General features: G+C 72.3%; 62 protein-coding genes (2 of these 62 running past the window's edge). 41 read left to right on the forward strand and 21 right to left on the reverse strand.

The genetic code is table 11. The features are described 5' to 3' along the window. Positions 1–627, forward strand: partial view of a LacI family DNA-binding transcriptional regulator gene (locus PD653B2_RS05475; protein WP_089503891.1) — the 3' portion only. It extends 393 nt beyond the left edge of the window; the window shows 627 of its 1020 coding nt (coding positions 394–1020); the start codon falls outside the window, past its left edge; its stop codon occupies positions 625–627. A 100-nt stretch (positions 628–727) separates the two neighbouring features. Here the strand turns inward: PD653B2_RS05475 and PD653B2_RS05480 are convergent, their stop codons facing one another. The 3 genes from PD653B2_RS05480 to PD653B2_RS05490 all read right to left on the reverse strand — a co-directional run bounded on the left by PD653B2_RS05480 (position 728) and on the right by PD653B2_RS05490 (position 2938). Next, positions 728–1315, reverse strand: coding sequence for a class I SAM-dependent methyltransferase (locus PD653B2_RS05480; protein WP_242665147.1), 588 nt, complete (start codon positions 1313–1315; stop codon positions 728–730). A gap of 115 nt (positions 1316–1430) precedes the next feature. Next, the gene (locus PD653B2_RS05485) at positions 1431–2069 is read right to left on the reverse strand and encodes a VOC family protein (protein WP_085871324.1); all 639 of its coding nucleotides are present in this window, start codon (positions 2067–2069) and stop codon (positions 1431–1433) included. Positions 2070–2173: 104 nt separating this feature from the next. After that, positions 2174–2938: a hypothetical protein gene (locus PD653B2_RS05490; RefSeq protein WP_085871325.1), complete on the reverse strand. Its 765-nt coding sequence runs from the start codon at positions 2936–2938 to the stop codon at positions 2174–2176. 57 nt (positions 2939–2995) lie between these two features. Here PD653B2_RS05490 and PD653B2_RS05495 point away from each other — a divergent pair, with 57 nt between their 5' ends. The 8 genes from PD653B2_RS05495 (at position 2996) to PD653B2_RS05530 (ending at position 9383) form a co-directional block, all read left to right on the forward strand. Continuing rightward, positions 2996–3931, forward strand: coding sequence for a Ppx/GppA phosphatase family protein (locus PD653B2_RS05495; RefSeq protein WP_085871326.1), 936 nt, complete (start codon positions 2996–2998; stop codon positions 3929–3931). Between the two features lie 7 nt (positions 3932–3938). Further along, positions 3939–4727, forward strand: a complete 789-nt coding sequence (locus tag PD653B2_RS05500) for a sugar phosphate isomerase/epimerase family protein (protein WP_085871327.1) — start codon at positions 3939–3941, stop codon at positions 4725–4727. Beyond that, entirely contained in the window at positions 4724–5320 is a 597-nt protein-coding gene (locus PD653B2_RS05505) for a TetR family transcriptional regulator (RefSeq protein ID WP_085871328.1), read from the forward strand. Before PD653B2_RS05500 ends, PD653B2_RS05505 begins: the two co-directional genes overlap by 4 nt. 306 nt (positions 5321–5626) lie before the next feature. Further along, on the forward strand, positions 5627–6337 hold the full coding sequence (locus tag PD653B2_RS05510) for an ABC transporter ATP-binding protein (RefSeq protein WP_085871329.1): 711 nt from the start codon (positions 5627–5629) through the stop codon (positions 6335–6337). Continuing rightward, a complete protein-coding gene (locus PD653B2_RS05515; protein WP_085871330.1) occupies positions 6334–7071 on the forward strand; it encodes an ABC transporter permease in 738 nt (245 codons plus the stop codon). The genes PD653B2_RS05510 and PD653B2_RS05515 overlap by 4 nt, the downstream gene beginning before the upstream one ends. A 39-nt stretch (positions 7072–7110) precedes the next feature. Then, a complete protein-coding gene (locus tag PD653B2_RS05520) occupies positions 7111–8046 on the forward strand; it encodes a proline dehydrogenase family protein (RefSeq protein ID WP_085871331.1) in 936 nt (311 codons plus the stop codon). Positions 8047–8051: 5 nt separating this feature from the next. Beyond that, complete coding sequence (proC, locus tag PD653B2_RS05525; RefSeq protein ID WP_085871332.1) at positions 8052–8855, forward strand: pyrroline-5-carboxylate reductase; 804 nt, start codon at positions 8052–8054, stop codon at positions 8853–8855. A 12-nt stretch (positions 8856–8867) separates the two neighbouring features. Further along, a complete protein-coding gene (locus PD653B2_RS05530; protein WP_085871333.1) occupies positions 8868–9383 on the forward strand; it encodes a hypothetical protein in 516 nt (171 codons plus the stop codon). On the opposite strand, the gene PD653B2_RS05535 is transcribed toward PD653B2_RS05530, so the two are convergent. From PD653B2_RS05535 to PD653B2_RS05550, 4 genes are read right to left on the reverse strand one after another with little or no spacing between them, the layout of a single operon-like run. After that, complete coding sequence (locus PD653B2_RS05535; RefSeq protein WP_085871334.1) at positions 9352–9681, reverse strand: hypothetical protein; 330 nt, start codon at positions 9679–9681, stop codon at positions 9352–9354. The two genes, PD653B2_RS05530 and PD653B2_RS05535, sit on opposite strands and share 32 nt — an antisense overlap. Continuing rightward, on the reverse strand, positions 9678–10364 hold the full coding sequence (locus PD653B2_RS05540) for a TetR family transcriptional regulator (protein WP_242665148.1): 687 nt from the start codon (positions 10362–10364) through the stop codon (positions 9678–9680). The genes PD653B2_RS05535 and PD653B2_RS05540 overlap by 4 nt, the downstream gene beginning before the upstream one ends. Next, positions 10330–10755, reverse strand: a complete 426-nt coding sequence (locus PD653B2_RS05545; protein WP_085871336.1) for a DCC1-like thiol-disulfide oxidoreductase family protein — start codon at positions 10753–10755, stop codon at positions 10330–10332. Before PD653B2_RS05545 ends, PD653B2_RS05540 begins: the two co-directional genes overlap by 35 nt. Then, complete coding sequence (locus PD653B2_RS05550; RefSeq protein WP_085871337.1) at positions 10752–11165, reverse strand: hypothetical protein; 414 nt, start codon at positions 11163–11165, stop codon at positions 10752–10754. The genes PD653B2_RS05545 and PD653B2_RS05550 overlap by 4 nt, the downstream gene beginning before the upstream one ends. Positions 11166–11280: 115 nt before the next feature. Between PD653B2_RS05550 and PD653B2_RS05555 the strand changes: the two genes are divergently transcribed. Next, positions 11281–12192, forward strand: coding sequence for a haloalkane dehalogenase (locus PD653B2_RS05555; RefSeq protein WP_085871338.1), 912 nt, complete (start codon positions 11281–11283; stop codon positions 12190–12192). Here PD653B2_RS05555 and trpS read toward each other — a convergent pair. Beyond that, entirely contained in the window at positions 12189–13148 is a 960-nt protein-coding gene (gene trpS, locus PD653B2_RS05560) for a tryptophan--tRNA ligase (protein ID WP_085871339.1), read from the reverse strand. The genes PD653B2_RS05555 and trpS overlap by 4 nt on opposite strands. A 176-nt stretch (positions 13149–13324) precedes the next feature. Here trpS and PD653B2_RS05565 point away from each other — a divergent pair, with 176 nt between their 5' ends. From PD653B2_RS05565 to PD653B2_RS05585, 5 genes are all read left to right on the forward strand, one after another. Beyond that, entirely contained in the window at positions 13325–14518 is a 1194-nt protein-coding gene (locus tag PD653B2_RS05565; protein WP_085871340.1) for an acetoin utilization protein AcuC, read from the forward strand. A gap of 210 nt (positions 14519–14728) precedes the next feature. Next, entirely contained in the window at positions 14729–14932 is a 204-nt protein-coding gene (locus PD653B2_RS05570) for a helix-turn-helix domain-containing protein (RefSeq protein WP_085871341.1), read from the forward strand. Between the two features lie 138 nt (positions 14933–15070). Next, complete coding sequence (locus PD653B2_RS05575; protein ID WP_008356322.1) at positions 15071–15172, forward strand: 30S ribosomal protein bS22; 102 nt, start codon at positions 15071–15073, stop codon at positions 15170–15172. Between the two features lie 16 nt (positions 15173–15188). Continuing rightward, on the forward strand, positions 15189–16259 hold the full coding sequence (locus tag PD653B2_RS05580; RefSeq protein ID WP_085871342.1) for an NAD-dependent epimerase/dehydratase family protein: 1071 nt from the start codon (positions 15189–15191) through the stop codon (positions 16257–16259). Next, positions 16252–17409, forward strand: a complete 1158-nt coding sequence (locus tag PD653B2_RS05585; RefSeq protein WP_085871343.1) for a lysophospholipid acyltransferase family protein — start codon at positions 16252–16254, stop codon at positions 17407–17409. The genes PD653B2_RS05580 and PD653B2_RS05585 overlap by 8 nt, the downstream gene beginning before the upstream one ends. Before the next feature lie 4 nt (positions 17410–17413). On the opposite strand, the gene PD653B2_RS05590 is transcribed toward PD653B2_RS05585, so the two are convergent. The 3 genes from PD653B2_RS05590 to PD653B2_RS05600 form a co-directional block, all read right to left on the reverse strand. Further along, on the reverse strand, positions 17414–18598 hold the full coding sequence (locus tag PD653B2_RS05590) for a DUF5667 domain-containing protein (RefSeq protein ID WP_085871344.1): 1185 nt from the start codon (positions 18596–18598) through the stop codon (positions 17414–17416). Between the two features lie 79 nt (positions 18599–18677). Beyond that, positions 18678–19457 carry a sigma-70 family RNA polymerase sigma factor gene (locus PD653B2_RS05595; protein WP_085871345.1) on the reverse strand — a complete coding sequence of 260 codons (780 nt, stop codon included), beginning with the start codon at positions 19455–19457 and terminating at the stop codon, positions 18678–18680. A gap of 112 nt (positions 19458–19569) precedes the next feature. Further along, entirely contained in the window at positions 19570–20457 is an 888-nt protein-coding gene (locus PD653B2_RS05600) for an HAD family hydrolase (protein WP_085871346.1), read from the reverse strand. A gap of 54 nt (positions 20458–20511) precedes the next feature. Between PD653B2_RS05600 and PD653B2_RS05605 the strand changes: the two genes are divergently transcribed. From PD653B2_RS05605 to hemB, 7 genes are all read left to right on the forward strand, one after another. Beyond that, a complete protein-coding gene (locus PD653B2_RS05605) occupies positions 20512–22059 on the forward strand; it encodes a class I adenylate-forming enzyme family protein (RefSeq protein WP_242665149.1) in 1548 nt (515 codons plus the stop codon). Positions 22060–22063: 4 nt separating this feature from the next. Then, complete coding sequence (locus tag PD653B2_RS05610; protein WP_085871348.1) at positions 22064–22315, forward strand: glutaredoxin family protein; 252 nt, start codon at positions 22064–22066, stop codon at positions 22313–22315. Between the two features lie 160 nt (positions 22316–22475). Next, complete coding sequence (locus PD653B2_RS05615) at positions 22476–23153, forward strand: redox-sensing transcriptional repressor Rex (protein ID WP_085871349.1); 678 nt, start codon at positions 22476–22478, stop codon at positions 23151–23153. Between the two features lie 28 nt (positions 23154–23181). Beyond that, positions 23182–24474 (forward strand): glutamyl-tRNA reductase, encoded by a 1293-nt coding sequence (locus tag PD653B2_RS05620; protein WP_085871350.1) that lies wholly within the window; start codon positions 23182–23184, stop codon positions 24472–24474. After that, positions 24471–25415: a hydroxymethylbilane synthase gene (gene hemC, locus PD653B2_RS05625; RefSeq protein WP_085871351.1), complete on the forward strand. Its 945-nt coding sequence runs from the start codon at positions 24471–24473 to the stop codon at positions 25413–25415. The genes PD653B2_RS05620 and hemC overlap by 4 nt, the downstream gene beginning before the upstream one ends. After that, positions 25412–27085, forward strand: a complete 1674-nt coding sequence (locus PD653B2_RS05630; protein WP_085871352.1) for a uroporphyrinogen-III synthase — start codon at positions 25412–25414, stop codon at positions 27083–27085. The genes hemC and PD653B2_RS05630 overlap by 4 nt, the downstream gene beginning before the upstream one ends. Then, positions 27082–28080, forward strand: a complete 999-nt coding sequence (gene hemB / locus PD653B2_RS05635; protein WP_278247443.1) for a porphobilinogen synthase — start codon at positions 27082–27084, stop codon at positions 28078–28080. The genes PD653B2_RS05630 and hemB overlap by 4 nt, the downstream gene beginning before the upstream one ends. Before the next feature lie 196 nt (positions 28081–28276). Here hemB and PD653B2_RS05640 read toward each other — a convergent pair whose 3' ends face one another. Beyond that, a complete protein-coding gene (locus PD653B2_RS05640) occupies positions 28277–29464 on the reverse strand; it encodes a lytic transglycosylase domain-containing protein (protein WP_085871353.1) in 1188 nt (395 codons plus the stop codon). Between the two features lie 252 nt (positions 29465–29716). Between PD653B2_RS05640 and hemL the strand changes: the two genes are divergently transcribed. The 7 genes from hemL to PD653B2_RS05675 all read left to right on the forward strand — a co-directional run bounded on the left by hemL (position 29717) and on the right by PD653B2_RS05675 (position 36282). Continuing rightward, positions 29717–31045, forward strand: coding sequence for a glutamate-1-semialdehyde 2,1-aminomutase (gene hemL / locus PD653B2_RS05645; RefSeq protein WP_085871354.1), 1329 nt, complete (start codon positions 29717–29719; stop codon positions 31043–31045). Continuing rightward, positions 31042–31725, forward strand: coding sequence for a histidine phosphatase family protein (locus tag PD653B2_RS05650; RefSeq protein ID WP_085871355.1), 684 nt, complete (start codon positions 31042–31044; stop codon positions 31723–31725). The genes hemL and PD653B2_RS05650 overlap by 4 nt, the downstream gene beginning before the upstream one ends. Position 31726: 1 nt before the next feature. Beyond that, positions 31727–32314 carry a TlpA disulfide reductase family protein gene (locus tag PD653B2_RS05655; protein ID WP_085871356.1) on the forward strand — a complete coding sequence of 196 codons (588 nt, stop codon included), beginning with the start codon at positions 31727–31729 and terminating at the stop codon, positions 32312–32314. Beyond that, positions 32307–33068: a cytochrome c biogenesis CcdA family protein gene (locus PD653B2_RS05660; protein WP_085871357.1), complete on the forward strand. Its 762-nt coding sequence runs from the start codon at positions 32307–32309 to the stop codon at positions 33066–33068. Before PD653B2_RS05655 ends, PD653B2_RS05660 begins: the two co-directional genes overlap by 8 nt. Beyond that, positions 33065–34651: a cytochrome c biogenesis protein ResB gene (resB, locus tag PD653B2_RS05665; RefSeq protein ID WP_085871358.1), complete on the forward strand. Its 1587-nt coding sequence runs from the start codon at positions 33065–33067 to the stop codon at positions 34649–34651. Before PD653B2_RS05660 ends, resB begins: the two co-directional genes overlap by 4 nt. Beyond that, on the forward strand, positions 34648–35922 hold the full coding sequence (gene ccsB / locus PD653B2_RS05670) for a c-type cytochrome biogenesis protein CcsB (protein WP_345775743.1): 1275 nt from the start codon (positions 34648–34650) through the stop codon (positions 35920–35922). Before resB ends, ccsB begins: the two co-directional genes overlap by 4 nt. Positions 35923–36015: 93 nt before the next feature. Continuing rightward, positions 36016–36282 carry a DUF4229 domain-containing protein gene (locus PD653B2_RS05675; RefSeq protein WP_085871359.1) on the forward strand — a complete coding sequence of 89 codons (267 nt, stop codon included), beginning with the start codon at positions 36016–36018 and terminating at the stop codon, positions 36280–36282. A 22-nt stretch (positions 36283–36304) separates the two neighbouring features. Here PD653B2_RS05675 and PD653B2_RS05680 read toward each other — a convergent pair whose 3' ends face one another. The 3 genes from PD653B2_RS05680 to PD653B2_RS05685 are packed head-to-tail and all read right to left on the reverse strand — an operon-like array spanning position 36305 to position 37654. After that, positions 36305–36556 carry a hypothetical protein gene (locus tag PD653B2_RS05680; RefSeq protein WP_085871360.1) on the reverse strand — a complete coding sequence of 84 codons (252 nt, stop codon included), beginning with the start codon at positions 36554–36556 and terminating at the stop codon, positions 36305–36307. A 58-nt stretch (positions 36557–36614) separates the two neighbouring features. Next, positions 36615–36746 (reverse strand): hypothetical protein, encoded by a 132-nt coding sequence (locus tag PD653B2_RS25840; protein ID WP_278247445.1) that lies wholly within the window; start codon positions 36744–36746, stop codon positions 36615–36617. Between the two features lie 32 nt (positions 36747–36778). Further along, positions 36779–37654, reverse strand: a complete 876-nt coding sequence (locus tag PD653B2_RS05685) for a 1,4-dihydroxy-2-naphthoate polyprenyltransferase (protein ID WP_085871449.1) — start codon at positions 37652–37654, stop codon at positions 36779–36781. Between the two features lie 101 nt (positions 37655–37755). Between PD653B2_RS05685 and PD653B2_RS05690 the strand changes: the two genes are divergently transcribed. Genes PD653B2_RS05690 through menD form a run of 3 tightly spaced genes read left to right on the forward strand, consistent with a single transcriptional unit; the run spans position 37756 to position 41275 of the window. Continuing rightward, positions 37756–38760, forward strand: coding sequence for an AMP-binding protein (locus PD653B2_RS05690; protein ID WP_242665150.1), 1005 nt, complete (start codon positions 37756–37758; stop codon positions 38758–38760). After that, positions 38757–39698, forward strand: coding sequence for an o-succinylbenzoate synthase (locus PD653B2_RS05695; RefSeq protein ID WP_085871361.1), 942 nt, complete (start codon positions 38757–38759; stop codon positions 39696–39698). The genes PD653B2_RS05690 and PD653B2_RS05695 overlap by 4 nt, the downstream gene beginning before the upstream one ends. Further along, a complete protein-coding gene (gene menD / locus PD653B2_RS05700) occupies positions 39695–41275 on the forward strand; it encodes a 2-succinyl-5-enolpyruvyl-6-hydroxy-3-cyclohexene-1-carboxylic-acid synthase (RefSeq protein WP_085871362.1) in 1581 nt (526 codons plus the stop codon). The genes PD653B2_RS05695 and menD overlap by 4 nt, the downstream gene beginning before the upstream one ends. Here menD and PD653B2_RS05705 read toward each other — a convergent pair. Beyond that, entirely contained in the window at positions 41256–41930 is a 675-nt protein-coding gene (locus PD653B2_RS05705; RefSeq protein WP_207568277.1) for a hypothetical protein, read from the reverse strand. The two genes, menD and PD653B2_RS05705, sit on opposite strands and share 20 nt — an antisense overlap. Positions 41931–41981: 51 nt before the next feature. Between PD653B2_RS05705 and PD653B2_RS05710 the strand changes: the two genes are divergently transcribed. After that, positions 41982–42182: a hypothetical protein gene (locus PD653B2_RS05710; protein ID WP_085871363.1), complete on the forward strand. Its 201-nt coding sequence runs from the start codon at positions 41982–41984 to the stop codon at positions 42180–42182. 25 nt (positions 42183–42207) lie between these two features. Then, positions 42208–44064: a Na+/H+ antiporter gene (locus PD653B2_RS05715; RefSeq protein ID WP_085871364.1), complete on the forward strand. Its 1857-nt coding sequence runs from the start codon at positions 42208–42210 to the stop codon at positions 44062–44064. 216 nt (positions 44065–44280) lie between these two features. Here the strand turns inward: PD653B2_RS05715 and PD653B2_RS05720 are convergent, their stop codons facing one another. The 3 genes from PD653B2_RS05720 to PD653B2_RS05730 are packed head-to-tail and all read right to left on the reverse strand — an operon-like array spanning position 44281 to position 46792. Beyond that, entirely contained in the window at positions 44281–45111 is an 831-nt protein-coding gene (locus tag PD653B2_RS05720) for an NAD(P)H-binding protein (RefSeq protein ID WP_085871365.1), read from the reverse strand. After that, a complete protein-coding gene (locus PD653B2_RS05725) occupies positions 45108–46292 on the reverse strand; it encodes a cytochrome P450 (protein ID WP_085871366.1) in 1185 nt (394 codons plus the stop codon). Before PD653B2_RS05725 ends, PD653B2_RS05720 begins: the two co-directional genes overlap by 4 nt. After that, positions 46289–46792: a GNAT family N-acetyltransferase gene (locus PD653B2_RS05730; protein ID WP_165763340.1), complete on the reverse strand. Its 504-nt coding sequence runs from the start codon at positions 46790–46792 to the stop codon at positions 46289–46291. Before PD653B2_RS05730 ends, PD653B2_RS05725 begins: the two co-directional genes overlap by 4 nt. A 91-nt stretch (positions 46793–46883) precedes the next feature. Here PD653B2_RS05730 and PD653B2_RS05735 point away from each other — a divergent pair, with 91 nt between their 5' ends. Further along, on the forward strand, positions 46884–47519 hold the full coding sequence (locus tag PD653B2_RS05735) for an MBL fold metallo-hydrolase (protein WP_085871367.1): 636 nt from the start codon (positions 46884–46886) through the stop codon (positions 47517–47519). Positions 47520–47563: 44 nt separating this feature from the next. Here the strand turns inward: PD653B2_RS05735 and PD653B2_RS05740 are convergent, their stop codons facing one another. After that, entirely contained in the window at positions 47564–48844 is a 1281-nt protein-coding gene (locus tag PD653B2_RS05740) for an isochorismate synthase (RefSeq protein WP_242665151.1), read from the reverse strand. Positions 48845–48909: 65 nt separating this feature from the next. Between PD653B2_RS05740 and PD653B2_RS05745 the strand changes: the two genes are divergently transcribed. Then, positions 48910–49554, forward strand: a complete 645-nt coding sequence (locus tag PD653B2_RS05745; protein ID WP_133058949.1) for a hypothetical protein — start codon at positions 48910–48912, stop codon at positions 49552–49554. A gap of 6 nt (positions 49555–49560) precedes the next feature. Here the strand turns inward: PD653B2_RS05745 and PD653B2_RS05750 are convergent, their stop codons facing one another. Then, positions 49561–50448 carry a L,D-transpeptidase family protein gene (locus PD653B2_RS05750; protein WP_085871453.1) on the reverse strand — a complete coding sequence of 296 codons (888 nt, stop codon included), beginning with the start codon at positions 50446–50448 and terminating at the stop codon, positions 49561–49563. A gap of 143 nt (positions 50449–50591) precedes the next feature. On the opposite strand from PD653B2_RS05750, the gene PD653B2_RS05755 reads away from it, so the two are divergent. From PD653B2_RS05755 to PD653B2_RS05775, 5 genes are all read left to right on the forward strand, one after another. Continuing rightward, on the forward strand, positions 50592–51287 hold the full coding sequence (locus tag PD653B2_RS05755) for a demethylmenaquinone methyltransferase (protein ID WP_278247448.1): 696 nt from the start codon (positions 50592–50594) through the stop codon (positions 51285–51287). Positions 51288–51501: 214 nt separating this feature from the next. After that, positions 51502–51861, forward strand: a complete 360-nt coding sequence (locus PD653B2_RS05760) for an NADH-quinone oxidoreductase subunit A (RefSeq protein ID WP_085871370.1) — start codon at positions 51502–51504, stop codon at positions 51859–51861. Positions 51862–51872: 11 nt separating this feature from the next. Next, entirely contained in the window at positions 51873–52427 is a 555-nt protein-coding gene (locus PD653B2_RS05765) for a NuoB/complex I 20 kDa subunit family protein (protein ID WP_085871371.1), read from the forward strand. Beyond that, positions 52424–53164: an NADH-quinone oxidoreductase subunit C gene (locus PD653B2_RS05770; RefSeq protein ID WP_085871372.1), complete on the forward strand. Its 741-nt coding sequence runs from the start codon at positions 52424–52426 to the stop codon at positions 53162–53164. The genes PD653B2_RS05765 and PD653B2_RS05770 overlap by 4 nt, the downstream gene beginning before the upstream one ends. A 66-nt stretch (positions 53165–53230) precedes the next feature. Next, positions 53231–54179: the 5' portion of an NADH-quinone oxidoreductase subunit D gene (locus tag PD653B2_RS05775; RefSeq protein ID WP_085871373.1), read on the forward strand. The gene runs 392 nt beyond the window's last position; 949 of the gene's 1341 nt are visible here — the first part of the coding sequence; its start codon is at positions 53231–53233; its stop codon lies beyond the right edge, outside the window.

Consider the following 54179-nt stretch of genomic DNA (forward strand, 5'->3'; position numbering starts at 1 on the left):
ACCGACACCTACCTCGGCAACCCCCAGGCCGTCTGGCTCGAGCAGCGGCGCGCTCCCTTCGTCGCCTTCGGCCGGCCCTGGGACCACCCCGACGCCCGGCACCCGTGGGTCGACGTCGACGGCGCGGCCGGCACCGACCTCGCCACCACCCACCTGCTCGACCGCGGTCACCAGCGGATCGCCTGGATCGGCTGGCGCAAGGACTCCCGCATCGGCGAGGACCGGCGGGCCGGCTGGAGCCGGGCCCTCCACGCCCGCGGCCTGCCGACCACCGGCCTGGCGTCACGGGTCGAGGACACCGTCGCCAGCGGGCGCGAGGCGAGCGCCGTGCTCCTCGACGAGGCGCAGCCGACCGCCTTCGTCTGTGCCTCCGACACCTTGGCGATGGGGGTGCTGCACACGTTCCGGGACCGCGGCATCACCGCCGGCCGGGAGATGTCGGTCGTCGGCTTCGACGACTCCCAGGTCGCCCAGGTCGTCCCGTTCGGCCTGACCTCCGTGCGGCAGCCGCTCGAGGACGTCGCGGTCGAGATCGTCAAGGCGCTCGAGGGCCTGCTCGCCCACCCGCCCACCATCGCCACCAGCACGCTGCTCGTGCCGACCCTGGCGCTGCGCGGGTCCAGCTAGCGGAGACGCGGAGCGGATCCGCTGATGGTGGTCGAGCGAGCCGCGCGACTGAGGAACGAAGTCGCGACCGGCGTGTCGAGACCTGGTGACGTACGCGGAGTCAGAACAGCTTCCACCAGAGGTTGACGGCGTAGTCGACCTCGGTGCCCTCGTGCTCCGCCAGCACCGCGTCGGCGACGGCCGCGGTGAACTCGATGCGGACGACGCTCTCCAGGTCGGCGCGCGAGGAGAACGACCAGCGCATGTCCACGGGTGTCCGGGTCCAGCCGCGCGTCGACCAGAAGCGCTCCACCGCGACCGGGTCGACCTCGGGGTAGCCGCGGCGGAACCAGCCACCGAAGGTCGAGCGCGTCGGGTCGTTGTCGATCACGAACGCGGCGCCCCCACGCCGTACGACGCGGTCGAGCTCGGCGAGGCCCGGCTCGCAGCCCGGCCCGAAGAAGTAGGCCCACCGGGCGTGCACGACGTCGACCGACGCGTCGGCGACCGGGAGCGACTGCGCGGCGCCCTGGTGGACGGTGACGTTCGCGAACCGGCGGGTACGACGACGAGCCAGCGCGACCAGGTCGGCGTGCGGCTCGACGCCGACCACCGTCGCGGCCTCGGCGGCGAAGGGCGGGAGGTGGAAGCCGGTGCCGCAGCCGACGTCCAGCACCTCGCGCCCGGCCCACGTCGCGACCGACCGCATCGCGGCCTCGATCGCGCCGTCGGGGTCGACCGCGCGGTTCTCGGTCTCGTACGTCGCGGGGTGGTTCCAGATGTTGGGGCTCGGCCGGGCCCCGGGGGAGACGCTCAGTGGACCATCAGAGCCGGACGAGCCCGTTCGGCGTCTGGATCTGGGCCGCGATGATGCCCGGGGTGCCGTTGGGGGCGGCCCACTCGACCTTCACGTCCTCCAGGGGCGCCTCGACCGTCTCGCCGAGCCACTCGCTGACCCGCTGCGGGTCGCCCGCGATCTCCAGGCAGGCCAGGGAGTACGCCGGGTCGGCGCCGGTGCTGGGGTGCAGGTCGGCCGGGACGTCCCACTCGATGAAGAACGGCAGCTGGGGGTCGGCGATCAGGCCGTTGATGCCGATCTGCTTCCAGCGCAGGGCGGTGCCGTCCGGACGGTGCCGGCTGCCGATGGCGGCCTCACGCCCGAGCCGCGACTCCACGGCGGAGATGTCGTCGACCGCGACGACCCAGCCGAGCCAGCCGCCGCCGAGCGCCGAGCGGGCGCGCACGGCCTGGCCGAACGGCGCCTTGTCGGACGCCGGGTGGTCGAGGACCTCGACGATCTCGAGGTAGGTGCCGCCGGCGAGCGGCAGGATCATGTTGCGGGTCCCGAATCGAGGGTGCACACCACCGTCGACGAAGTCCTTGCCGAGCAGTCCCCCGATGCGCTGGGCAGTGCTGGCGAGGCCATCCGGTCCTGCTGCGAAAGAAAGATGGTCCAGGCGCATGTAGAGATTCTCGGCGCACGATCGGCAGCGCCGGACAGCGGGGTCCGGGTCTCTTGACGTCGAGACTTCCGCTGTCGAGCCCGGCCGGAAGGGACGTAGGGGCCCTAGTGGGGATCGGCCGGGTGCAGCGCGAGCGCCGAGCGGGAGCGCACGTGCGCCTCGCAGTGCCGCACCAGCTCGTCGTACGCCGCCTTGCCCATCAGCTCGGTCAGCTCGGGCTCGTTGGACACGTAGACGGGCTCGACCCCGACGTGCGCCTCGGTGTTGCCGGAGCAGTACCAGTCGAGGTCGTGCCCACCGGGACCCCAGCCGCGGCGGTCGTACTCGGTGATCGAGACCTCCGTGTACGTCGTGCCGTCCTGGCGCTCGACGTTGCGGAACGTACGACGGATCGGCAGCTGCCAGCACACGTCGGGCTTGGTCTCGAGGGGGTTCTTGCCGATCACGTACGCCAGCGCGTGCAGGGCGCAGCCCGCGCCCGCGTGGAAGTCGGGCCGGTTCTGGAAGACGCAGGCCTGCTGGCCGTCGACCACGGTCGTGCGGGTCTTGCGCTCGCCGTCCTCGTCGAGCTCGATCCAGTCCTTCTTGCGGACCTGGCGACCCTTCGGCTTCTGCTGCCAGAGCTTGTCGTCGAGCATCTCGACGTAGCCGGCGACCCGCTTCTCGTCGGTCTTGTCGGCGAAGTGCGCGCCGAGGGTGCAGCACCCGACGTCGGGGGCGTCGGCGTAGATGCCGGGGCAGCCCTGGCCGAAGATGCAGGTGTAGCTCGACGTGAGCCAGGTCAGGTCGCAGCGCATCACCTCCGACTCGTCTGCCGGGTTGACGAACTCGACGAACGCGCGCGGGAACACCAGATCGACTTCGGGCACCCGCCCAGCCTACGTGCGGGGTCCGGCCGGGGCGGGGCGCCCTAGTACGTTGGACTCATGCGCCTGGGCGTCCTCGACATCGGGTCCAACACGGGCCACCTGCTGGTGGTCGACGCCCACCGCGGCGCGGCCCCGCTGCCGGCCTACTCCTACAAGGAGCCGCTCCGCCTCGCCGAGCACGTCGACGAGACGGGAGCCGTGACCCAGCAGGGGATCGACGCCCTCGCGAGCTTCACGTCCCAGGCGCTGCGCGTCGCCGAGGACAAGGGCAGCGAGGACATGCTCGCGTTCGCGACCTCGGCCGTCCGCGACGCCGAGAACTCCGAGGCCGTGCTCAACGAGGTCCACGAGCGCACCGGCCAGCGGATCGCCGTCCTCTCCGGTGAGGACGAGGCCCGGCTGACCTTCCTCGCCGTACGACGCTGGTGCGGCTGGTCGGCCGGCCGACTCTCCGTCTTCGACATCGGCGGCGGCTCGCTGGAGATCGCGGGCGGTGCCGACGAGGCACCGGACGTGGCCTGGTCGCTGCCCCTCGGGGCGGCCCGGCTCGCGCGCCAGCACTTCGGCGCCACGGCGCCCGACGAGGAGACTCTCCGCCTGCTGCGCAAGCAGATCCGCGCCGACATCGCCCGCGACGCCGGGTTGATGCTGCGCGCCGGCGCTCCCGACCACGCGGCCGCGACCTCCAAGACCTTCCGCTCGCTCGCCCGGATCTGTGGCGCCGCACCCTCGGGCGAGGGACCGCTCGTCCCGCGCACGCTGCCGCTCGTCGCGCTGACCGCGTGGATCCCCAAGCTCGCGGCGATGACGCCCGCCGAGCTCGCGAACCTGCCGGGCGTCTCGGCGAGCCGCAGCCACCAGATCGTCGCCGGCGCACTGGTGGCCGAGGCGGTCATGGACATCTTCGGGCTCGCCGAGCTGGAGGTCTGCCCCTGGGCGCTGCGGGAGGGCGTCATCCTCGAGCGCCTCGACCAGATCACGGCGCTGGGCTGAGGACGCCATGGCTCCACGCGTCGGACTCTCCACGGTCTCGGTCTACCCCGAGTCGTCGGCGCACGCGTTCTCGTACGCCGCCTCGCTCGGCTACGACGCCATCGAGGTGATGGTCGGCATCGACTCGCTGAGCCAGCAGACGTCGGCGATCAAGCAGCTCTCCGACCACCACGCGATGCCCGTCTGCGCGGTGCACGCGCCGTGCCTGCTCTTCACCCAGCGGGTCTGGGGCACGGAGCCGTGGGGCAAGCTCGAGCGCTCCGCCGAGATGGCGCAGGCCGTCGGCGCCGAGGTGGTCGTCGTCCACCCGCCCTTCCGCTGGCAGAAGGCCTACGCCCGCGACTTCGTCGACGGGATCGCCGCCCTGGAGGCGTCGACCGGGCTCGCCTTCGCCGTCGAGAACATGTACCCCTGGCGCGCCTCCAGTCGCGGCATGGAGATGTACCTCCCCGGCTGGGACCCCTCGTCGGAGGACTACGCCAACACCACGATCGACCTCTCCCACGCCGCGATCGCCCAGTCCGACGTGATCTTGATGGCCAAGCGGCTCGGTGACCGGCTGCGCCACATCCACCTCACCGACGGCACCGGGTCGGCCAAGGACGAGCACCTGGTGCCCGGCCGCGGGGCGATGGGCGCGGCGGCGTTCCTGCGACACCTCACCAAGGTGGGCTTCGACGGCGAGATCGTGCTCGAGATCAACACCCGCAAGTGCAAGGACGCCGCCGAGCGCGAGGCCGACCTGCGCGAGTCGCTCGAGTTCGCGCGCCAGCACCTGTCGGTGGGCACGCCGTGACCTCGACCGCGCCCCGGCGCGGTCGCCGTCCGGGGGCGCCCGACACCCGCGCGGCGATCCTGGTCGCCGCGCGCGAGCTCTTCGCCGCCTCGGGCTTCGCCGCGACGACGATCCGCGCGGTCGCCGCCGCCGCCGGCGTGGACGCGGCCCTGGTGCACCACTACTTCGGGACGAAGGACGATCTCTTCCTCGCTGCTCTCGAGGTCCGCGTCGACCCGCGGGTCGTGCTGGCTCCGGTCGCCGAGGGCGGCGTCGACGGGGCGGGGGAGCGACTGCTCCGGGTCTTCCTCTCGGTCTGGGACGACGAGGACACCCGGCTGCCCCTGCTCGGGATCTTCCGCGGCATCGTCGAGCCGAGCGGTGCCCAGTTGGCCCGCGACGGCTTCCTGCGGATGGTGCTCGGCCCGGTGGCCACCGCCCTCGGGATCGACGAGCCCGAGCACCGGATGGCCCTGGTCGCCTCGCAGCTGGTCGGCATCGTGGTGCTGCGCTACATCGCCGGGGTCGAGCCGCTCGCCTCCATGCCGGGCGACCGGCTGGTCGCGACGTACGCGCCCACCCTGCAGCGGTACCTGGATGGACCCCTTCAGTAGGGCTCTCACCCCCACCCTCAGTGCCTGAGGTCCGTGGGCCGCCGGCGGGCCCCACGTGGCTCGCCGAGTCGGCGCCAGTTTCCTCCTGCGTGGTGGGGCTGTAAGCAGACCCGCGCGGGTGGTGGTCCGTGGGCCGCCGGCGGGCCCCATGTGGCTCGCCGAGTCGGCGCCAGTTTCCTCCTGCGTGGTGGAGCTGTAAGCAGACCCGCGCTGGTTGTGGTCCGTGGGCCGCCGGCGGGCCCCACGTGGCTCGGCTCTGTCGCGGGGTTGCTGGGGTCTCTTCACCGGTGCATAATTCATCGCGTGATGAATAATTCAGTCACCATCCAGGACCTCTGGGTCAGGCGCGGTGAGCGCAGCGTCCTGGAGCACCTCGACCTGACCATCGGCGGCGGCGTGACCGGGCTGCTCGGGCCGTCGGGGTGCGGCAAGTCGACGCTGATGCGGTGCCTGGTCGGCGTGCAGCGGATCGCCGGCGGCACGGTGAGGGTCTTCGGCGAGGAGGCCGGCAGCAGGGGACTGCGCGACCGGGTGGGCTACGTGACCCAGGCGGTGAGCGTCTACCAGGACCTGACCGTCGCCGAGAACCTCCGCTTCTTCGCAAGGGTGCTGGGCGCGAGCCGCGACCAGGTGGACCGCGCGATCGGTTCGGTCGACCTGACGAGCTACCGCGACGACGTCGTCGGCCGGCTCAGCGGTGGTCAGCAGTCCCGCGTGAGCCTCGCCGTCGCCCTCCTCGGCGAGCCCGACCTGCTGGTCCTCGACGAGCCGACGGTCGGCCTCGACCCCGTCCTCCGCGAGGACCTCTGGGCGCTGTTCCACCGTCTCGCCCGGTCGGGGGTGGCGGTGTTCGTCTCGAGCCACGTGATGGACGAGGCCGAGCGCTGCGACCGCCTGCTCCTCATGCGCGAGGGCCGGATCATCGCCGACGGGACGCCCTCCGAGATCAAGGAGCGGGCGGACGTCGACGACGTCGAGTCGGCGTTCCTGGCGATCGTCAGGGAGCACGCGGCATGAGCCTCCGAGTCACCCTCGCCGTCGCCCGCCGGGTGCTGACCCAGCTGCGCCGCGACCGGCGCACGCTGGCCATGCTGCTGGTGCTGCCCTGCCTGCTGATCTCGCTGCTGTGGTGGATCTACGACGACGCCGACCCGAGGCTCTTCGACCGCATCGGCCCGGCCCTCCTCGCGATCTTCCCGGTCATCGTGATGTTCCTGGTGACCAGCGTGACCACGCTGCGCGAGCGCTCCAGCGGCACCCTCGAGCGGCTGCTCGCGATGCCCCTGGGCAAGCTCGACTTCCTCGTCGGCTACGCGATCGCCTTCGGCCTGGTCGCCGCGGTCCAGTCGATCCTCGCGGTGGGCGTCAGCGTCGGGCTGCTCGGCCTCGACGTGGCGGGCCCGCTGTGGCTGCTCACGGTCGTCGCCGTCGTCGACGCGATCCTCGGCAGCGCCCTCGGGCTGTTCGTCTCCGCCTTCGCGCAGACCGAGTTCCAGGCCGTGCAGTTCATGCCGGCGATCGTGATCCCCCAGCTGCTGTTGTGCGGGCTCCTGGTCCCGCGCGACCTGCTCCCCGACGCCCTGCACGCGGTCAGCGACGTGCTGCCGCTGTCGTACGCCGTGGACGCGATGCAGCGCCTGACGACGTCGTCGAGCACCGGGCCGGTGTGGCGCGACGTCGCCGTGGTGGCGGCCCTCGCCCTGGGCGGCCTGGCGCTCGGTGCGGCCACGCTGCGCCGACGTACGTCCTGAAGTCGGAGATGTCGGCACCCCCGACGTAGCCTGAACGCCATGATGTTCCTCCGTCAGCCGCTCCTGCTGCTCGCGCGCAGCTCGGGGGTCAAGAAGCTGGTCAGCACCATGCCGGTCTCGGCCGGCATCGTCCGCAGCTACGTGCCCGGCGAGACCACCGAGTCCGCCGTGGAGGCGACCTCCGGCCTCGTCGACGACGGCCTCCGCGTGACCCTCGACTTCCTGGGCGAGGACACCCTCGACGCCGAGCAGGCCGAGGCCACGGTCGCGGCCTACCTCGATCTCCTCCAGCAGCTCGGCACCCGCAGCCTGACCCGCCAGGCCGAGGTGTCGGTCAAGCTCAGCGCGATCGGCCAGTTCCTGCCCGACAACGGCCACAAGGTCGCGCTCGAGAACGCGCGCACCATCTGCCGGGCCGCGCGCAACGCCGGGACGACGGTCACCCTCGACATGGAGGACCACACCACCACCGACTCGACGCTGGCGATCCTGCGCGAGCTGCGCAAGGACTTCCCCGAGACCGGCGCCGTGCTCCAGGCCGCGCTGCACCGCACCGAGTCCGACTGCCGCGCGCTCGCCTACGAGGGCTCCCGGGTCCGCCTCTGCAAGGGCGCCTACCTCGAGCCCGAGGCCGTCGCCTTCCAGGACCGCCTCGACATCGACAAGTCCTACGTGCGCTGCCTCAAGGTGCTCCTCGCCGGCGAGGGCTACCCGATGGTCGCCACCCACGACCCGCGGATGGTCGAGATCGCGTCGTCCCTCGCCAGCCGCTACGGCCGGTCGCAGGGCTCGTACGAGTACCAGATGCTCTACGGCATCCGCCCCGACGAGCAGCGCCGCCTGGCCGAGTCCGGCGAGACCGTGCGCGTCTACGTGCCCTACGGCACCGAGTGGTACGGGTACCTGATGAGAAGGCTCGCGGAGCGCCCGCAGAACCTGTCATTCTTCGTGAAGTCCCTCGTCTCGAAGAAGTAGGAGCCATGTCGCAGACCGCCATCCTCGGCGCCGGAGTCATGGGCGAGACCCTGCTCTCCGGCCTGGTCCGCGCGGGTCGCCGCGTCGACAACCTGGTCGTCGGCGAGAAGCGCGGTGACCGTGCCCGCGAGCTCGAGGAGCGGTACGGCGTCGCCGTGGTCGGCAACATCGAGGCGGCCCGCAAGGCCGACACCCTCGCGCTGGTCGTGAAGCCGCAGGACATGGGCGACCTGCTCGACGAGATCGCCCCCGCGCTGCGGCCCGGCCAGCTGATCGTGTCGCTGGCCGCCGGCATCACCACCGCGTTCATCGAGTCGCGCGTGCCCGAGGGCGTCGCCGTCGTCCGGGTCATGCCGAACACTCCCGCGCTCGTCGACGAGGGCATGGCCGCCATCTCTCCCGGCTCCCACTGCGGCGAGGAGCACCTGGCCGAGGCCGAGGCGCTGATGGCGTCGGTCGGCAAGGTGCTGCGCATCCCCGAGCGCCAGCAGGACGCCGTCACGGCGATCTCCGGCTCGGGCCCGGCGTACATCTTCTTCGTGGTCGAGTCGATGATCGAGGCCGGTGTCCACCTGGGCCTGCCCCGCGCGACCGCGACCGAGCTCGTCATCCAGACCCTGGTCGGCTCGGCGAAGATGCTCCGCGAGACCGGCACCCACCCGGTGGTCCTGCGCGAGCAGGTCACCTCCCCGGCCGGCACGACGGCCGCCGCCCTGCGCGAGCTCGAGATCCATAAGGTCCGGGCGGCGTTCCTCGCCGCGATGGAGGCCGCCCGCGACCGGTCCCGGGAACTGGCCGAAGGCAGCTGAGGGCCCGACGACATGGCGCTGCCGCTGACCTGGGGAGTGACCCGGGCGGAGGCGCGCCGGCCGTACGCCGCCGACCACCTCGTCGACGGGACCATGTTGTCGATGACCCGCGCCATCACCGTCGAGGCGTCGCAGGAGGTCACCTGGCGGTGGCTGTGCCAGATCGCGGTGGCGCCGTACTCCTACGACCGGTACTGGCCCGGCCGCCGCAGCCCGCGCACGCTGACCCCCGGAGCCGACCAGCTGGTGCTGGGCCAGCGGATGGCCGTCGTCTTCGAGCTGGTCGCCTTCGACGCGCCGCACCACTGGACGGCCCTGACTACGCAGCGCGGCCGGCGGCTCTTCGGGCCGGTCGCGATCACCTATGCCGCCGAGCCGTGCGGCGAGGGCACCCGGATCGTCTGCCGGCTCGCGGTGGCGCAGGACGGCCCGGTCAACTGGGTCCGGTCGCGGCTGCTCGCCTGGGGCGACCTGCTGATGGTGCGCAAGCAGCTGCTCACCTTGAAGAGGCTCGCAGAGACCGGATGACTGCCCCGACGCCGTAGGCAAGGGCGACGTTCCAGACCGCGACGACCGTCATCATCGCGGTGAACGCGATCGTGACCAGCAGCATCGGTGCGCCGGCGTCGTGCAGCTGCCAGGCCAGCGCGCCGATCACGTAGATGACAGGCAGCGCGACGATGATCGCCGGCAGGGTCAGCACGCCCGCGAGCCCCTCGGCCCTGCCGAACTCGAGGCCGTCGGAGCGGAACGCGTAGGCCGTCAGGCTCGCCACCACGACGACGTACGCCGTGGCCAGGAGCCGCCCCCACCGGGGCCGGCTCATGACGGCGCGTCGGAGCGCAACGCGGCGACCAGGGCGACGACGTCGTCGACGACGCCGCGCACGACGGGCAGGCGCGACATCCGGATGAGCCGGTCGACGACCGGCACGATCCTGCCGACGAGCATCCGGCTGCGAGCCTGGCCGGGGCTGGCGTCGTACACCCAGAAGAGCACGATGCCCATCTGCATCAGCCACAGCAGCTGGGGCAGCTCCTGGCGCAGGGCGGGCGCCAGCTTGAGGTCGGCACCCTCCACCAGCGACCCGAACAGCGCGATGCTCGCGTCCCGCGCCCCCGCGGACTCCGGGCTGAACGGCGAGAGCGGGCTGGCCGGGTCCGCGGCGTTCTTGAAGAACTGGCCCGCGAACTCGTGGCTCGGCTCGGCCACGTCCAGCCAGGCGAGCAGCACGCCCTCGAGCCGCCGCGCGAACACCGTCTCCCGGGCGAGCACGGCGCCCGCCGCCTCGGCGTGCTCCTCCTGCATCTGGTCGTAGAACGCCTGGATGAGGTGTTCCTTCGACCCGAAGTAGTAGTAGGCGTTCCCGAGCGAGACACCGGCCTCGGAGGCGATGGCGCGCATCGTGGTCTTGCCGTAGCCCTTGTCACGGAAGAGCCGCATCGCCGAGTCGACGATCGCCCGTCGGGTCTGCTCAGCCTTGGGGGAGCGGGCGGCAGGTTCCGGCACAGTCATCAGCGTAGTCACCTCCCGCAGGACCGCTCGGGCCCGTCGAGGACGCCAGCAGGTGCCGGATCCCGGCCGCGGTGTACGCCGCGCCGCGGGCCAGCGGGAGCATCGACGGCCGGGCCAGCCGCTCGGCCATGCCGCGGTGGTGACGCGTGGCCCACAGGCACATCACCCAGGCGCGCTCGTGCGTCCAGACCGCGCCGTCGTCGCCGACCACCGTGATCTCGTCCAGCGTCCGCTCGTGGTCGAGCGTGGGGAACCGCTCGCGTGCCTCCCGCGACCCGGCCGGCACCAGCTCGAGCGGCACGATCAGCGGCTGCCGCCCGAGCCAGTCGGCGAAGCGCACGCACAGCGGGCACCCGGGGTCGGTGAGCACGGTCAGCCGGTTCATCGCGGGTAGGCCGGCGTCGGCGGGATGAAGGTCTGCGGCGGCACCGGCGCGCTGCGCAGGCTCTCCATCCGGCTCCGGCGGCGGATCGCGTTGAAGACGTAGACGTTGAAGAAGTGCAGGACGCCCAGGGTCAGCATCACCACACCGACCTTGATGCTGAGGGTGTCGAAGAGCCCGCCCAGGTCCTCGACCGGGTCGCTGATCCGCAGGAACAGCACCACGAAGCCCAGGTTGAGCAGGTAGAAGCCGACCACGAGCAGCTTGTTGACGGCGTTCGCGAGGGCGTCGTCCCCGGCGAAGACGTCCTGCAGGAAGACGCGGCCGTTGCGCGACAGGGTGGTCGCCACCCAGATCGTGAGCGGGACGGTGATGAGCAGGTAGACGAGGTAGGTGCCGACGGTCCAGGTCATGGGTGGATCTCCATCCGGAAGAGTTGAACATGTTCAATTCGAGGTGTTGGAGAGACCGTACGACACTTTTTGAACATGTTCAAGTAGGGGTGGGGTGACCTGCCAGACTGGGGCGATGCAGACGTTCCGTACGCCCGACGACCGGTTCGCCGGCCTCCCCGACTACCCGTGGGAGCCGGCGTACGCCGACGTCCCGGATCCCGACGCCTCGGACGGCGGCACCCTCCGGATCGCCTACGTCGAGGCCGGCCCGGCCGACGGCCCGGTCGCGCTGCTGCTGCACGGCGAGCCGTCCTGGTCGTTCCTGTACCGGCACGTCATCCCGGTGCTCACCGACGCGGGCATCCGGGTGGTCGCGCCCGACCTCGTCGGGTTCGGCCGCTCCGACAAGCCGACCCGCCCCGAGGACCACTCGTTCGCCCGGCACGTCGCGTGGATGCGGGCCCTGGCCTTCGACCACCTCGACCTGCGCGACGTGACCCTCGTCGGCCAGGACTGGGGTGGCCTGATCGGGCTCCGCCTGGTCGCCGAGCACCCCGACCGGTTCGCCCGCGTGGTCGCGGCCAACACCGGCCTGTCGACCGGCGACTTCGACATGCCCGAGATCTGGTGGCAGTTCCGCCGGGCCGTCGAGACCGCCGACGTGCTCGACATCGGGCGGCTGGTCGCCTCCGGCTGCGCGCGCGGGATGAGCGACGAGGTGCGGGCGGCGTACGACGCCCCGTTCCCCGACGAGGGGTCGAAGGCCGGACCGCGGGCGATGCCCACGCTGGTCCCCACACGCCCCGACGACCCGGCCAGTGACGCCAATCGCGCCGCGTGGGAGGTGCTGTCCGCCTGGGACAGGCCGTTCCTCGTCGCCTTCTCCGACAGCGACCCGATCACGGGCGCGATGGCGCCGATCCTGCGCAAGCTCGTCCCGGGCACGGCCGGGCTCGACCACCCGACGATCGCCGGGGCCGGCCACTTCCTCCAGGAGGACGCCGGCACCGAGCTCGGCCGGGTGGTCCGCGACTTCATGGCCTAGCCCAAGCCCATCGCCGCCTCGGCCGCCGCGAGCACCGGCGCGGTCACCGCGCGGCAGCGCGCCGCGCCCGCGTCGTAGACGCCGGAGACGTACGCCGGGTCGGCGGCCAGCTCGGCGTACCGCTTCTGCACCGGCTCGAGCTCGGCGACCACCGCGTCGGTGACCGCCCGCTTGAGGGCGCCGTACGTCGTGATGCCCTCCGCCGACCCGCCGCACGCGGTGAGGATGTCGAGCAGGTTGGTGACGCCGGGCTTCTCCGGTGCGGCGCGAACGGCGTCCGGGCCGGTGTCGGAGTCGGTGACCGCCCGCGCCACCTTGCGGCGTACGACGTCCGGGCTGTCGAGCAGGCGCACGACGCCCTGGGCGTCGGGGTCCGACTTGCCCATCTTCCGGGTCGGGTCGCTGAGCAGCCGCACGCGCGCGCCCGCGGCCGGCACGGTGATCTCCGGGACCGTGAAGACCTCGCCGTACGTCCGGTTGAAGCGGAGCGCGAGGTCGCGGGTGATCTCGATGTGCTGGCGCTGGTCGTCGCCGACCGGCACCCGCTCGGGCCGGTAGAGCAGGATGTCGGCCGCCATCAGCGCCGGGTAGGTGTAGAGCGAGACCCGGGTCGAGTCGACGCCCCGGCCCTTGTCCTTGAACTGGATCATCCGGTTCAGCTCGCCCGTGTACGCCGTGCACTCGAGCAGGTAGGCCAGCTGGGCGTGCGCGGGCACCCGGCTCTGCACGAAGAGCGTGGACTCGTCGAGCCCGACGGCGAGCAGGAGGGTCGCTGTCTCCTGCACGAGCGAGCGCAGCCGGGCCGGGTCGTGGGGCGTGGTCATCGCGTGCAGGTCCGCGATGCCGTAGTAGCAGTCGGCGTCGCGCTGGCGGGCCGCCATCGGGCGCAGCGCGCCGAGGAGGTTGCCGAGGGTGAGGTGTCCGCTGGGGGTGAGCAGCGAGAGCGTGCGGGTCATGGGGTCTCCAGAGGTGAGAGCCCACGGGTGGTGCCGACCCGGAAATGCGCGACGGCCGCCCGTGGGCGGCCGAGGTGAAGTGGGTGTGCTTCGAGCAGGGTCCGCCGGTCAGGCGGGCCACCACTGGGTGGAAGGGATCGTCAGCACGGTTTCACTCTAGCGGTAGCGTCCCGGACATGCCCGCCTGTGAGGGACCGGCCACGGTCGTCTTCGACCGCAGCCTCACCGAGTACGACTTCGGACCGTCCCACCCGATGTCTCCGCTGCGTGTCGACCTCACCATGCGGCTCGCCGACGAGCTCGGCGTGACGGCGGTGCGCCCGGGTCTGCGCCTGGTCGACGCCCCGATGGCCTCCGACGACCTGATCGCGACCGTGCACCGGCCCGGGCTGATCGAGGCCGTGATGCGAGCCGGTGCGGCCGGGAGCGGGTTCGACGAGAAGCACGGGCTCGGGACCGACGACAACCCGATCTTCGCGGGCATGCACCACGCCACCGCGCACATCGTCGGCGCCAGCGTCGAGGCCTTCCGCCAGGTGTGGTCGGGGGAGTCCCTGCACTCGGCGAACATCACCGGCGGGCTGCACCACGCGATGCCCGACCGGGCCAGCGGCTTCTGCATCTACAACGACGTCGCCGTCGGCATCCAGTACCTCCTCGACCAGGGCGCGCAGCGAGTGGCGTACGTCGACGTCGACGTCCACCACGGCGACGGGGTCGAACGGATCTTCTGGGACGACCCGCGGGTGCTGACGATCTCGCTGCACGAGACCGGACAGATGCTCTTCCCCGGCACCGGCTTCTCGGGTGACCTCGGTGGCCCCGACGCCCTCGGCAGTGCGGTCAACGTGCCGCTGCCGCCGGGGACCGCCGACGGCGGCTGGCTCCGGGCCTTCCACGCGGTGGTGCCGCCGCTGCTGCGCGAGTTCGCGCCGGAGGTCCTGGTGACGCAGCAGGGCTGCGACTCCCACGTCGAGGACCCGCTGGCCCACCTGATGCTCACCGTCGACGGCCAGCGCGCCACCTACCTGGCCCTCCACGACCTGGCCCACGAGCTCTGCGGCGGGCGCTGGGTGGTGACCGGAGGCGGCGGCTACGCGCTGGTCGAGGTCGTGCCGCGGGCCTGGACGCACCTGCTGGCGATCGTGGGCGGGCGGCCGCTCGACCCGGCCACCGAGACACCCGAGGGCTGGCGCGACCACGTCCGTACGTCGCTGGGCCGGGTCGCACCGCACCGGATGACCGACGGCCGGACCCCGGCGTACCGCGACTGGTCCGCGGGCTACGACCCCGACACCTGGCTGGACCGGTCCATCCATGCGACCCGGATGGCGGCCTTCCCGCTGCACGGGCTCGACCCCCTGCCCTGACCTGCGCAAACGTGGCAGAGTGAGTCGCGAGGAGAGGGTGTCGTGACCTCGGCGCGCCCCGATGGCAAGCGGACACGCCGGAGTCTCTCGAGCTACTTTGGTTGACCCCTTCCCCACGAGTCACATCAGGCCCTATTCTCACTGAGCGCGACGCGTGCACTCACCGGTGGGGAAGCCGGCGGCGCGTCAGACAGAAAGAATCGGTGCACGATGGCTAGCAACTCCGGGGACAACCCCGAGTCGAAGTTCCTGACCGTCGCCGAAGTCGCGGCGATGATGCGTGTCTCCAAGATGACCGTCTACCGTCTCGTCCACAACGGCGACCTGCCGGCGGTGCGGGTGGGGCGGTCCTTCCGCGTCCTCGAGACCGACGTGGACGAGTACCTCCGGAAGAGCTTCTACAACGCCGGCTGACCCGCGGCGACGGTGCCGCGCGACGAGACCGGGTCCACTTCGGACGGCCGATTCTGCGTGTCCGCATGCGGCGGATAGGCTGGGTCGGTCCTCCGGGCCGATCCGGGGGCAGCTGTACGGCTGTTGAAAGGTTTCCCTGTGGGTTCTGTCATCAAGAAGCGGCGCAAGCGCATGGCCAAGAAGAAGCACCGCAAGCTGCTGAAGAAGACGCGCGTCCAGCGTCGCAAGCTCGGCAAGTAAGCGCGCCGCACGCCGCATGGGCAGCGCCGGCAGGGTCGTCCTGGTCACCGGGGTCTCACGCGACCTCGGGCGCCGGTTTGCGCGCGCTGCGGCGGCTGACCCTGCGGTCGACCGCGTCATCGGTGTCGACGCCGTGCCTCCGCACGGCGACATCGGCGACGTCTCCTTCGTGCGCGCCGACATCCGCAACCCGGTCATCGCGAAGGTCATCGTCAAGGAGGACGTCGACACCGTCGTCCACATGAGCGTCATCGCCACCCCCGGCAGTGCCGGCGGGCGAAACACGATGAAGGAGCTCAACGTCATCGGGACGATGCAGCTGCTCGCGGCCTGTCAGAAGGCACCCGGGCTCGAGCGTCTCGTGGTCAAGTCGACGACGACGGTCTACGGCGCGAGCAGTCGCGACCCGGCGATGTTCACCGAGGACATGGAGCCGCGGCGCGCCGCCCGGGCGGGCTACGCCAAGGACGTCGCCGAGGTCGAGAGCTACGTGCGCGGGTTCGCCCGCCGCCGCCCCGACGTCGCGGTGACGCTCCTGCGCGCCGCCAACGTGATCGGCCCGCGCGTCACCAGCCCGCTCACGTCCTACTTCCGGCTCCCGGTCATCCCGACCGTGCTGGGCCACGACCCGCGCCTGCAGTTCCTGCACGAGCGCGACCTCATCGAGGTCCTGCGGCACGCCGCCGTGAACGACGTCGCCGGCACCTTCAACGTCGCCGGCGACGGGATCTTGATATTGTCCCAGGCCGTACGCCGCCTCCAGCGGCCGACCGTCGCCCTGCCGCCGTTCGCCGTCGGCGGCGTCGGCTCGGCGCTCCGCTCCGCCCGGCTCGCCGACTTCTCCCCGGAGCAGATCGACCTGCTCACCTATGGTCGCGGCGTCGACACGACCCGGATGCGCACCGGTCTGGGCTTCGAGCCCGCCTACACGACCGCCGAGGCTTTCGCCGACTTCGGCCTGACCCTGACGCCGACCGGGGGCCGCGCCGAGAAGCTGCTGGCCCGGATGGCGCGCAGCCTGCCCGAGCCCGCGCCGGTGTCGTCCGCCCTGCCGCAGCCCGTCCCGGGAGGGGTCGACCATGGGTGACGCCGAGATCATCCCGATCGGGACCCGCGGCCGCCCGGGTCGTGGCACCGGCAGCAGCCGACCCTCGTCCGCCGCCCGCAGCCTCGCCGCCGGCGGCAAGCCGGCCGCCCCGGCCTCGGCGACGAGGGCCGCTCCGGCGAAGAAGGCGCCGCCCAAGAAGGCCGCACCGCCGAAGCAGGCGGCCGAGCCCGCCGTCGACCTGCCCGCCGACGTGCAGCGCGCCCCGACCACGACCCGCGACCGGGGCCCGATGTCCGGCATCCCCGCGGCCGACTGGCTCTCCGCCATCAACCACGGCGCCCGCGAGGTCTTCGGTGAGCAGTGGGAGCCCCAGCTCGCCCAGTTCCTCGCCTTCCTCCGGCGCCGCGTGGCCGGCGACTTCACCGTCGACGAGTACGGCTTCGACCGCGAGATCACCGAGCGGTTCCTGATGGCGACCCTGCGCCCGATCGCGGAGAAGTGGTTCCGGGTCGAGGTGCGCGGCGCCGAGAACATCCCGGCTGAGGGCGGTGCGCTGGTGGTGTCGAACCACTCCGGCACGGTCCCGGTCGACGGCCTGATGACGCTGGTCTCGATCCACGACCACACCGGCCGCTTCCTGCGCCCGCTCGGCGCCGACCTGGTCTTCAAGATGCCGTTCGTGAGCACCTTGGCGCGCAAGAGCGGCGCCACGCTCGCCTGCAACGAGGACGCCGAGCGGATGCTGCGCGGCGGCGAGCTCGTGGGCGTGTGGCCCGAGGGCTTCAAGGGCATCGGCAAGCCGTACGCCGAGCGCTACAAGCTCCAGCGCTTCGGCCGCGGCGGCTTCGTCTCGGCTGCCCTGCGCACCGGCGTCCCGATCATCCCGCTGTCCGTCGTGGGCGCGGAGGAGATCTACCCGCTGGTCGGCAACGTGCCGTCCCTGGCGCGGCTCCTCGGACTGCCCTACATCCCGATCACGCCGTTCTTCCCGCTGCTCGGCCCGCTCGGGCTGGTGCCGCTGCCGTCGAAGTGGCTGCTGGAGTTCGGTGAGCCGATCCGCACCGACGAGTTCGACGCGGGCGCGGCCGACGACCCGATGCTGGTCTTCAACGTCACCGACCAGGTGCGCGAGACCATCCAGCAGACGCTCTACTCACTGCTGATGAAGCGGCAGTCCGTCTTCCGCTGACCGCTCAAGGAGTCCTGGGCAGCTTCGTCTCGCCCGTGACCGGGTCGATGACGCCGTGCAGGAGCTCGTTCACGCCCTGGGTGACGGTGCCGACGGACGGCGCCGACGGCGTGCCCGAGGGGCCGTTGTTGTTGGTGCCGCCGGTCAGGGTGTGGGCGAGGTCGTCCAGCGGGTTGGACCCGCCGGTCTGGCTGCCGGCGCTCGGGAGGGTGTCGCCCGGGTCGAGGACGCTGCCCGGTCCGAGGTCGTTGCCGTCAACGTCCGGCAGGTCGGTGTCGTCGCCCTTGCCCTGGCCGCCGCTGTCCTGGCCGCCGGTGGTCTTGCCGCCGGAGTTCTTGACGTCGTCGGCGCGCGGCGTCGTCGCCGGGGCCCGGGGCACGGTGATCAGCTCACTCGACGCGAGCACCGGCGGGATCGACTCGATGGGCGTGCCGCCGCAGTCGGGGCAGCGCTGGGCGGCCTCGGCGTCGATGGTCGTGAGCACGCCGGCGGCGCGGATCAGCTCGTCGCGGGCATCGGCCGGCACCAACGGCTCGAGGGCCGCGAGCTGGTCGAGGCTGGACGAGGCGAAGTCGCGCAGGTGGGCGATCGACGAGGCGTTCCCGGTGTGGGTGTAGTCGGCGATGAGCAGGTCGGACGCCGCGGTCGCCTGCTCGGTGAAGGCGTTGAGGGTGTCGGCGACCCGGACGTCGTCGCCGAAGTCGTCCTGGCGGGCCAGGGCGTCGACCTCGTCGAGGCGGTCGGTGGCGCTGGCCAGCATCGTGGTGCCCTTGTTGCCCTCGCCGACCGAGAGCCCGGTGTGGGCGCGCTCGAGGACGCGCTTGATCGGGTAGAGCGAGTCGCCCGGCAGAGCGGACTGGGACGCGACGGCGATCGAGGTGGTCGCGCCGACGATCGCGATGCCACCGACGACGGCGGCCAGGCGGCGCTCGCGGCCGGGGCGGCGCGCCGGCAGGGTGAGTCGGGAGACATCGGTGGGCACGAGCGCGGTGTCGGCCTCGGCCATCAGCCGCTCGCGGAGCGTGGCGACGAACTCGGGGCGGGCGGTGACCGCGGGCACGCCACGCATCGCACCGACGAGCTCGAGCAGGTCGGCATCCCGCGCGTCGCGCGGGTCAGCGGTCGAGACGCCCTCGACCAGGGCGTCGAACTGGTCGGCGCGACGCTGCGCCGTGAAACCCCATGTCATGTCCACCTCAACGAGGTGTGAGGTGGCGAAGTTACGGGCGTGTGGGTCGCTACGTAAGCGATTTCATCGCGAGTGCGCATCAGTCCCGGAGCCCTTCCGGCATCAGCTTCGCGAGGTTGCGGACCCCGCGCAGCTGGAGCTGCTTCACGGCCCCGTCGCTGCGGCCCAGGACGGCGGCCGTCTCCGCGATGCTCATGCCCTGGAGGAACCGCATGACGAGGCAGTCGCGCTGCTCGGGCGGGAGCTCGGTGAGGGCCTTCAGCAGGATCTCGTTGGTGAGCCCGGCCAGCACCATCGACTCGGGGCCCTCGGTGGCGTCGTCGTGCAACCCCATGTCCTCGGTGGTCATCTCGAGGCGGGTGCGGCCGGCCTTGAAGTGGTCGGTCGCGAGGTTGCGCGCGATCGTCATCAGCCAGGCGCCGAAGTCCTTGCCCTGCCAGCGGAAGTTGTTCATGCTCCGCAGCGCGCGGAAGAACGTCTCCGAGGTCAGGTCCTCGGCGAGGGTGCTGGAGCGGGTCCGGTAGAAGAGGAACCGGTAGACCGACGACTGGTAGTGGTCGTAGAGGAGGCCGAACGCCTCGGAGTCGCCCTTGCGGGCCAGCTCGACCAGGGCGATCAGCCGGGTCCGGTCGGCCTCGTCCTCCTCGGACGAGGCGGCCAGCTCGGCGTCGTCGTACCCGTGGGGCCCGCCGGCCGCCGAGGTCGACTCGGTCGCCCGACCGCTCGTGACGGCCTCGGTGAACAGGCGCGGAGGCACCGGGCCACCGGCAGTCGCCGGCTGCTCGACGAGGAGGATCTGGGCCACGAGCGCGCGCAGGGCGTCGAGCCCGCGCGTCAGGTCGTGCCCGTCCCTCGACATGGTGATGGAACCCCTCCCGGATGCTTCCCCCGAAGCCTTCCCATCGTAAACGCGAGTTACTCCTCTGGGAACCGTGTCCGGTAAAAGGACGTCGGAGCGCTCCGGTGACCGGTCAGCGACGGCGGCCCCGCAGCGCCAGGCCGGCCGCGACGGTGCCCGTCGCGGCGCCCGCGACCGCGCCGACGACCATCCCGGCGCGCAGCGCCTTCCGGCCGGTGCGGTAGTCGTGGATCCGCCACCCCTGCTCCTTGGCGTGGGCGCGGAGCTTGGCGTCCGGGTTGATCGCGCAGGGATCGCCCACGAGCGTGAGCATCGGCAGGTCGTTGTAGGAGTCGGAGTACGCCGAGCAGCGGTGCAGGTCGAGCCCCTCGCGCGCGGCGAGCGCCTTGACCGCCTCGCCCTTGGCGGGGCCGTGCAGCATGTCACCGACCAGGCGGCCGGTGTAGACGCCGTCGACGTGCTCGGCCACGGTGCCCATCGCCCCGGTCAGACCGAGCCGGCGGGCGATGATCGTGGCGATCTCGATCGGCGCGGCGGTGACCAGCCAGACCCGCTGCCCCTCGTCGAGGTGCATCTGGGCGAGGGCGCGGGTGCCGGGCCAGATCCGGTGCGCCATCGCCTCCTCGAAGATCTCCTCGCCCAACTCCTGGAGCTCGGTCACGGTGTGCCCGGCGATGAAGCTGAGGGCCGAGGCGCGGGCCTCGGCGACGTGCTCCGGGTCCTCGACGCCGACCAGGCGGAAGTACGCCTGCTTCCAGGCGGCTCCGAGGATCTCGCCGGTGGTGAAGAACTTGCGCCGGTGCAGGCCGCGCGCGAAGTGGAAGATGCTCGCGCCCTGCATGACCGTGTTGTCGACGTCGAAGAACGCGGCGGCCTCGGAGTCCAGGGGCGGCAGCAGCGCGGACTCCACCTCGGCGGCCGCGGCGGCGGCCTCGCCGGCGAGCGTGGACCGGGCCTGCAGGTTGCGCGGCCGGGCTCGCTTGTCGACAGGCGGGGTCACAGGGGCAGGGTAGACCGTCGGGAGGCACGCCGGTGGGTGTGGAAGTATCCCCCCATGTCTGGGATGCGCGATGTCGCCGAGCTGGTCAGCGAGGCCGCCGCCGACCACCCCGACCGGCTCGCCCTCGTGGAGGCCGGCGGGCGCAGCATGACCTGGACCCAGCTCGACGACGAGGTCGGGCGGATCGCCACCGGGCTCGGTGCCGCCGGGATCGTCGGCGGGCACCGGGTGCTCATCGCCGTGGGCAACCGGATCGAGTTCGTCACGACGTACCTCGGGGTGCTGCGGGCGCAGGCCGTCGCCGTGCCGGTCAACCCGCGGTCGACGCCGGGCGAGCTGGGCCGGATGGTCGAGGACTCGGGTGCGCGGATGGTCGTCACCGACGCCGACACGGTCGTCGCGGTCCGCGAGGCGCTCGAGTCCCGGGAGGCCCCGCCGCGGATCGTGGCGATCGGTGCGACGCTGCGGCCGGGCGAGCGTTCCTACGACCAGCTCCGGGCGATGCCGGCCCGGCCGGTCCCGCCGCTCCAGGACCCCGAGAAGCTGGCGGCGCTCCTCTACACCAGTGGGACGTCGGGCCGGCCGCGCGCCGCGATGCTCACCCACCGCGCGCTGCTCGCCAACATCGAGCAGGTCGCCCGGGTGGAGCCTCCGATGATGCACGGCGACGACGTGGTGCTCGGCGTGCTCCCGCTCTTCCACGTCTACGGTCTCAACGCCGTCCTCGGTGGGGTGCTGCGGCACCGCGCCAAGCTGGTGCTGGTCGACCGCTTCGACCCGCAGGAGACCCTGTCGCTCATCGACGACGAGGCGTGCAGCGTGATCCCGATCGCGCCGCCGGTCTTCGCCTACTGGCAGGACGAGGAGCACCTCGCGGAGCACCTGGGCCCGGTGCGGCTGATGCTCTCCGGCTCGGCGCCCCTGTCGACCGAGCTCGTCGAGCGGTTCACCGAGCGCACCGGCATCCCGGTCCACCAGGGCTACGGCCTGACCGAGGCGTCCCCGGTGGTCACCAGCACCCTGTGCAGCGTCGTGCCCCAGGTCGGGTCGGTGGGCGCCGCGCTGCCCGGCGTCGAGATCCGGCTCGTCGACGAGTCCGGCCGGACGCCCGAGGGCGTCGACCCGGGGGAGATCCAGATCCGCGGCGACAACCTCTTCAGCGGCTACTGGCCCGACGGGGCCGGCGGGCCCGACGACGAGGGCTGGTGGTCGACAGGTGACGTCGGGTTCCTCGACGCGTCCGGCGACCTGTTCCTCGTCGACCGGCTCAAGGAGCTGGTGATCGTCTCGGGCTTCAACGTCTACCCCGTCGAGGTGGAGGACGTCATCGAGGAGGTCGACGGCGTCGCGGACGTCGCGGTGATCGGTGTCGACGACCCGCTCACCGGCGAGGCCGTGGTCGCCTACGTCCGGGCGCCCGGTGCCGACCCGGAGGCGATCGCCGACGCCGTACGACGGCACTGCGAGGTGCGGCTGGCCCGCTTCAAGCAGCCCAGCCGCATCGAGGTCGTCGACGAGCTCCCGAAGACCGTGACCGGCAAGGTCCAGAAGGGCCGGCTCCGCGGCATCGAGCGTCGCCGGACGCTCGGGCTGCTGGAGTGAGCGGGTGACCGCCCGGGTCACGCTCTACTCCCGGCCGGGGTGCCATCTCTGCGACACCGCCCGGGAGGTGGTCGAGCGGGTCTGCGCCGACCTGGGCGAGGAGTACGACGAGGTCTCGATCGACGACGACCCCGGGCTCCGGGAGCGCTTCGGCGAGGAGGTCCCGGTGACCTTCGTCGACGGCCGCCAGCACGACTTCTGGCGGGTGGACGAGGGTCGGCTCCGCGCTGCGCTGGGGGCCGGACCCGGCCGCTGACCGACCCGCTCGGCGTGGCTCATCTCACATGTGCTAGCAGCACGGCCCGGACCGACCCGTCTCGGTTTGTTCTCGCGTTCACAAACTCCTACAGTGATCGAGCCGCCGGGTGCGCAGCGGGGTCGCTTCTCTCGTGCCCGACGACGGCCCAGCCCCTGGCATGGAGACGAGACACGCAGTGACCGCACGGACTTCACCCGAGAGCGCCCGGGACATCCCCGAGGCCACCGTTGCGCGACTCCCGATCTACCTCCGGGCGCTCACCACCCTCTCCGAGCAGGGCACCAGCACCTGCTCCAGCGAGGAGCTGGCCGCGGCCGCCGGCGTCAACAGCGCCAAGCTCCGCAAGGACCTCTCCTACCTCGGCAGCTACGGCACCCGCGGCGTCGGCTACGACACCGACTACCTGCGCTACCAGATCGCCCGCGAGATCGGCGTGACCCAGGACTGGCCCGTGGTCATCGTCGGCATCGGCAACCTGGGCCAGGCGCTCGCCAACTACTCGGGCTTCCGCAGCCGCGGCTTCCGGGTCGTGGCCCTGCTCGACGCCGACCCGGCCCGGCACGAGGAGGTGGTCGCCGGCATCGACGTCCGTCCCTTCGACCACCTCGAGCAGATCGTCCGCGACCACGCGGTCGCCATCGGCGTGATCGCGACGCCCGCGCTGGCCGCGCAGGACGTCGCCGACCGGATGGTCGCCTGCGGGATCACCAGCATCCTCAACTTCGCGCCGACCGTGCTGAACGTCCCCGACCAGGTCGACGTACGCAAGGTGGACCTGTCGATCGAGCTGCAGATCCTGGCCTATCACGAGCAGCGGAAGGCGGCGTCGGCATGAGCGCGCGAGTCAATCGAGGCAGGGCCGCATGAGCGTCCTGGTGGTGGGGATCTCCCACAAGTCGGCTCCGGTCTCGCTCCTGGAGCAGGTCGCGCTCGACGCCGACGGCGTCCACAAGCTCATCGACGACGTCGCCGCGTGCGAGCACGTGACCGAGGCGACCGTCATCTCGACGTGCAACCGGCTCGAGATCTACGCCGACGTCGACCGCTTCCACGGCAGTGTCGAGGAGGTGTCGCGGCTGCTCATCGAGCGGGCCGGCGAGGCCACCGAGGCGATGCTCCCGCACCTCTACGTCCACTACGACGACGGCGCCGTGTCCCACCTCTTCCAGGTCGTCGCCGGGCTCGACTCGATGGCGCTCGGCGAGGGCCAGATCCTGGGCCAGACCCGCGACGCGCTCAGCGCGGGCCAGGAGATCGGCACCGTGGGCCCGGCCCTCAACGTGCTCTTCCAGCAGGCCCTCCGGGTCGGCAAGCGGGCCCGCGCCGAGACCGACATCGACCGGGCCGCGCCGTCGCTGGTCTCGGCCGCGCTCGACCGCAGCCACACCGCCGTCGGCGACCTGAGCGGCATGCGGGCGCTGGTGCTCGGCGCCGGCGCCATGGCCGGGCTCGCCACCGCGACGCTGTCTCGTCGAGGCGCCGCCAGCGTGACGGTCGCCAACCGCACCGCCGGCAACGCCGACCGCCTCGCGGGTCAGTACGGCGCTCGGGCCGCACTGCTCGCCGACCTCGAGGCCGAGCTCGCGCTCGCCGACGTGGTCGTCTCCTGCACCGGGTCGACCGGCGTCCTCGTGACGTCGGAGATGGTGGCCGCCGCGACCGCCGACGGGCGCCAGCTCGCGATCGTCGACCTGGCACTTCCCCACGACGTCGACCCCGCGGCCGGCCTGCTGCCGGGGGTGACCCTGATCAACCTGGCCGAGCTGGCCGACGAGCTGCGCGACTCCGACGCGGGGCGCGAGGTCGAGGGCGTGCGCCGGATCGTGACCCAGGAGGTCGCGGCCTTCCTCTCCGCCCGCCGCCAGGCCAGCGTCACCCCGACCGTGGTCGCGCTGCGGTCGATGGCCACGTCCGTCGTCGACGCCGAGATGGAGCGGCTGGTGGGCCGCCTGCCCGACCTCGACGACTCCGCCCGCGCCGAGGTGCTCCACACCGTGCGCCGGGTCGCCGACAAGCTGCTGCACCAGCCGACCGTCCGGGTCCGCGAGCTGGCCAACGAGACTGGTGCGGTCTCCTACGCGGCGGCGCTCGCCGAGCTGTTCGCGCTCGACCCTGAGGCCGTCGACGCCGTCACCCGCCCCGAGGGACTCACATGACGGCCCCGGTCAAGGTCGGCACCCGCCGCTCCCTGCTCGCGACCACCCAGGCCGGGACGGTCGCCGAGCTGATCCGCACCCGGCTGGGCCGCGAGGCCGTGCTGGTCGAGGTCACCACCGACGGCGACCGCAGCCAGGACGCCGGCACCCCGCTGGTCGAGAGCGGAGGCACCGGCGTCTTCGTCGGCGCGCTGCGCGACGCGCTGCTCAGCGGCGCGGTCGACGTGGCCGTGCACTCGCTCAAGGACCTCCCGACCTATCCCCACGACGGCGTGACCCTGGCCGCCGTACCGCGCCGCGAGGACCCGCGGGACGTCGTCGTCGCCCGTGACGGGCTCAGCCTGGGCGAGCTGCCCGTGGGCAGCCGGGTCGGCACGGGCTCGCCGCGGCGCGCCGCACAGCTGCACGCCCTCGGCCTCGGTTTGGACGTCGTGGGCGTTCGTGGGAATGTCGACACCCGGATCGGCAAGGTCCGTGCGGGCGAGTACGACGCAGTGCTTCTCGCGCGGGCCGGGTTGGCCCGGATCGGTCGCCTCGACGAGGCGACCGAGGTGCTCGACCCCCTCCAAATGCTCCCTGCCCCCGGGCAGGGTGCGCTGGCGGTCGAGTGCCGGTCGGACGACGAGCTCGCGGGGGAGCTCGCGCGGCTCGACGACCCTCACACCCGGGCTGCGGTCCGGGCGGAGCGGGCCGTGCTCGCCACGCTCGAAGGCGGGTGCTCCGCACCGATCGGCGCGCTGGCCGAGGTGGTCGAGGGTGAGGACGGCGATGAGATCTGGGTGCGGGCCGTGGCCATGTCACCCGACGGGGGTCTCGCGGTGCGGATGTCCGCGACCGGAGACCCTGCCGACGCCGAGGGCGTCGGAACCCGGCTCGCGAGGGAGATGCTCGCGGACGGTGCAGCTCGACTCACGGACATAGACAAGAGGCAGAACGCATGACGCGAGGCAAGACCACCACCACCCCGGGAGCCACCCGAGGCTGGGTGTCGTTCGTCGGCAGCGGCCCCGGTGACCCCGGCCTGCTGACCGTGCGCGCCGCCGACCTGCTCAAGCAGGCTGACGTCGTGGTTACCGAGGTGCCCGAGCACGCGACGCTCGTGCGGCTGCTGCTCGGCCTCCCGACGTACGACGTCGAGACGGCCGAGGGTGACGAGCCCACCCCGCACGCCGGGCCCGAGCTCGTCGACGGCGGTTTCGGTGAGGACGGCCAGCCGCTCACCCACGCCGCCCGCGCCAAGGTGGTCGTCAAGCAAGCCAAGCGCGGCCTGCGTGTGGTCCGGCTGATGTCGGGTGACCCGTTCCTCTACGCCTCCGGTCCCGAGGAGGCGCAGGCCTGCGTGAAGGCCGGCCTCGGCTTCGAGATCGTCCCCGGCGTCTCGTCGGTCAGCGCGGTCCCGGCGTACGCCGGCATCCCGCTCACCACCAAGGACCACCGCGAGGTCGCGGTCGTGACCTGTGGCGACAAGGTCGACTGGACGCAGTACGCCGACAACCGCACGCTCGTGCTGCTCTCCGCGGTCGGGCAGATCGGCGAGATCAGCAAGGCGCTGATCGCCGCCGGCCGCCCCGCGACCACCCCGGTCGCGATGACCCGCGTCGGCACCACCACCGAGCAGGCCACCGTCACGTCGACGCTCGAGCGGATCGCGGCCGACGCCCGCGCCGCGCGGATGTCGCCCCCCGCCGTGGTCGTCGTCGGCAACGTCGTCGACCTGCGCGAGACGCTGTCGTGGTTCGAGACCAAGCCGCTCTTCGGCTGGCGGGTCCTGGTGCCCCGCACCAAGGAGCAGGCCGGGTCGCTCTCGCAGCGGCTGCGCGGCTACGGCGCCGTCCCCGACGAGGTCCCGACCATCTCCGTCGAGCCCCCGCGCAACCCGCTCCAGATGGACAAGGCCGTCCGCGGCCTGGTCGAGGGCCGCTACGAGTGGATCGCCTTCACCTCGGTCAACGCCGTCAAGGCGGTGCGCGAGAAGTTCGAGGAGTACGGCCTCGACGCGCGTGCCTTCTCGGGCCTCAAGATCGCCGCGGTCGGCGACAAGACCGCGCAGGCGATCGCCGCCTGGGGCCTGCGTGCCGACCTGGTGCCCTCCGGCGAGCAGTCCGCGGCCGGCCTCCTCGAGGACTGGCCCGAGTACGACGAGCTGCTCGACCCGATCAACCGGGTCTTCCTGCCGCGCGCCGACATCGCCACCGAGAACCTCGTGGCCGGCCTGATCGACCTGGGCTGGGAGTGCGACGACGTCACGGCGTACCGCACCGTGCGGGCCGCCCCGCCGCCGGCGCCGACCCGCGACGCGATCAAGACGGGCAAGTTCGACGCCGTGGTCTTCACGTCGTCGTCGACGGTGCGCAACCTGGTCGGCATCGCCGGCAAGCCGCACCCGTCGACGATCATCGCCGTGATCGGCCCCGCGACCGCCAAGACCGCCGAGGAGCACGGCCTGCGGGTCGACGTGCTGGCCGCGAAGCCGGACGTCGACGAGCTGGTCGACGCGCTCGCCGACTTCGGTGCGGCCCGTCGGGCCGGGATGGTCGACGCCGGTCAGCCGGTCACGAAGCCGTCCGACCGCAAGCCGTCGGCTCGTCGCCGGGCCACCTCGTCGCAGTGACCGAGCCGCCCGTTGCCGCGGTGGTCGGGCCGACGGTCCGGCCACGACGCCTGCGCACGACGCCGGCGCTGCGGCGGATGGTGTCCGAGACGTCGCTCGAGGCGCGCCAGCTGGTGCTGCCGCTCTTCGTGCGTGAGGGGCTCGACGAGCCGAAGCCGATCTCGTCCATGCCCGGCGTCGTCCAGCACACCCGCTCGACGCTGCTCGAGGCCGTGGCCGAGGCGGCCGACCTCGGGCTGGGCGGCGTGATGCTGTTCGGGATCCCCGAGCACAAGGACGCCACCGGCTCCGGCGCGATCGACCCGTCGGGCATCCTCAACCTCGCCATCACCGACGTGGTGGCCGAGGTCGGCGACGCCCTCACGGTGATGAGCGACCTCTGCCTCGACGAGTTCACCGACCACGGCCACTGCGGGGTGCTCACCCCCGACGGGAGGGTCGACAACGACCGCACCCTCGCGGTGTACGCCGAGATGGCCCGCGCCCAGGCCCACGCCGGCGTCGACATGGTCGGGCCCAGCGGGATGATGGACGGCCAGGTCGCGGTCATCCGTGCCGCCCTCGACGCCGCCGAGCACACCGACGTCTCGATCCTCGCCTACTCGGCGAAGTACGCCTCGGCGTTCTTCGGCCCGTTCCGCGAGGCTGTCGACTCCTCGCTCCAGGGCGACCGCCGGACCTACCAGCAGGACTACGGCAACGCCCGCGAGGGTGTCCGCGAGGCGCTCCTCGACGTCGAGCAGGGGGCCGACGTCGTGATGGTGAAGCCGGCGCTGCCCTACCTCGACGTCGTGCGCCAGGTCCGCGACGCCGTCGACGTCCCGGTCGCCGCCTACAACGTCTCCGGCGAGTACGCCATGCTCGAGGCCGCTGCCGCCCAGGGCTGGATCGACCGCGAGCCGGCGATCCTCGAGACGCTCACCTCGATCCGCCGGGCCGGTGCCGACATCGTGCTGACCTACTGGGCCGCCGAGGTCGCGCGTCTGCTGCGCTGACCCGTCGCTTACGCACAGCGAAATTGCGCTGACCCGTCGCTTACGCACAGCGAAATTGCGCTGACCCGTCGCTTACGCACGCACGGGTCCGTCGACCGGTCGCGCCTCCTCGTGCGCAAGCGACGGGTCAGCGACGTGGGACGTGCACAAGCGACGGGTCAGCGACGTGGGACGTGCGCAAGCGACGGGTCAGCGATCAGCGGTGGGTGTAGTCGTACACGCACTGGTCGAACGGGTCGTCGTCCTTGAGGATGTTGTCGACGTAGCCCTCGAGCGTGCACTGGGCGACGGCCTGCACGTGGGTCAGGAGCTGGTCGACCGGCGGGACCGAGGTCGACGGCAGCGGCGGCAGGCTGGGGCTCGGCAGGTGCGGGAGGTGACCGCCACCGCCACCGCCGCCGCCGGGCGTGCTGGGCGAGGTCGGCTCGGTGGGCTCCTGGGTCGGCGGCGCGGTGGGCTGCTCCGTCGGCTGGTCACCGCCGCCACCGTTGTTCGTCTGCTGGTGGTGCGGCTGCTGGTGGTGGTGCTTGGTGCCACCGTTGTGGGTGACGGGCAGCGCCGGCACGGCGTAGCCGGCCGAGGTGGTGCCGTTGGGCACCGAGGTGAACTCGCCCTCGAGGTAGGCGTTCATGATCGAGAGCACCAGGTCGACGTACGACTGGCTGTGGTTGTAGCGGTAGACGGCGCCTTCCTGGCCCGCGGTGGTGCTGAGGTCGTCGCTGCCCGAGCAGAGGTAGACGGCGGTGGCGAGCGCGGCGTCGTTGATGTCCTGCGGGTTGCGCTGGCCGTCGCCGTCGGCGTCGACGCCCACGACCGACCAGGTCGACGGGATGAACTGCATCGGGCCGATCGCCCGGTCGAACTTCGCGTCGGCGTCATACTGGCCGGCGTCGGTGTCGGAGATCCGGGTGGTGCCGTGGCTGCCGTCGAGGGCGATGCCGTAGATGCCGGGCTGGGCGACGCCCTTGCTGTCCAGCGAGTTGCCGTTGGTGCGGCCGTGGTCGGACTCGACCCGGCCGATCGCGGCGATCAGCTGCCACGACAGGTGGCAGCCCTGGTCTGCGGAGTTGATGACGGTCTCGGCGCGCTGGTAGGCCGCGAGCGCGGCGGCCGGGATGCCGGACGTGGAGACGTTCGAGACGACCTGCTCGGTCGAGCCGTGGACACCCGGCGCGACGCCGCCGGCGACCGAGACGCTGGCCGGGGCCTTGATGGCCTGGGTGGGGACGGACGTGCCGTCGGGGAGGGTGGTGTCGGGAGCCGTGTCCGCCGATGCCGTGCTCACACCGACTCCGGCGAGGCTGGCCGTCCAGGCGGCCGAGAGCAGTGCCAGTGGCACGAGGGCCATGGCCTTCTGGCCGCGACCGAATCTCGCTGTCGACATCGTGAGTTCTCTCCCTAGCTCCCGGTGAAACCCGGCTCCCTCAAGCCGGTGTGACTGACCTAACGAGGGGCTCCACCACCAGTTACGGTACGTCGGGCTCACCCGGCTGCTGCTGGTATCCCCGAAACGGTCATTCCCGCAGGTCATGACGGCGAAACGCGCACCGTCTGCAAAGTGGGCTGGACCACCTCCCGGTGGCGTCGCGGCGCACCTGCGCGACTGCGGGTTGGGGCCCTCGGCGACAATGAGCCGGTGAGCCCGACTACAGCCGCGTCCGGCGCCCTCTTCGAGCGCGCCCGGGCCGTGACCCCCGGTGGCGTCAACTCGCCGGTGCGCGCGTTCAACGCCGTCGGCGGCACCCCCCGGTTCATCCGGTCCGCGAGCGGGGCCTGGCTCACCGACGTCGACGGCAACGACTACGTCGACCTCATCTGCTCGTGGGGCCCGATGCTGCTCGGCCACGCCCACCCCGAGGTCCAGGCCGCCGTCGCCGCGGCGGTCGCGCGCGGCACGTCGTACGGCGCCCCCACCGAGCCCGAGGTCGAGCTGGCCGAGGAGATCGTGGCGCGGGCGCCGGTCGAGCGGGTGCGCTTCGTGTCCTCGGGCACCGAGGCGACCATGTCGGCGATCCGGCTGGCCCGCGGCTTCACCGGCCGCGACGTGATCGTCAAGTTCGCCGGCTGCTACCACGGCCACGTCGACTCGCTGCTGGCCTCCGCGGGATCCGGCCTCGCGACCTTCGCCGTGCCCGGAACCCCCGGCGTGCCGGAGTCCTCGACCGCGCTGACGCTGGTGCTTCCCTACAACGACCGGGCCGCGGTCGAGAAGGTCTTCGCCGAGCACGGCGACCGGATCGCGTGCCTGATCACCGAAGCCGCCCCGGGCAACATGGGCGTCGTGCCACCGGAGCCGGGCTTCAACGCGTTCCTCGCCGAGACCTGCACCCGCCACGGCGCGCTGTTCGTCAGCGACGAGGTGATGACCGGCTTCCGGGCCTCGAAGCTGGGGCAGTGGGGCCTCGACGGGGCCGTCGAGGGCTGGCGCCCCGACCTGATGACCTTCGGCAAGGTGATGGGCGGCGGCTTCCCGGCCGCGGCGTTCGGCGGCCGCGCCGACGTCATGTCGCGGCTGGCGCCGGAGGGGCCCGTCTACCAGGCCGGCACGCTGTCGGGGAACCCGATCGCCACCACCGCGGGCCTCACCACCCTCCGACTGGCCACCGACGAGGTCTACGCCCACATCGACGCCGCGGCCGACACGATCAAGGCCGCCGCCGCGGACGCGCTCAGCACGGCCGGGGTCGCCCACACGGTCCAGGCCACCGGCACGATGTTCTCGGTGTTCTTCGCCGAGGGCACCGTGCGCGACTTCGGCGACGCCTCGCGCACCGACAGCGCGGCGTACGCCGCCTTCTTCCACGCGATGCTCGACAGCGGCGTCTACCTGCCGCCGTCGGCCTACGAAGCGTGGTTCCTGTCCTCCGCCCACGACGACCGGGCCGTGCAGACGGTGCTCGACGCCCTGCCCGGCGCCGCCCGGGCAGCGGCCGCCGCCCAGGCCCCCGAGCTGGAGACCCGATGAGCCAGACCCCCGACACCATCGTCCACCTGATGCGGCACGGCGAGGTGCACAACCCGGAGGGCATCCTCTACGGGCGCCGCGACGGCTTCCACCTCTCCGAGCTCGGCAACCAGATGGCCCAGAAGGTCGCCGACGCGATCAAGGACCGCGACATCACCCACCTGCGGGTCTCGCCCCTGGAGCGGGCGCAGGAGACCGCGCGGCCGCTGGCCGCGGCCAAGGGCCTGGAGATCGTGACCGACGAGCGGGTCATCGAGTCGGCCAACAAGCTCGAGGGCCTGAGCTTCAGCCAGGGGCCGTGGTCGATCATCAAGCGGCCCCGCATCTGGCGGCACTTCTACAACCCGGCCCGCCCGTCGTGGGGCGAGCCCCACCAGCAGATCGTCGCCCGGATGATGGCGGCCATCGAGGACGCCCGTGCGGCGGCGGCCGGCGACGAGGCCGTGATCGTCTCCCACCAGCTGCCGATCTGGAGCACCCGGCTGCACGTCGAGGGCCGCCGCCAGCTCCACGACCCGCGGCGCCGCCAGTGCACGCTGTGCTCGCTCACGTCCCTGCACTTCGTCGGTGACCGGATCACCCAGGTGAGCTACTCGGAGCCCGCCGGAGACCTGATCCCGGTGAAGGACAAGTCGGCGCCGTTCTCCGCCGGTGGCGCCCCCGAGGAGAAGCGTCCCTGACATGTCCCGCCTCCACGCTGTCCGCTCCCTCGCGGGAGCCACGCTCGCCTGCCTGCTGCTGCTGACGGGCTGCTCCTCGCTGGGTGGCACCGGTGACAAGGGCTACATCAGCGGCAACGGCGACGTCCGGATCGTCGACGAGGCCGACCGCAGCGACCCCGTCACCCTGACGGGTGAGTCCCTGACGGGCGAGCCGATCGACGCGGCCGACTACCGGGGCAAGGTCGTCGTCGTCAACGTCTGGTGGTCGGGCTGTGGCCCGTGCCGCACCGAGATGCCGATGCTCGCGCAGGCCTCGGCGGAGCTCGGCGACAGCGCCCAGTTCCTCGGCATCAACATCCGAGACTCCAGCCAGAGCCAGGGGCTCGCGTTCGCTCGGGACGCCGGGGTGGAGTACCCCTCGATCTACGACCCGAACGGCCGGGCGATGCTCGCGTTCTCGGGCCGGATCAGCCTCGTCAGCACGCCCTCGACGGTGATCTTGGACCCGCAGGGCCGGGTGGCCGCGATGATCTCCGGTGACATCCCGACCGAGCGGACGCTGCTCGATGTCGTCGAGGACGTTGCCGGGGAGTCCACCGATGGGTGACTGGTTCCAGGAGACCGCCCTCTCGGGGTCGCTGATCCTCGCCCTGCCGGTCGCGTTGATCGCGGGGCTGGTGTCGTTCTTCTCCCCGTGCGTGCTGCCCGTGCTGCCCGGCTACCTCTCCTACGCCACCGGGCTGTCCGGAGCCGACCTCGCCAACGGCGTCGCCGGCACCCGGCGCGGCCGGATGCTCCTGGGCTCGGTGCTGTTCGTGCTCGGCTTCGCGACCGTCTTCGTCGTCCTCGGCACCGCGTCCGGTGCCCTCGGCAGCCGGCTGGTCGAGTGGCAGGACCAGCTGACCGTCGTACTCGCCGTCCTGATGATCGTGCTCGGTCTCGCGTTCGCGGGCTGGCTACCGCTCTTCCAGCGCGACTGGCGCGTGCACCAGGTGCCCGCCGTCGGTCTCGTGGCCGCCCCGCTGCTGGGCTTCCTGTTCGGGTTGGGCTGGACCCCGTGCGTCGGGCCGACGCTGGGGGCGATCAACACGTTGGCCTTCACCGAGTCGACCGCGGGCCGCGGGGCGCTGCTGTCGGCGGTCTACGCGCTCGGCCTCGGCCTCCCGTTCATCATCGCCGGCCTCGCCTACGAGAAGGCACTGGCGGCGTTCGCCTTCGTACGGCGCCACCAGGTCTGGGTGATGCGGGCCGGTGGCCTGATGCTGGTTGCCGTGGGCGTCCTGCTGCTCACCGGATGGTGGGACCAGGCCGTCACCTGGCTGCAGATCCACCTCGTCAGCACGTCCGAGACCCCGGTATGAGCACCACGCTGAGCACCCGCCCGCCCGAGGACGACCGCCGTCCCGGCGAGCTGACCTTCGGGGAGTTCCTGCGCTGGGTGTGGCGCCAGGTCACCTCGATGCGCACCGCGTTGATCCTGCTGCTCCTGCTGGCGCTCGCGGCCGTGCCGGGCTCGATCATCCCCCAGAGCGGTGTCGACGCGCTCAAGACCTCGAACTGGCAGGCCGACCACCCGAAGCTGACGCCGGTCTACGAGCGGCTCGGGCTGTTCTCCGTCTACGACTCGGTGTGGTTCTCGGCGATCTACATCCTGCTGATGCTGTCGCTGGTGGGCTGCATCGTCCCGCGCACGTTCGTCTACCTGCGCGGGATCCGCGCCAAGCCGCCGGTCACGCCGCGCAACCTGACCCGCCTCCCGGACCACGCGTCGTACCAGACGTCCGACGACCTCGACGTGGTGCTCGAGCGCGCCCGCCTGGCGCTGCGCAAGCGCCGCTACCGGATGACGCTCGAGGACGACGCGGTCTCCGCCGAGCGCGGCTACCTGCGTGAGGTGGGCAACCTGGTCTTCCACCTCTCGGTGCTGATCGTGCTGGTCGGCTTCGCCATGGGCGGCCTGTTCGGCTACAAGGGCGGCGTGATCCTGGTGACCGGCAACGGCTTCTCCAACAACCTCACGCAGTACGACGACTTCGACCCGGGCAGCCTCTTCAGCGCCGACGACCTCGAGCCGTTCTCCTTCACCGTCAACGACTTCACCGCCGACTGGCTGACCGAGGGACCGCGGGCCGGGATGGCGCGCGCGTTCAACGCGCAGCTGAGCTACCAGGAGTCGCCGGACTCGCCGTCGAAGGACTACGACCTCAGGGTCAACCACCCGCTGACGATCGGCAACACCGAGGTCTTCCTCATCGGGCACGGCTACGCGCCGATCATCACGATCCGCGACGGCGACGGAGACAAGGTCTACAGCGGACCGACGGTCTTCCTGCCGACCGACCAGACCTTCCAGTCCATCGGCGTCGTGAAGGCGCCCAACGCAGACCCGACCCAGATCGGGCTGGAGGGCGAGTTCTACCCGACGGTCGCGTTCTCGAAGCACACCGGCAGCTACTTCTCGGCCTTCGGCAACGCGGTCGACCCGCTGGTCTCGATGCTCGTCTACACCGGCGACCTGGGCATGGACACCGGTGCCCCCCAGTCGGTCTACAGCCTCGACAAGACCGGGACGGCGATGCTGACCAAGAAGAACGGCGCGCCGTACCGCATCGACCTCCGGCCGGGAGACACCGTCACGCTGCCCAACGGGCTCGGCACGGTCAGCTTCGACGGCCTCGACACGTGGACCAAGATCCAGATCAGTCAGACCCCCGGCAAGTGGATCGCGCTGACCGGGGTCGTGCTCGCCCTGCTCGGCCTGCTCGGGTCGCTCTTCATCCGCCCGCGACGGGTCTGGGTTCGCGCCCGTCGCGAGGGTGACGGCACACTGGTCGAGGTGGCCGCGCTCGACCGGTCCGGCGGCGGCGACGTGGCCGTGGTCGTGGACGAGCTCGTGCGGGCCCTGCAGGGCCCGCCCCAACCCGAACCGGAGGACAAGTCGTGACCGACGCCGCATGGGAGAGCCTCAGCAACCAGGCCGTGGCGGCCTGCGGACTCGTCTACTTCCTGGCGCTCCTCGCCCACCTGGTCGAGTGGAGCTCGCTGCGCAAGGTGCCGGTCTCGGTCGGCGCCGCCAGCACGCAGTCCACCGACATCCCCGGCGGCATCGCCGTCACGACCGGGCCCGACGGCGAGGACGACTCGGCCGCGGTCCGCCGTACCGAGATCTTCGGCCGGCTCGGCTACCTCCTCACCTGCCTGGCCGTCGCGGTGCAGTTCGTGGGGCTGGTCGCCCGGGGCATGGCCGCGGACCCGGACCGGGTGCCCTGGGGCAACATGTACGAGTTCACGCTGACCGGCACGTTCGTGGTCGCGTTCCTCTACGTCGTCCTCTACCGCAGGTTCCGGCTGGCCTGGATGGCCCCGATCGTGGTCGCGTTCGTGCTGACCGTCCTGATGGTCGCGGTGATCTGGCTCTACGCCCCGGTCGCCCCGCTCACCGAGGCCCTCGGGTCGTACTGGCTGGTCATCCACGTGGTGTCCGCGATCATCGCGACCGGCGCCTTCACGCTCGGCGGCATCACGTCGGCGCTGTACCTCGTCAAGGGGCGGGCGACGGCGCGTGACTCCGACGGTCCCGGCCGGGCCACCGGCTACGTCGCGCGGCTGCCCAAGCTCGAGGTCCTCGACCGGGTCGCCTACCGGCTGCACGCCTTCGGCTTCCCGGTGTGGACGTTCGCGGTCCTGATCACCGGCCCGATCTGGGCGCACCAGGCGTGGTCGTCGTACTGGAACTGGGACCCCAAGGAGGTGTGGGCCTTCATCACCTGGGTGGTCTACGCCGCCTACCTCCACGCCCGCACGACGGCCGGCTGGAAGGGCCGCAACGCGGCGATCCTCGCGCTGGTCGGCGTCGCCACGCTGTGGTTCAACTTCATCGGGATCAACTACTTCTCGACCACCAGCCAGCACTCGTACGCCGGCGGCGCGCCGGCTCCGATCACTGCGGACACGCTCGGAGTCGGCGTAGAAGCACACCCGCTCGGGAGGGCGTCCCCGCTTCGCTCCTCCGGCAACCACCGCCGACTCGGCTCGGTCGCGGGAGCGGTTACTGCTCCGGATCCTCGGGATGCTCGGGGTGCTTCTTCTTGCGCTCCCGGTCCAGGTCCCTCAGGAACTCCGGGTCGTCGTCGGGCCCCATCACGCGCGGGGGCGGCGGGGACTGGCGCCGCGGTGCCGGGGCGATGCCGCGTCGCTGGATGGCGCGCGTCGTGAGGTAGACGGCGACCGCGATGAGGATCACGAAGAGCAGGAACTTCAGCACCCCTCCAGCGTAGGTGCTGCCTGGTCACGGCCTACCCTGAGACCGTGAAGGAGTTCTGGGTCTACACCGGTCTGCGCATCGTGCTGTTCCTCGCCTCGCTGGCGATCGTGGTGGGTGTGTGGTTCCTGATCGCCGGGGAGGCACCGCTCTTCTGGGCGGTGATCATCGCGTTCCTGGTGAGCGGGATCGGGTCCTACTTCCTGCTCAACATCCCGCGCGCGCGGTTCGCCCAGCGCGTCGAGCGCCGCGCCGAGCGGATGACGTCGAAGATCGAGGAGATGCGCACCAAGGAGGACGCCGACGACGCGTGAGCGTCGTACGGCACGGGCTGCGTCAGACGTCCTCGTAGTCGTCGCGGGCCGGAGGCGGCTCCTTCGGGGGCCGCGGCGCCCGGATCTCGCCGTACACGGCGGTCATCACGAACGCGGTGATCGCGAAGGCGCCGGCCAGCACCCAGAACCCGTTGCCGATGGACAGCTCGGCGGGCGACGGCGGGTCGTGACGCAGGATCGCGCCCGCGATCGTGAAGTAGACGGCGATGGTCCACCCGAGGGCGGCGGCCAGCAGTGCGGGCTTCTCGCTCATCGGCCCATGCTGCCCCCAAGCAGCCGGCCGCACACCACGGTGCGGCCCGGGCCCGACGTCAGTCCTTGCGGCGGTTGACCTGCCGGTGCACGCGGCTCTCGGACTGGCCGAGGATCTTCGCCAGCAGCGGCACCCGGTAGCGGTAGGCGAGCACGGCGAGCACGACCACCAGCAGGATGAACCAGAGCATGCGTCGAGCCTACGTCGCTGCCGGGCGCGGGCTCAGCCACACACGACGAGGGCTGCCGCAACCAGCGTCGCCCAGAGCAGCTCGGCCAGGCCGGTCTGCTGGAGCACTGGGATCAGGCCGGGGCCGGTGGCGCCGCCCAGGACCGTGCGCGTCGCCGGGAGGGCGAGCACGAGGAACCCGAGCCCGACGAGCGCGCACCACGAGGCCACGGCCGCGACCGCCACCACCGCGGCCGCGGCGACGACCACGAGCAGCAGGTAGAGAAGGCGGGTGCGCCGGTCGCCGAGGACCACGGCCAGGGTGCGCTTGCCGGCGACCACGTCGGTCGGGATGTCGCGCAGGTTGTTGGCGACCAGGATCGCGCAGGCCAGCGCGCCGACCCCGACCGCGGCGTACAGCGCGGCCCACTCCCACGTCTCGGTCTGGACGTACGTCGTGCCCACCACCGCGACCAGCCCGAAGAACAGGAAGACCATCACCTCGCCGAGGCCGAGGTAGCCGTAGGGCTTCGAGCCGCCGGTGTAGAACCACGCGGCCAGGACCGAGACCAGGCCCACGGCCACCAGCCACCAGGCGGTCGTCGCCGCGAGCGCCAGGCCCGCCGCCGCGGCCACCCCGAAGGCCAGGAAGGCCGCACGCTTCACCGCGGCCGGGCTCGCCGCGCCGCTCCCGACCAGCCGCATCGGGCCGACCCGGTCGGCGTCGGTGCCGCGCACGCCGTCGGAGTAGTCGTTCGCGTAGTTGACCGCCACCTGCAGGGCCAGGCTCACCACGAGGGCGAGCAGGGCCTTCCACCAGACGAAGGAGTCGACGTACGCCGCGACGCCGCTGCCGGCGAGCACGGGGGAGACCGCCGCGGGCAGGGTGCGCGGTCGCGCGCCGGCCAGCCAGTCTGCAGGAGTTGCCACGAGGTGAGATTCAAGCAGTCGGCACCGCCCGGGCGCCCGCCAGGTGGCGCTCGGCCGCCCGCGAGACCGGCCCGTGGCAGCACGCGGCTACTGTCGGTCGCGTGAATCCAGCCGGGACCGCGCGTGCCACGACCGAGCGGCTGCGGGCCTGGCTGGAGGCCGACGCGCCGGCCCCGTGGACCGTCGAGACCTCGGGGTCGACGGGTGCCCCGAAGCGGGTGCTCCTCTCCCGGGCCGCGGTCCTCGCCTCGGTCGACGCCAGCGCCCGCCGGCTCGGCGCGTCCGGCCGGTGGCTGCTCGCGCTGCCGGCGTCGTACGTCGCGGGCGTGCAGGTGCTCTGCCGGTCGCTGGTGGCCGGTCACGAGCCGGTGCTCCTCGACGACCACGCGTCGTTCGCCCACGCGACCGCCGCCCTGGGCGAGACCACGCGCTTCGTCTCCCTGGTGCCGACCCAGCTGCACCGGCTGCTCGACACCGACGCCGAGTCCCTCCGCACCTTCCACACCGTGCTGCTCGGCGGCGGACCGATCGACCCCGCGCTGCGGCGGCGGGCGGTGGACGCCGGCGTCCACGTCGTGGCGACGTACGGCTCGGCGGAGACCGCGGGGGGTTGTGTCTACGACGGCTACGCGCTCGACGGGGTCGCGCTCGCCCTCGACCGCGACGGCCGGATCCGGATCGGCGGCCCGACGCTCTTCGACGGGTACGACGGCGACCCCGGTCTCACCGCCGAGGTCCTGGCCGACGGCTGGTTCGTCACCTCCGACGCGGGCCGGCTCGACGAGGACGGTCGGCTGCACGTGCTCGGCCGCGTCGACGACATGGTGGTGAGCGGCGGCGTGAACGTCCCCGCCGCGGCGGTGGCCGCCCGGCTCCGCGAGCACCCGGACGTCGCGGCCGCGGAGGTGCTCGGCGTGCCCGACGAGGAGTGGGGCAGCCGGGTCGTCGCCTACGTCGTGGGCACGATCTCGCTCGACGAGGCCCGCGGCTGGGTCGCCGAGCTCCACCCGCGGTCCTGGGCTCCGCGCGAGGTCGTCACCCTCGACGACATCCCGCTCCTGGCCAACGGCAAGCCCGACCGGCTCGCCCTGAAGGACCTGGCGTGATCGTCTACAGCCTCCCGATGCGCACCCGCTTCCGCGGCATCACCGTCCGCGAGGGCGTGCTCCTCCACGGCCCTGCGGGCTGGGGCGAGTGGAGCCCGTTCCTGGAGTACGACGCGGCCGTGGCCGAGCCGTGGCTGCGCTGCGCGGAGGAGGCGGCCGCGGGGGACTGGCCGGAGCCGGTGCGGACGTCGGTGCCCGTCAACGTCACGGTGCCCGCGGTCGGTCCGGAGCAGGCCCACCGGATCGTGCTGGACGGCGGCTGCCGCACCGCCAAGGTCAAGGTCGCCGAGCCCGGCCAGACGCTCGCCGACGACCAGGCGCGGCTCGAGGCGGTGCGCGACGCGATCGGACCCGACGGCCGGATCCGCGTCGACGCCAACGGGCTGTGGGACGTGGACACCGCGGTCGCCTCGATCGCGCTGCTCGACCGGGCGGCGGGCGGGCTCGAGTACGTCGAGCAGCCGGTGATGAGCGTCGAGGACCTGGCCGTCGTACGCCGGTCGGTCGGCGTGCCGATCGCGGCCGACGAGTCGATCCGCCGGGCCGCCGACCCCTACCGGGTGCGTGACCTCGAGGCCGCCGACGTCGCCGTCCTCAAGGTCCAGCCCCTCGGCGGGGTGCGCGCGTGCCTGCGGATCGCCGAGGACATCGGGCTGCCGGTCGTCGTGTCGTCGGCGCTGGAGACCAGCGTCGGGATCGCAGCCGGTGTCGCGTTGGCCGCGGCGCTGCCCGAGCTGCCGTACGCCTGCGGCCTCGCCACCGTCCAGCTGCTCACCTCCGACGTCGTGACCGAGCCGCTCCTGCCGGTCGACGGCGCGCTGCCCGTGCGGCGGCCGGTCGTCGACGAGTCGCTGGTGCGCGCCGACCCCGCGCGGGTCGCGCACTGGGAGGCCCGGCTGGCCGAGGTCCGGGCCGTGCGACAAGATGGCCGGTCGTGAGCTCCACCCAGCTGGCCCGCGCGGTCGTCACCGCCCTGGTCGAGGCCGGGGTGACCGAGATCGTGATCGCCCCCGGCTCGCGCAACGCCCCGCTGAGCTTCGCGTCGTACGACGCCGCCGCGGCCGGGCTGGTGCGCCTGCACACCCGCATCGACGAGCGCAGTGCCGGCTTCCTCGCCCTCGGGCTCACCCGCAACCATGCCCGCGCGGCCGTCATCTGCACGTCGGGCACCGGCGTCGCCAACCTCCACCCGGCCGTCCTCGAGGCCGCGCACACCGGCCTCCCGCTGGTGGTCGTCACCGCCGACCGGCCGGCCCGGCTGCGCGGCACCAACGCCAACCAGACCACCGACCAGGTCGGGATCTTCGGGCCGCTCGTCGCGACGCTCGACCTCGCGGACACCGGCCCCGACCCGGTGCGCGACCTCGGGGTGCTGGCACCGGTCCATCTCAACGTCCAGCTCGACGAGCCGCTCCTGCCGGACGACACCTGGGCGCCGGACGTGACGCCCGGCCGGGCCCCGCACCGCGTCCGCCCGGTGTCCTTCACCGAGCTGCCGCTCGGCCCCCGCACCGTCGTGGTCGCCGGCGACGACGCCGGCCCACCGGCCCGGGTCCTCGCCGAGAAGGCGAACTGGCCGTTGCTCGCGGAGCCGAGCAGCGGCTCGCGGACCGGCGAGAACGCCGTGCGCACCTACCGGTTGCTCCTCGACGGCGACCTCGGGCAACGGATCGAGCGCGTCGTCGTCTGCGGCCACCCGACCCTCTCGCGCCCGGTGAGCCGCCTGGTGGCCCGCACCGACGTCCAGGTCGTGGTGGCCGGCACCGACGGGGTCTGGACCCGTCCGGCCTTCCCGTACGACGGCGAGATCGTCCGCGGCGGTTTCGGTGTCCGTGAGGCCGACGACCCGGCCTGGCTCCACGAATGGCAGGCGGCCGACCGCGCGACCGGGCGCCACCTCGACGCGCTGCTCGCTGCCGATCCCGACCTGACCCCGCACGAGGTGGCCCGCGCCGTCGCGCGCGCCCTCCCGGCGGGGGGACTCCTCATCGTCGGCGCCTCCAGCCCGATCCGCGACCTCGACCTGATGGTGCCGCGCTACGAGGTCGGCGCGCGCCGCAAGGTCATCGCCAACCGGGGCCTGTCCGGCATCGACGGCACGGTGTCGACGGCCATCGGCGCCGCCCTGGCCCGCGACAGCTCCCGGGCGCTCGCGCTGATGGGTGACGTGACGTTCCTCCACGACAGCAACGGGCTGGTCATCGGTCCCGACGAGCCGGTGCCCGACCTGATGATCGTGGTCGTCAACGACGACGGCGGCTCGATCTTCGCGATGCTCGAGCAGGGCGACCCGGCGTACGCCGACCGCTACGACCGGCTCTTCGGCACGCCGCACCACGTCGACCTCGCGAGCCTCTGCGCCGCGACCCGCACCCCCCACTGGCGGGTCGACGCGCTGGCCGAGCTCGAGCACGCGCTCGCCAACCCCAACGGCGGGATCGAGGTCGTCGAGGTCGTCGTACGACGGGACAACCGGCGCGACCTCGACGCGCGGATCAGGGCGCTCCGGCCCTAGCCGCCAGCTCGGCGATCGCGCCCGCGACCTCGGTCGGCGCGACCAGCTGGTGCAGGTGTCGCCCGGGCATCGTCGTCAGCGGCCAGCCGTGCGCGAGCGCGAGGGCGACCTCGTCGGCGTAGGTGTCGCCGAAGGCCAGGTAGGCGTTGGGTCGGCTGAGCCAGCCGGGCGGCACCTCGACCCGGGAGGTGAAGTACGCGAGCGGCAGGCGCGGCTGGCCGGCCTCGACCGCGGCCCGGGTGGCGTCGTCGGGGAAGAGCCCGCTCACGTCCTCCCACCACCGCGTCCACGGCGGCAGCAGCCCGTCGTCGCAGGCCAGGTCCTGCAGCAGCTCCAGGAACCGGGGCGGCGCCAGCGGGGTGTCCGGCCCGTCGCCGGCCAGTGCCGCGTCGACGTACACCGTCGCGCGCGCACCCAGCCGCGCGGCCAGCAGCGGCGCGTAGAGACCCGCGTTGCTGTGCGGCACGAGCACGACCTCCTCGAGGCCCGCCGCCGCAGCGGCCACCGCGTCCACGACCGCCGCGGGCGTGGTGGCGCCGGCGAGGTCGGCCACGGGGCCGCCGAGGAGGTCCGCCACCGGTGCCCAGGTCGCGGCCCCGACCAGTGGGCTCGGGACGAAGAGGAACGTCACCGGGCCACCGTAGGGTGTCGTCACCACCGCAAGGCTGATCAAGCCGGCGCCGCTCGGGAGAGCCACGATCGACCCATGCCGTCCGCCACCGCCACCGACACGTTCGCCGACGCCCTCTGCGAGCCGGCCGAGGTCTTCACGTACGGCGGGATGATCGCCCACGTGCTGACCTTCGCCGCCCACCGGCGCACCCTGGTCGCGCTGGCCCTCGACCGGCACGGCGTCGGCGAGCTCGGGTGGGGCGACTCGATGCGCTGGGTCGCGCAACCCGCCTGAGCCGATTATCGGGGAGGATGGGCACGTGCCTGTCGCCCTCTTCCTCGTCGCGCTCGCCGTCGGCGTGCTCGCGGGGGTCGTGGTCGCGCGCAGGATCCGGGTCCCCGCGCCCCTCCTGCTGGTGGTCGCCGGCGTCGCCGCGTCGTTCCTGCCGTTCGTCCCCCAGGTCCACCTCGAGCCCGAGGTGGTGCTGATCGGCCTGTTGCCGCCGCTGCTCTACTCGGCCTCGATCTCGTCCTCGCTGATCGACTTCAACGCCCACCGGCGGGCGATCCTGGCCCTGTCGATCGGCGCGGTCCTCTTCACCACCATCGGGGTCGGCGTGGTCATCCACGCGCTGGTGCCCGGGGCCTCCTGGCCGATCGCGTTCGCGCTCGGCGCCGTCGTCGCTCCGCCGGACGCGGTCGCGGCGACCGCGATCGGCCGCAACATCGGGCTGCCGCGCCGCGTCGTCACGATCCTCCAGGGCGAGTCGCTCTTCAACGACGCCACCGCGCTGGTCGCGCTGCGCACGGCGCTGGCCGCGACCGGCATCTCGTGGATCGTCGGCGTCGACTTCGTCGTCGCCGCCGGCGGCGGCGTGCTCGTCGGCGTCGTCGGGTTCGTCGTGATCGGCCGGCTGCGCAAGCGCATCACCGATCCGGTGCTCGACGTCGGCCTGTCCTTCGTCATCCCGTTCGCCTGCTACATCGCCGCCGAGAGGATCCACGCATCGGGCGTCGTCGCCGTCGTGGTCGCCGGGCTGCTGCTCGGCCACCAGGCTCCGATCCTCCAGACGGCCCAGTCGCGTATCGCCGAGAACACCAACTGGCGCACGATCGCCTTCTTGCTCGAGAACACGGTCTTCGCCCTCATCGGCCTCCAGGCCCAGTGGCTGCTCCAGGACCTCGCCGACAGCGACCTGTCCGGCGGCCGGATCGCCGCGGTCTGCGCGTCGACGCTCCTGGCGTGCATCGTCCTGCGCCTGATCTGGGTCTACATCTCCCGGTGGATGCTGGTCCGGCCGGGCCCCGACCCCGGCACCGGCCGTCGCCCGCTGGCGGCCGAGACGTTCCTCGTCGGCTGGGCCGGGATGCGCGGCGTCGTCACGCTGGCCGCCGCGTTCGTGATCCCCGACGACACGCCGCACCGCGAGGTGCTGTTCGCGGCGGCCTTCACCGTGGTGGCCGGCACCCTGCTGATCCAGGGCCTGTCCCTGCCGGTGATCGCGCGCTGGCTGAAGGTGCCCGCGCCCGATCCGCTCGACGACGCGCTCGCGCGCGCGACGCTCCTGCAGCAGGCGTCCAAGGCGGCGCTCGACGAGCTCGGGCAGATGGAGTACGAGGACCACGCCGGCGTCGTGGAGCTGGTCCGCCAGCGGCTCGACCAGCGCAACTTCGCGGCCTGGGAACGCCTCGCCACCACCCCCGACAAGGAGTCGCCGGCCGCGCTCTACTACCGGATCCGCTCCCAGATGCTCGACGCCGAGCGGCGCCGCATCCTCGAGATCCGCAAGTCGGGCACCGTCGACTCGGAGGTCATCGCCGACGTGCTCGCGACGCTGGACGTCGAGGAGTCGATGCTCGACAACGCCGAGCAGGAGCGCGACGAGTCCGTCGCCTATGCCAGCCGTCGCTGGACCACCGGCAGCGTCTGCCCCGACCTCGAGAAGCACCCCGTCGTCGACGAGCCCCCGGGCACGTACTGCCAGGCCTGCCTCGACGACGGCACCCAGTGGGTCGCGCTGCGACGCTGCCTCGCGTGCGGCAACATCGCCTGCTGCGACTCGTCACCCAAGCAGCACGCCACCGCGCACTTCCACGAGACCACGCACCCGGTCATGCAGTCGGCCGAGCCCGACGAGGACTGGCGCTGGTGCTACGTCCACCACCTCACGGCCTGATCGACCCGTCGCTTCCGCACGCTGCGGGGACGCTGACCCGTCGCTTCCGCACGCTGCGGGGACGCTGACCCGTCGCTTCCGCACGCTGCGGAGTCGCTGACCCGTCGCTTCCGCACGCTGCGGAGACGCTGACCCGTCGCTTGTGCACGCGAGTCGCTGCGGTGCGCTGTGCCGAAGCGACGGGTCGACGTGCTCTGGGCGTGCAGAAGCGACGGCTCAGCGGAGAGCTTGCTCGAGGGTGCGGGCCGGGTGGCCGGCGACCCGGTGGACGTCCTCGGTGACCTCGGCGACGGACCCGTCGGCGATCGCGGTGTAGGTGCTGACCCACGCGTCGAGCTGCCACTGCTCCGCGTCGTACGCCGCCCGCCGCGACGCGTAGGCCTCCTCGACGGTCTCGTCCTCGAAGCGCAGCTCCCGCCCGAGCACCGCGCCGGCGCGGGCCGCGATCTCCGTCAGCGTCAGCGCCTCCGGCCCGGTCAGGACGTACGTCGAGCCCACGTGCTCGGCGGGGGAGCGGAGCACCGCGACCGCGACGTCGGCCACGTCCGCGCGGGCGACGGCGGCGACCCGGCCCTCGCCGGCGGGACCGCGGATGACCCCGGCCGCGTCGGCGAAGTAGGGCAGCAGGTCGGCGTAGAAGTTGTCGCGCAGGAACGTCCACGCCATGCCGCTCTCGCGGATCGCGGCCTCGGCGTCGAAGTGGTCGCGCCCGAGGGTGAAGGTCGCATCGGCCGCGGCCCCGGCGAACGAGGTGTAGACGATGTGCCCGACGCCCGCGGCGGCTGCGGCGCGGATGAACGTGCGGTGCTGGTCGCGTCGGTCGACGGCCTCGGCGGCCGAGACCATGAAGAGCGTCTCGACGCCCACGAGCGCCGCGACGGCGGCCGACTCGTCGGCGTAGTCGCACGTGCGCACGTCCGTGTCGTAGTCGGGAGCCCGGGACGGGTCGCGCACCAGGAGGCGCAGATCGGTGCGGAAGTCGTCGGCCAGGGCGCGGGCGACCAGCCCGCCGACGGCTCCGGTCGACCCGGTGACGGCGATGGTCATGCGCGGACTCCTGTCGTGAAGCGGATCGGGAACCGCAGGGCCCCGGTGTTGCCCGAGACGGGCAGCCACTCGCCGGGCCCGTCGGGCACGGCGTCCGGCATCCGCCGGGCGAGCAGCGGCAGCGCGACCGCCATGTCGGTGCGGGCGACGAAGTGCCCGAGGCAGTGGTGCACGCCGGCGCCGAACCCGAGGTGCGGTGGCCGCTGCTGGGTGATGTCGAACGACGGGTCCGGCATCGCTGACGGGTCGGTGCCGGCGCTGTGCGAGAGCGCCTGGACGATGCCGCCCTGCGGGATGTGCAGGCCCTGGAAGTCCACGTCCTCGAGCGCCTCGCGGGTCACCCACGTGACGGTCGGGTTGACCCGCATCACCTCCTCCACGGCGTTCTCACCCAGGTCCGGTCGCCGGCCCAGGAGCTCCCACTGGTCGGGGTGCCTCAGCAGCGTCTGCAGGGCCAGGCCGAGCTGGTTGCGGGTGGTCTCCATGCCGGCGAACGCGAGGAAGACCAGCGCGACGCCGAGCTCGTGCCGCGACAGGCGGTCGCCGTCCTCGGTCGCCTGCACCAGCGTGGTGACCAGGTCGTCGCGCGGGTGCGCGGTGCGGTCGGCGACGACCTCGTCGACGTACCCGAAGAGCCCGTCGAGCGCGGCCTCGATCCGCGGCACCTGGTTGCCGACGTCGATCGAGAACGACGCCCCGAGGTCGTCGGCCCAGTGCGCGACCTGGGGCCAGTTGTCCTCGGGCAGGCCGAGCAGCACGCAGATGATGCGCGCGGCGTAGGGCTCGGCGAACTCGCTGATGAACTCCACCTCGCCGCGGTCGGCGAAGCCGTCGATCAGCTCGTTCGCGAGCGTCTGGAAGCGTGGCCGCATCCCCGCGATCGTCTTGTTGCGGAAGGCCGGCATCAGCAGCCGCCGGATCCGGGCGTGGTCGTCGCCCTCGAGGCTGAGCAGCGTCTCCTGCCACCAGTCGGAGAAGAGCCCGGAGTGGATGCCGTTCTGCGACGGCCAGCGGGCGTTGCCCTGACGGAACCGCCGGTCGCGGAGCAGCGCGCTCACCTCGGCGTAGCGCAGCACCGCCCAGCCCCAGTTGGTCTCGACGTACCAGTCGTCGTCGCGTGCCGCGTGGACGACCGGCGAGGTGACGTCGAACGTCGGGTCGGAGAGGTCGAAGCGCGTCACGTGCCGGCCCGCACCATCCGGACGTGCAGTCCTTCGTCGTGCTCGTCCTCGGTGCCGTCGAGCCGGAAGCCCTGGCGCTCGTAGAACCGGATCGCCCGGTCGTTGCCGGCGAGGACCCAGAGGTACGCCGCCCGGTCACCGATCGCGGTCTCGAACAGGACGTAGCCGATCCCGGTGCCCCACAGCGCCTTGCGCACGTAGAGGGCCTGCAGCTCGAGGTCGGTGTCGACGTCGTTGTCGCGGCCGGGCCCGGCGGAGGCGAAGCCGGCCAGGCCGTTCGGACCGACGGCGAGCAGGGTGCGGTCGTGGGAGGAGAGGATCTCCCGCCAGCGCTCCACGCGCTCGGCGACCTTGTCGCGGCGGTCGTCGAGGATCGACTGCGGCATCAGGCCGGTGTAGGCGTCGTCCCAGACGTCGAGGTGCAGGTGCGCGAGCGCCTCGGCGTCCTCGGGCCGGGCACGACGCAGGGTCACGCCCTCGGGCAGCAGGTCGGCGGTCACGAGAGCATCGTAGGGATCGCCCGCACCGCGATCACCACAGCCGACCCGAGACCGGTGGGCGCGGCGCCACCACGCGATTACCGTGGCGTCCATGAGGATCACCAAGTTCGGCCACGCCTGCGTCCGGGTCGAGCACGGCGCCACGTCGATCGTGTTCGACCCCGGCATGTTCACCGACCCGGAGGCCGTCGACGGCGCCACCGCCGTCCTGATCACCCACGAGCACCCGGACCACCTGGTCGTCGACCACCTGCGTGCCACCGACGCGCCGGTCTTCACGATCGCCGCTGTCGCTGACCAGATCCGCGCGGACGCACCCGATGTCGCCGAGCGGGTGAGCGTCGTCGCGCCGGGCGACACCTTCGACGTCGGCCTGCCGGTGCGCGCGGTCGGCGAGCTGCACGCCGTGATCCATCCCGAGTTCCCGCGGCTCTTCAACAGCGGGTACGTCGTGACGGCCGGCGACGCGAAGGTCTACCACCCGGGTGACTCGCTGACCGAGCCCGGCGAGGCCGTCGACGTGCTCCTCGTGCCGTCGTCGGCGCCCTGGCTGAAGGCGTCGGAGGCGATCGAGTTCGCCCGGGCGGTGAAGGCGCCGCGCAACCTGGCCATCCACGACCGGATCTACACCGAGGCCGCGCACGGCATCCTCGAGATGCAGATGAACTCGTTCCTCCCGCAGGAGGGGCTCGAGTACGTCCGCCGCGCGGACGGCGAGGACCTCTAGCCGCTGGAGACGCCGCACCGCGCGTCGTGCTGCTGGCGCTGCGCTCAGTCGGCGGTGAGCGCGTCGCGCACGGGCACGAACTTCGCCTGCGCCTCGGCCAGCTCGGCCTCGGGGTCCGAGTCGGCGACGATGCCGCAGCCGGCGAAGAGGCGGACCGTGGCGCCGTCGACGCGCGCGGAGCGCAGTGCGATGCCCCACTCGCCGTCGCCGGAGGCGTCGATCCAGCCGACCGGACCGGCGTAGCGGTCGCGGTCCATGCCCTCGATCTCGGCGATCAGGTCGGTCGCGACCGGGGTCGGCGTGCCGCCGACCGCCGCCGAGGGGTGCAGCGCCTCGGCGAGCTGGAGCGACGACACGGTCGCGGCATCGTGGACGACGCCGGCGACGTCGGTGGCGAGGTGCATGACGTTGGGGAGGTGCAGGACGAACGGCGCCTCGGGCACGTTCATCGACGAGCAGTGCGGCTCGAGGGCGTCGGCGACCGAGCGGACGGCGTACTCGTGCTCCTCGAGGTCCTTCGACGACCGGGCCAGGGTGGCGGCCAGCGCGAGGTCGCGCTCGTCGTCGCCGGTGCGCCGGATGGTGCCGGCCAGCACCCGCGAGGTGACCAGGCCCCGCTCGCGCCGCACCAGCATCTCGGGGGTGGCGCCGAACATGCCGTCGACGTGGAACGTCCAGCACATCGGGTAGGTCTCGGCCAGCCGGCGCAGCGGCCAGCGCACGTCGATCGGCTCGGAGGCGGTCGCGATGAGGTCGCGCGCGAGCACGACCTTCTCCAGGTCGCCGTGGCTGATCCGGGCGACGGCGTCGGCGACCACGGACATCCACTGCTCGCCGTTGAGGGCGCCGTCGGCGAAGCTCACCGCGCTCGGGGCGGGCGGTTCGTCCACGAGCCGCAGGTCGGGGGTGGGCGTGGTCGTGCCCTCGCCGACGGTGGTCAGCCAGGCGACGTCTCCGCGGCGGCCGACGATCACCTGAGGGACGACCAGCACGGAGTCGCCCGGCTCGTCGGCGAACGCGAAGGACCCGAAGGAGACCAGGCCGGTGCCGGGCTCGTTGACGTCGTCGCGCACGTCCGCGCGGGCCGTGGTCTCGCTCCACCACTTGCCGGCGTCGGCGAAGCGGGTCACGCCGTGGGTGCGCACCTCGGCGGCCACACCCCAGCCGACCAGGCCGTCGCCGCGGCGCAGCCAGGTGACGGGACGGTCTGCGGGCACCAGGGCGAGGAGGCTGTCGGCCTCGTCGAGCTCCAGGCGGACGGTGCGGACGACGAGCGCGTCCACGGTCGCCGACGTCGGTACGTCGGGGGTCGCGCTGCTCGTCACGGAGTCGAGACTACCCACGGACCCTCGGGCGGCCCGCTTCGGCGGGCGGGGTAGCGTCGTGCGCCGTGAGCACTCGCACATCGGACAACCGGACGTCGACCTGGGTGGGCATCGTGCTCGGCGTGGTCGTCCTCGGGCTGATCGCGGCCTTCGCGATCGCGCTGCCGAAGGCCGCCGACGGCGGCGAGGGCGAGCCCGCGGCGTCGACCGGACCGCTGACGCTGCCCGACACCCTGCCGGGTGGCTACACGGCCGCCGACCTCCCCGAGGCGTTCACGGGTGACTACGCCGACCGGGCCGCGGAGATCTCGGAGACCCAGCAGGCCGCGCGGGAGCACGGCGACCAGGTGCTGTCCGACGTGCTGGGCACGGCCGTGACCCGGACCTACGCCAGCGAGGACCTGCACGCCCTGTTCGTCCAGGCGTTCCGCGCGGCCGGCGGGGCCTTCGCGCCGGACAGCCTCCCCGACCCGGCGACCGCGCAGGGACAGGCGGTGCCCGAGCTCGTGTCGGTCGGTGACGCCGCCTGCATCGTGACCCGGGCGGCCCCGCAGGCCGGCGCGGCCGTGGACGAGTCGGCGCCCCCGACGTACGCCCAGTGCCAGGTCAGCGAGGGTGAGCTGACGGTGCAGGTCGGTGCCCAGAACCTCCAGCCCGAGGACATGGTCGACATCGCCGACCATGTCCTGGGACTGCTGCAGAAGCAGTAACCCCGTCTAGGACCAGTAGACGACCACCGTGTCGCCGACCCGCACCTGGTCGTAGAGGTGGGCGACGCCGTCGTAGTCGCGGATGTTCACGCAGCCGTGTGACGCCCCGGCGTACCCGACGGCCGCGAAGTCCGACGAGTAGTGCACGGCCTGGCCGCGGTCGAAGAACATCGAGTACGGCATCGACGACCCGTACAGGTGCGACACGTGGTCGGCGTCCTTGAGGTACACCTGGTGGACGCCCTCCCGGGTCGGGGTGGTGGAGGCGCCGAACCGGGCGTCCAGCGTCTGCTTCACGACGCCGTCGACGACGAACCGCAGCGTCGAGCTGGTCTTGTCGATGCACAGCACCCGGCCGGTGCGGCAGCGCGCGTCGAGGGCGCCCGGGGTGTTGCCGCGGTTGTGGAGCTCCGCGTCGGTCGGCGTCGCGGTCATGGCGTAGAGCCGGTCCTGGGTGCGCTGGTCGACCTCGCCGGTCACCGGGATCCCGCGCTTGGCCTGGAAGCCGCGCACGGCGGCCTCGGTGACGTCGCCGTACGTGCCCGTGACGTCGGCGTCGAACCAGAAGATCTGCTTCAGCCGCGCCTGGAGGTCGCGGACCTGGTCGCCGTCGTCGCCGGGCCCGAGCAGCCGGGGGCCGGGCTCGAGCGTCGGTTCCTCGGTCGGCGTCGGCGTCGGCGTCGGCGTCGGGCTGGCCGCGGGCCTCGGGGTCGCCGACGGCGTCTCGCGCGGCACGGCGGGCGTCGACGGCTCGTCGGTCGGGACGGCGCCGGTGCCGGACGCGGTGGGCCGGCGAGACGGCCCGTCGTGGAGCGCGTACCCGGCGACGAACGCGGTGGCGCAGAGCAGACCCGCGACGGCGGTGGCGAGCAGCAGGCGGCGCATGAGGAGCATGAGCTCTCCCTCGGGGAAGAAAAGTGAGCCGGACACGAGGGTGACGCCCACGGGTGCGGATCGGTTGCATCTGCGACGGCGAGTTCGCCGACCGTGATGAAGCTGTGACCGGTGCGGGCAGGCCGCTCCGCGGCCCGTATTCTCTGCCCGTGCCCCGCGCAGAGCTCGACAAGCAGCCGACCGACGTACGGCGCATGTTCGACGCCGTCGCCCAGCGCTATGACGTCACCAACGACGTCCTCTCGATGGGCCAGGACCGGCGCTGGCGGCACTCGGTCATCGCCGCGGTCGACCCTCGTCCCGGCGAGCTGGTGCTCGACCTCGCGGCCGGCACCGGTACGTCGAGCCAGCCGTTCGCCGACCGGGGCGCCACGGTCGTGCCGTGCGACTTCTCGCTGGGCATGCTCAGGGTCGGCAAGCAGGCCCGGCCGCACCTGCCCTTCACCGCCGGCGACGGCACGCAGCTGCCCTTCGCCGACGACACCTTCGACGCCGTCACGATCTCCTTCGGCCTGCGCAACATCGTCGACCCGGTGGCCGGGCTACGCGAGCTGCTCCGGGTGACCCGGCCCGGTGGCCGCCTCGTCGTGTGCGAGTTCAGCCACCCGACCTGGGCGCCGTTCCGCACGGTCTACCTCGAGTACCTCATGAAGGCGCTCCCGCCGATCGCCCGTGCGGTCTCGTCGGCCCCCGACGCCTACGTCTACCTCGCCGAGTCGATCCGGGCCTGGCCCGACCAGCAGGGCCTGGCTGCGATGGTCGCCGACGCCGGCTGGCAGCGCGCCGAGTGGCAGGACCTCTCCGGCGGCATCGTCGCCCTCCACCGCGCCACGAAGTAGCCCACCGCAATTACGCCACGTTCTCGTCATCTAAATCCGCAGGTCAGCCTGCGTTTCGAGGTCGGTAGCAGGATTTGACACCCCTGCGTGCGGAGGCCCTGCGGGAGTGGTTAACTGTGTTCCGCGCCACTTAGTGATTAGATTCACAAAGTCACAAACCCGGTCCTTCTCTGAGGCCCGGCAGGGCGCAGCGGCACAGAACGAGAGGCGAGGCATGGAGCTCTACACGCCGGTGCTGGCGCTGGCCCTCCTGGCGACGTTGTTCGCGGCCGGGTCCGTGGTGATGAGCAGCCAGATCGGCCCGAAGCGCTACAACCGGGCCAAGCTGGACTCCTACGAGTGCGGCATCGAGCCCACCCCGCAGCCGGTCGGCGGCGGCCGCTTCCCGGTGAAGTACTACATCACCGCCATGCTCTTCATCGTCTTCGACATCGAGATCATCTTTCTCTACCCCTGGGCCGTGCAGTTCGACGCCCTGAAGCTCTTCGGCCTGGTCGAGATGGTCGTGTTCATCGCCACCGTGTTCGTCGCCTACGCCTACGTATGGCGCCGCGGCGGGCTCGAGTGGGATTGAGGGGATAACCAGTGGGTCTCGAAGAGAAGCTCCCCAGCGGCGTACTCCTCACCACCGTCGAGGGCGTCGCCGGCTACATGCGCAAGGCGTCGTTCTGGCCGGCGACCTTCGGCCTGGCCTGCTGCGCCATCGAGATGATGACCAGCGGCGGCCCGAAGTACGACCTCGCCCGCTTCGGCATGGAGGTCTTCCGGGCCAGCCCGCGCCAGGCCGACCTGATGATCGTCGCCGGCCGGGTCAGCCAGAAGATGGCCCCGGTCCTCCGCCAGATCTACGACCAGATGCCCGAGCCCAAGTGGGTGCTGGCGATGGGTGTCTGCGCGAGCAGCGGCGGCATGTTCAACAACTACGCGATCGTCCAGGGCGTCGACCACGTCGTGCCCGTCGACATGTACCTCCCCGGCTGCCCGCCGCGGCCCGAGATGCTCATCGACGCGATCCTCAAGCTCCACGACCAGGTGCAGCACGCCAAGCTCGGCGCCAACCGCCTCGCCGAGATCGAGGAGCTCGAGACCGCTGCGCTGCGGGCGCTGCCGACCTCCGAGATGAAGGGCCGGCTCCGGTGACGGACGACATCGACCAGGGCAAGGCCCCCGAGCAGCCCGCGGTCGAGCAGTCCCCGGAGAACGTCCCTGCGCCTCCCGGCCAGGTCCACCAGGTCGGCGAGCGGCACGGCATGTTCGGCGTACGCGGCTCCGGTGACACCAGCGGGTACGGCGGCCTGACGCAGGCGATCGTCTACCCCGGCGAGGCCCAGCGGCCCTACGGCGGTTGGTACGACGAGGTCGCCGACGCGCTCGTCGCGGGCCTGAAGGCGGGCGAGGCCGACGTCGCCGAGCCGCGCGTCGTCATCCACCGCGGCGAGATCACGTTCCACGTCCGGCGCGAGGACCTCCCGGTCATCGCGAAGGTGCTGCGCGACGGCGACAACCTGCGCTTCGAGCTGTGCTCCGGGGTGAGCGGCGTGCACTACCCGGCCGACGCGGGCCGTGAGCTGCACGCGGTCTACCACCTGCTCTCGATGACCTACAACCGGCGGATCCGCCTCGAGGTCACCTGCCCCGACGCCGACCCGCACATCCCGTCGATCGTGGACACCTACCCGACGAACGACTGGCACGAGCGCGAGACCTACGACATGTTCGGGATCATCTTCGACGGCCACCCCGGCCTGACCCGGATCCTGATGCCCGACGACTGGCCGGGCCACCCCCAGCGCAAGGACTACCCACTCGGGGGCATTCCCGTGGAGTACAAGGGCGCGAAGATCCCGCCCCCGGACGAGCGGAGGACGTATTCATGACGTTCCCCGCCTCGCTCCTCCCGCCAACAACGCCGCGGCGACCCCGGCATCTCGGAGGGCTGTGCCATGTCAACTGATCACGATCTCTACGCAGGCGCCAGCGAGACCACCGAGGGCCGGGTCTTCACCGTCACCGGCCAGGACTGGGACTCCATCGTCGAGGGCCTCGCCGAGGAGGCCGACGAGCGCGTCGTCGTCAACATGGGCCCGCAGCACCCCTCGACCCACGGTGTGCTCCGGCTGATCCTCGAGCTCGAGGGCGAGACGGTGACCGAGGCCCGCTGCGGCATCGGCTACCTCCACACCGGCATCGAGAAGAACATGGAGTACCGCTCCTGGGTGCAGGGCGTCACCTTCTGCACCCGGATGGACTACCTCTCCCCGTTCTTCAACGAGATGACCTACGTGCTCGGCGTCGAGAAGCTCCTCGACATCGAGGACCAGATCCCCGAGAAGGCGACGGTGATGCGGGTCCTGCTCATGGAGCTGAACCGCATCTCCTCCCACCTGGTCTGCATCGCCACCGGCGGCATGGAGATCGGCGCGTTGACCGTGATGACGATCGGCTTCCGCGAGCGCGAGCTGGTGCTGGACCTCTTCGAGCTGATCACCGGCCTGCGCATGAACCACGCGTTCATCCGCCCCGGCGGTGTCGCCCAGGACCTGCCGCCCGGCGCGCTCGACGAGATCCGCGGCTTCATCGCCCTGATGAAGAAGCGCCTTCCCGAGTACGCCGCGCTCTGCAACGCCAACCCGATCTTCAAGGCCCGCCTCGTCGACGTCGGTCACCTCGACCTCGCCGGCTGCCTCGCGCTCGGCCTCACCGGACCGGTGCTGCGCAGCACCGGCTACCCGTGGGACCTCCGCAAGACCCAGCCGTACTCCGGCTACGAGACCTACGACTTCGAGGTCCAGACCTGGGACACCTGCGACTCCTACGGTCGCTTCCGGGTCCGCCTCGCGGAGATGTGGGAGTCGCTGAAGATCATCGAGCAGGCGGCCGACCGCCTCGCGA

The sequence above is a fragment of the Nocardioides sp. PD653-B2 genome (assembly GCF_002117935.1).
GTDB lineage: Bacteria > Actinomycetota > Actinomycetes > Propionibacteriales > Nocardioidaceae > Nocardioides.

Excerpts from the sequence above, each read along its gene's own strand:
- PD653B2_RS05480 (WP_242665147.1), bottom strand. The coding sequence starts at position 1,315 with ATGCGGTCGGTCGCGACGTGGGCCGGGCGCGAGGTGCTGGACGTCGGC.
- PD653B2_RS05485 (WP_085871324.1), bottom strand. The coding sequence starts at position 2,069 with ATGCGCCTGGACCATCTTTCTTTCGCAGCAGGACCGGATGGCCTCGCC.
- PD653B2_RS05495 (WP_085871326.1), top strand. The coding sequence starts at position 2,996 with ATGCGCCTGGGCGTCCTCGACATCGGGTCCAACACGGGCCACCTGCTG.
- PD653B2_RS05500 (WP_085871327.1), top strand. The coding sequence starts at position 3,939 with ATGGCTCCACGCGTCGGACTCTCCACGGTCTCGGTCTACCCCGAGTCG.
- PD653B2_RS05510 (WP_085871329.1), top strand. The coding sequence starts at position 5,627 with ATGAATAATTCAGTCACCATCCAGGACCTCTGGGTCAGGCGCGGTGAG.
- PD653B2_RS05515 (WP_085871330.1), top strand. The coding sequence starts at position 6,334 with ATGAGCCTCCGAGTCACCCTCGCCGTCGCCCGCCGGGTGCTGACCCAG.
- PD653B2_RS05520 (WP_085871331.1), top strand. The coding sequence starts at position 7,111 with ATGATGTTCCTCCGTCAGCCGCTCCTGCTGCTCGCGCGCAGCTCGGGG.
- proC (WP_085871332.1), top strand. The coding sequence starts at position 8,052 with ATGTCGCAGACCGCCATCCTCGGCGCCGGAGTCATGGGCGAGACCCTG.
- PD653B2_RS05530 (WP_085871333.1), top strand. The coding sequence starts at position 8,868 with ATGGCGCTGCCGCTGACCTGGGGAGTGACCCGGGCGGAGGCGCGCCGG.
- PD653B2_RS05535 (WP_085871334.1), bottom strand. The coding sequence starts at position 9,681 with ATGAGCCGGCCCCGGTGGGGGCGGCTCCTGGCCACGGCGTACGTCGTC.
- PD653B2_RS05545 (WP_085871336.1), bottom strand. The coding sequence starts at position 10,755 with ATGAACCGGCTGACCGTGCTCACCGACCCCGGGTGCCCGCTGTGCGTG.
- PD653B2_RS05550 (WP_085871337.1), bottom strand. The coding sequence starts at position 11,165 with ATGACCTGGACCGTCGGCACCTACCTCGTCTACCTGCTCATCACCGTC.
- PD653B2_RS05555 (WP_085871338.1), top strand. The coding sequence starts at position 11,281 with ATGCAGACGTTCCGTACGCCCGACGACCGGTTCGCCGGCCTCCCCGAC.
- trpS (WP_085871339.1), bottom strand. The coding sequence starts at position 13,148 with ATGACCCGCACGCTCTCGCTGCTCACCCCCAGCGGACACCTCACCCTC.
- PD653B2_RS05565 (WP_085871340.1), top strand. The coding sequence starts at position 13,325 with ATGCCCGCCTGTGAGGGACCGGCCACGGTCGTCTTCGACCGCAGCCTC.
- PD653B2_RS05570 (WP_085871341.1), top strand. The coding sequence starts at position 14,729 with ATGGCTAGCAACTCCGGGGACAACCCCGAGTCGAAGTTCCTGACCGTC.
- PD653B2_RS05580 (WP_085871342.1), top strand. The coding sequence starts at position 15,189 with ATGGGCAGCGCCGGCAGGGTCGTCCTGGTCACCGGGGTCTCACGCGAC.
- PD653B2_RS05585 (WP_085871343.1), top strand. The coding sequence starts at position 16,252 with ATGGGTGACGCCGAGATCATCCCGATCGGGACCCGCGGCCGCCCGGGT.
- PD653B2_RS05590 (WP_085871344.1), bottom strand. The coding sequence starts at position 18,598 with ATGACATGGGGTTTCACGGCGCAGCGTCGCGCCGACCAGTTCGACGCC.
- PD653B2_RS05595 (WP_085871345.1), bottom strand. The coding sequence starts at position 19,457 with ATGTCGAGGGACGGGCACGACCTGACGCGCGGGCTCGACGCCCTGCGC.
- PD653B2_RS05605 (WP_242665149.1), top strand. The coding sequence starts at position 20,512 with ATGTCTGGGATGCGCGATGTCGCCGAGCTGGTCAGCGAGGCCGCCGCC.
- PD653B2_RS05615 (WP_085871349.1), top strand. The coding sequence starts at position 22,476 with ATGGAGACGAGACACGCAGTGACCGCACGGACTTCACCCGAGAGCGCC.
- PD653B2_RS05620 (WP_085871350.1), top strand. The coding sequence starts at position 23,182 with ATGAGCGTCCTGGTGGTGGGGATCTCCCACAAGTCGGCTCCGGTCTCG.
- hemC (WP_085871351.1), top strand. The coding sequence starts at position 24,471 with ATGACGGCCCCGGTCAAGGTCGGCACCCGCCGCTCCCTGCTCGCGACC.
- PD653B2_RS05630 (WP_085871352.1), top strand. The coding sequence starts at position 25,412 with ATGACGCGAGGCAAGACCACCACCACCCCGGGAGCCACCCGAGGCTGG.
- PD653B2_RS05640 (WP_085871353.1), bottom strand. The coding sequence starts at position 29,464 with ATGTCGACAGCGAGATTCGGTCGCGGCCAGAAGGCCATGGCCCTCGTG.
- PD653B2_RS05650 (WP_085871355.1), top strand. The coding sequence starts at position 31,042 with ATGAGCCAGACCCCCGACACCATCGTCCACCTGATGCGGCACGGCGAG.
- PD653B2_RS05655 (WP_085871356.1), top strand. The coding sequence starts at position 31,727 with ATGTCCCGCCTCCACGCTGTCCGCTCCCTCGCGGGAGCCACGCTCGCC.
- PD653B2_RS05660 (WP_085871357.1), top strand. The coding sequence starts at position 32,307 with ATGGGTGACTGGTTCCAGGAGACCGCCCTCTCGGGGTCGCTGATCCTC.
- resB (WP_085871358.1), top strand. The coding sequence starts at position 33,065 with ATGAGCACCACGCTGAGCACCCGCCCGCCCGAGGACGACCGCCGTCCC.
- PD653B2_RS05680 (WP_085871360.1), bottom strand. The coding sequence starts at position 36,556 with ATGAGCGAGAAGCCCGCACTGCTGGCCGCCGCCCTCGGGTGGACCATC.
- PD653B2_RS25840 (WP_278247445.1), bottom strand. The coding sequence starts at position 36,746 with ATGCTCTGGTTCATCCTGCTGGTGGTCGTGCTCGCCGTGCTCGCCTAC.
- PD653B2_RS05710 (WP_085871363.1), top strand. The coding sequence starts at position 41,982 with ATGCCGTCCGCCACCGCCACCGACACGTTCGCCGACGCCCTCTGCGAG.
- PD653B2_RS05720 (WP_085871365.1), bottom strand. The coding sequence starts at position 45,111 with ATGACCATCGCCGTCACCGGGTCGACCGGAGCCGTCGGCGGGCTGGTC.
- PD653B2_RS05735 (WP_085871367.1), top strand. The coding sequence starts at position 46,884 with ATGAGGATCACCAAGTTCGGCCACGCCTGCGTCCGGGTCGAGCACGGC.
- PD653B2_RS05750 (WP_085871453.1), bottom strand. The coding sequence starts at position 50,448 with ATGCTCCTCATGCGCCGCCTGCTGCTCGCCACCGCCGTCGCGGGTCTG.
- PD653B2_RS05760 (WP_085871370.1), top strand. The coding sequence starts at position 51,502 with ATGGAGCTCTACACGCCGGTGCTGGCGCTGGCCCTCCTGGCGACGTTG.